Origin of the sequence: Blastococcus sp. TF02A-35 (assembly GCF_004571075.1) — a bacterium.
GTDB lineage: Bacteria > Actinomycetota > Actinomycetes > Mycobacteriales > Geodermatophilaceae > Blastococcus.
The window spans coordinates 113,387-171,057 of record NZ_SPQP01000002.1; the positions used below are offsets into that span (position 1 = coordinate 113,387).

At 74.8% G+C, this 57,671-nt stretch carries 51 protein-coding genes (2 of these 51 running past the window's edge); 39 read left to right on the plus strand and 12 right to left on the minus strand.

Translation table 11 applies throughout. The annotated features are described in order from the left end of the window. A protein-coding gene (locus tag E4P43_RS01440) for an acyl-CoA carboxylase subunit beta (RefSeq protein WP_135143634.1) crosses the window boundary here: on the minus strand, positions 1-1,234 show its 5' portion. The gene continues 395 nt to the left of window position 1, outside the view; the window shows 1,234 of its 1,629 coding nt (coding positions 1-1,234); the start codon lies at positions 1,232-1,234; its stop codon lies beyond the left edge, outside the window. Between the two features lie 284 nt (positions 1,235-1,518). Here E4P43_RS01440 and E4P43_RS01445 point away from each other — a divergent pair, with 284 nt between their 5' ends. From E4P43_RS01445 to E4P43_RS01510, 14 genes are all read left to right on the plus strand, one after another. Further along, entirely contained in the window at positions 1,519-2,487 is a 969-nt protein-coding gene (locus E4P43_RS01445; RefSeq protein ID WP_135143635.1) for a decaprenyl-phosphate phosphoribosyltransferase, read from the plus strand. Further along, the gene (locus E4P43_RS01450; RefSeq protein WP_209313668.1) at positions 2,480-3,844 is read left to right on the plus strand and encodes an FAD-binding oxidoreductase; all 1,365 of its coding nucleotides are present in this window, start codon (positions 2,480-2,482) and stop codon (positions 3,842-3,844) included. The genes E4P43_RS01445 and E4P43_RS01450 overlap by 8 nt, the downstream gene beginning before the upstream one ends. Beyond that, positions 3,841-4,596, plus strand: coding sequence for a decaprenylphospho-beta-D-erythro-pentofuranosid-2-ulose 2-reductase (locus E4P43_RS01455; RefSeq protein WP_135143636.1), 756 nt, complete (start codon positions 3,841-3,843; stop codon positions 4,594-4,596). Before E4P43_RS01450 ends, E4P43_RS01455 begins: the two co-directional genes overlap by 4 nt. Before the next feature lie 22 nt (positions 4,597-4,618). Further along, positions 4,619-5,443 (plus strand): biotin--[acetyl-CoA-carboxylase] ligase, encoded by an 825-nt coding sequence (locus E4P43_RS01460; RefSeq protein WP_135143637.1) that lies wholly within the window; start codon positions 4,619-4,621, stop codon positions 5,441-5,443. Positions 5,444-5,511: 68 nt separating this feature from the next. After that, the gene (locus E4P43_RS01465) at positions 5,512-6,093 is read left to right on the plus strand and encodes a PH domain-containing protein (RefSeq protein WP_135143638.1); all 582 of its coding nucleotides are present in this window, start codon (positions 5,512-5,514) and stop codon (positions 6,091-6,093) included. A gap of 78 nt (positions 6,094-6,171) precedes the next feature. Then, complete coding sequence (locus E4P43_RS01470; RefSeq protein ID WP_135143639.1) at positions 6,172-7,320, plus strand: exonuclease SbcCD subunit D; 1,149 nt, start codon at positions 6,172-6,174, stop codon at positions 7,318-7,320. After that, positions 7,317-10,277, plus strand: coding sequence for an SMC family ATPase (locus E4P43_RS01475; RefSeq protein ID WP_135143640.1), 2,961 nt, complete (start codon positions 7,317-7,319; stop codon positions 10,275-10,277). Before E4P43_RS01470 ends, E4P43_RS01475 begins: the two co-directional genes overlap by 4 nt. 209 nt (positions 10,278-10,486) lie before the next feature. Then, positions 10,487-11,122, plus strand: a complete 636-nt coding sequence (locus E4P43_RS01480) for a class I SAM-dependent methyltransferase (protein WP_135143641.1) — start codon at positions 10,487-10,489, stop codon at positions 11,120-11,122. Positions 11,123-11,210: 88 nt separating this feature from the next. Further along, a complete protein-coding gene (locus E4P43_RS01485; RefSeq protein ID WP_245158873.1) occupies positions 11,211-12,416 on the plus strand; it encodes a 5-(carboxyamino)imidazole ribonucleotide synthase in 1,206 nt (401 codons plus the stop codon). A 71-nt stretch (positions 12,417-12,487) separates the two neighbouring features. Beyond that, the gene (gene purE, locus E4P43_RS01490) at positions 12,488-12,967 is read left to right on the plus strand and encodes a 5-(carboxyamino)imidazole ribonucleotide mutase (protein WP_209313678.1); all 480 of its coding nucleotides are present in this window, start codon (positions 12,488-12,490) and stop codon (positions 12,965-12,967) included. Between the two features lie 23 nt (positions 12,968-12,990). Beyond that, complete coding sequence (locus E4P43_RS01495) at positions 12,991-14,148, plus strand: acyl-CoA dehydrogenase family protein (protein ID WP_209313669.1); 1,158 nt, start codon at positions 12,991-12,993, stop codon at positions 14,146-14,148. Positions 14,149-14,246: 98 nt separating this feature from the next. Continuing rightward, positions 14,247-15,845, plus strand: a complete 1,599-nt coding sequence (locus E4P43_RS01500; RefSeq protein ID WP_135143644.1) for a class I SAM-dependent methyltransferase — start codon at positions 14,247-14,249, stop codon at positions 15,843-15,845. Beyond that, positions 15,842-16,237 (plus strand): DUF6752 domain-containing protein, encoded by a 396-nt coding sequence (locus E4P43_RS01505; protein ID WP_135143645.1) that lies wholly within the window; start codon positions 15,842-15,844, stop codon positions 16,235-16,237. Before E4P43_RS01500 ends, E4P43_RS01505 begins: the two co-directional genes overlap by 4 nt. Positions 16,238-16,478: 241 nt before the next feature. Beyond that, positions 16,479-18,524 (plus strand): DUF6541 family protein, encoded by a 2,046-nt coding sequence (locus E4P43_RS01510; protein WP_135143646.1) that lies wholly within the window; start codon positions 16,479-16,481, stop codon positions 18,522-18,524. A gap of 13 nt (positions 18,525-18,537) precedes the next feature. On the opposite strand, the gene E4P43_RS01515 is transcribed toward E4P43_RS01510, so the two are convergent. From E4P43_RS01515 to E4P43_RS01525, 3 genes are read right to left on the minus strand one after another with little or no spacing between them, the layout of a single operon-like run. Continuing rightward, the gene (locus E4P43_RS01515) at positions 18,538-19,359 is read right to left on the minus strand and encodes a DUF1028 domain-containing protein (RefSeq protein ID WP_135143647.1); all 822 of its coding nucleotides are present in this window, start codon (positions 19,357-19,359) and stop codon (positions 18,538-18,540) included. Between the two features lie 19 nt (positions 19,360-19,378). Then, the gene (locus tag E4P43_RS01520; RefSeq protein WP_135143648.1) at positions 19,379-20,179 is read right to left on the minus strand and encodes a TIGR03089 family protein; all 801 of its coding nucleotides are present in this window, start codon (positions 20,177-20,179) and stop codon (positions 19,379-19,381) included. Beyond that, entirely contained in the window at positions 20,179-21,735 is a 1,557-nt protein-coding gene (locus E4P43_RS01525) for an LCP family protein (protein ID WP_135143649.1), read from the minus strand. Before E4P43_RS01525 ends, E4P43_RS01520 begins: the two co-directional genes overlap by 1 nt. Positions 21,736-22,100: 365 nt before the next feature. Here E4P43_RS01525 and E4P43_RS01530 point away from each other — a divergent pair, with 365 nt between their 5' ends. The 8 genes from E4P43_RS01530 (at position 22,101) to E4P43_RS01565 (ending at position 33,875) form a co-directional block, all read left to right on the plus strand. Beyond that, the gene (locus E4P43_RS01530; protein WP_135143650.1) at positions 22,101-25,055 is read left to right on the plus strand and encodes an N-acetylmuramoyl-L-alanine amidase; all 2,955 of its coding nucleotides are present in this window, start codon (positions 22,101-22,103) and stop codon (positions 25,053-25,055) included. A gap of 41 nt (positions 25,056-25,096) precedes the next feature. Then, the gene (locus E4P43_RS01535) at positions 25,097-25,573 is read left to right on the plus strand and encodes a hypothetical protein (RefSeq protein WP_135143651.1); all 477 of its coding nucleotides are present in this window, start codon (positions 25,097-25,099) and stop codon (positions 25,571-25,573) included. Next, positions 25,570-28,755, plus strand: a complete 3,186-nt coding sequence (locus E4P43_RS01540) for a hypothetical protein (protein ID WP_135143652.1) — start codon at positions 25,570-25,572, stop codon at positions 28,753-28,755. Before E4P43_RS01535 ends, E4P43_RS01540 begins: the two co-directional genes overlap by 4 nt. Positions 28,756-28,971: 216 nt before the next feature. Then, entirely contained in the window at positions 28,972-30,306 is a 1,335-nt protein-coding gene (locus E4P43_RS01545) for a hypothetical protein (protein ID WP_135143653.1), read from the plus strand. Further along, positions 30,303-31,241 (plus strand): glycosyltransferase family 2 protein, encoded by a 939-nt coding sequence (locus E4P43_RS01550; protein WP_135143654.1) that lies wholly within the window; start codon positions 30,303-30,305, stop codon positions 31,239-31,241. The genes E4P43_RS01545 and E4P43_RS01550 overlap by 4 nt, the downstream gene beginning before the upstream one ends. 128 nt (positions 31,242-31,369) lie before the next feature. Continuing rightward, the gene (locus E4P43_RS01555) at positions 31,370-32,203 is read left to right on the plus strand and encodes an ABC transporter permease (protein ID WP_135143655.1); all 834 of its coding nucleotides are present in this window, start codon (positions 31,370-31,372) and stop codon (positions 32,201-32,203) included. A 29-nt stretch (positions 32,204-32,232) separates the two neighbouring features. Then, complete coding sequence (locus E4P43_RS01560; RefSeq protein WP_135143656.1) at positions 32,233-32,964, plus strand: ABC transporter ATP-binding protein; 732 nt, start codon at positions 32,233-32,235, stop codon at positions 32,962-32,964. Then, positions 32,961-33,875, plus strand: coding sequence for a glycosyltransferase family 2 protein (locus E4P43_RS01565; RefSeq protein ID WP_135143657.1), 915 nt, complete (start codon positions 32,961-32,963; stop codon positions 33,873-33,875). Before E4P43_RS01560 ends, E4P43_RS01565 begins: the two co-directional genes overlap by 4 nt. Here the strand turns inward: E4P43_RS01565 and E4P43_RS01570 are convergent. Together E4P43_RS01570 and glf are read right to left on the minus strand one after the other, a co-directional pair. After that, positions 33,859-35,814 (minus strand): glycosyltransferase, encoded by a 1,956-nt coding sequence (locus tag E4P43_RS01570; RefSeq protein ID WP_135143658.1) that lies wholly within the window; start codon positions 35,812-35,814, stop codon positions 33,859-33,861. The two genes, E4P43_RS01565 and E4P43_RS01570, sit on opposite strands and share 17 nt — an antisense overlap. 20 nt (positions 35,815-35,834) lie before the next feature. Continuing rightward, on the minus strand, positions 35,835-37,022 hold the full coding sequence (gene glf, locus E4P43_RS01575; RefSeq protein WP_209313670.1) for a UDP-galactopyranose mutase: 1,188 nt from the start codon (positions 37,020-37,022) through the stop codon (positions 35,835-35,837). Positions 37,023-37,186: 164 nt separating this feature from the next. On the opposite strand from glf, the gene E4P43_RS01580 reads away from it, so the two are divergent. The 6 genes from E4P43_RS01580 (at position 37,187) to E4P43_RS01605 (ending at position 42,371) form a co-directional block, all read left to right on the plus strand. Further along, positions 37,187-38,131, plus strand: a complete 945-nt coding sequence (locus tag E4P43_RS01580; RefSeq protein ID WP_135143660.1) for a glycosyltransferase family 2 protein — start codon at positions 37,187-37,189, stop codon at positions 38,129-38,131. A gap of 19 nt (positions 38,132-38,150) precedes the next feature. Then, positions 38,151-39,233 (plus strand): sugar phosphate nucleotidyltransferase, encoded by a 1,083-nt coding sequence (locus E4P43_RS01585; protein WP_280790921.1) that lies wholly within the window; start codon positions 38,151-38,153, stop codon positions 39,231-39,233. 196 nt (positions 39,234-39,429) lie between these two features. Beyond that, a complete protein-coding gene (locus tag E4P43_RS01590) occupies positions 39,430-40,215 on the plus strand; it encodes a glycosyltransferase family 2 protein (protein WP_135143662.1) in 786 nt (261 codons plus the stop codon). Then, on the plus strand, positions 40,212-40,622 hold the full coding sequence (locus E4P43_RS01595; protein WP_135143663.1) for a DUF2304 domain-containing protein: 411 nt from the start codon (positions 40,212-40,214) through the stop codon (positions 40,620-40,622). The genes E4P43_RS01590 and E4P43_RS01595 overlap by 4 nt, the downstream gene beginning before the upstream one ends. A gap of 14 nt (positions 40,623-40,636) precedes the next feature. Next, positions 40,637-41,407: an SDR family NAD(P)-dependent oxidoreductase gene (locus E4P43_RS01600; protein ID WP_135143664.1), complete on the plus strand. Its 771-nt coding sequence runs from the start codon at positions 40,637-40,639 to the stop codon at positions 41,405-41,407. Continuing rightward, a complete protein-coding gene (locus tag E4P43_RS01605; RefSeq protein WP_245158875.1) occupies positions 41,361-42,371 on the plus strand; it encodes a DNA-3-methyladenine glycosylase 2 family protein in 1,011 nt (336 codons plus the stop codon). The genes E4P43_RS01600 and E4P43_RS01605 overlap by 47 nt, the downstream gene beginning before the upstream one ends. Here E4P43_RS01605 and rfbA read toward each other — a convergent pair. Genes rfbA through cofD form a run of 3 tightly spaced genes read right to left on the minus strand, consistent with a single transcriptional unit; the run spans position 42,368 to position 45,273 of the window. Next, complete coding sequence (gene rfbA, locus E4P43_RS01610) at positions 42,368-43,234, minus strand: glucose-1-phosphate thymidylyltransferase RfbA (RefSeq protein ID WP_135143665.1); 867 nt, start codon at positions 43,232-43,234, stop codon at positions 42,368-42,370. The genes E4P43_RS01605 and rfbA overlap by 4 nt on opposite strands. Positions 43,235-43,262: 28 nt before the next feature. Further along, positions 43,263-44,324 (minus strand): coenzyme F420-0:L-glutamate ligase, encoded by a 1,062-nt coding sequence (locus E4P43_RS01615; RefSeq protein ID WP_135143666.1) that lies wholly within the window; start codon positions 44,322-44,324, stop codon positions 43,263-43,265. Further along, positions 44,317-45,273 carry a 2-phospho-L-lactate transferase gene (cofD, locus tag E4P43_RS01620; protein ID WP_245158876.1) on the minus strand — a complete coding sequence of 319 codons (957 nt, stop codon included), beginning with the start codon at positions 45,271-45,273 and terminating at the stop codon, positions 44,317-44,319. The genes E4P43_RS01615 and cofD overlap by 8 nt, the downstream gene beginning before the upstream one ends. A gap of 318 nt (positions 45,274-45,591) precedes the next feature. Here cofD and E4P43_RS01625 point away from each other — a divergent pair, with 318 nt between their 5' ends. Next, on the plus strand, positions 45,592-45,882 hold the full coding sequence (locus E4P43_RS01625) for a WhiB family transcriptional regulator (RefSeq protein ID WP_167759018.1): 291 nt from the start codon (positions 45,592-45,594) through the stop codon (positions 45,880-45,882). A gap of 120 nt (positions 45,883-46,002) precedes the next feature. Further along, complete coding sequence (locus tag E4P43_RS01630; RefSeq protein ID WP_135143669.1) at positions 46,003-46,842, plus strand: hypothetical protein; 840 nt, start codon at positions 46,003-46,005, stop codon at positions 46,840-46,842. On the opposite strand, the gene E4P43_RS01635 is transcribed toward E4P43_RS01630, so the two are convergent. The 3 genes from E4P43_RS01635 to E4P43_RS20735 are packed head-to-tail and all read right to left on the minus strand — an operon-like array spanning position 46,829 to position 48,315. After that, entirely contained in the window at positions 46,829-47,689 is an 861-nt protein-coding gene (locus tag E4P43_RS01635; protein ID WP_135143670.1) for a hypothetical protein, read from the minus strand. The genes E4P43_RS01630 and E4P43_RS01635 overlap by 14 nt on opposite strands. A gap of 39 nt (positions 47,690-47,728) precedes the next feature. Next, positions 47,729-48,196 carry a metallopeptidase family protein gene (locus E4P43_RS01640; RefSeq protein ID WP_135143671.1) on the minus strand — a complete coding sequence of 156 codons (468 nt, stop codon included), beginning with the start codon at positions 48,194-48,196 and terminating at the stop codon, positions 47,729-47,731. Further along, positions 48,193-48,315, minus strand: a complete 123-nt coding sequence (locus E4P43_RS20735) for a hypothetical protein (protein WP_280790920.1) — start codon at positions 48,313-48,315, stop codon at positions 48,193-48,195. The genes E4P43_RS01640 and E4P43_RS20735 overlap by 4 nt, the downstream gene beginning before the upstream one ends. Positions 48,316-48,416: 101 nt before the next feature. On the opposite strand from E4P43_RS20735, the gene E4P43_RS01645 reads away from it, so the two are divergent. From E4P43_RS01645 to ahcY, 9 genes are all read left to right on the plus strand, one after another. Then, on the plus strand, positions 48,417-48,767 hold the full coding sequence (locus E4P43_RS01645) for a DUF3499 domain-containing protein (RefSeq protein WP_135143672.1): 351 nt from the start codon (positions 48,417-48,419) through the stop codon (positions 48,765-48,767). 25 nt (positions 48,768-48,792) lie between these two features. Then, positions 48,793-50,169 carry a phosphomannomutase/phosphoglucomutase gene (locus tag E4P43_RS01650; RefSeq protein ID WP_135143673.1) on the plus strand — a complete coding sequence of 459 codons (1,377 nt, stop codon included), beginning with the start codon at positions 48,793-48,795 and terminating at the stop codon, positions 50,167-50,169. Between the two features lie 32 nt (positions 50,170-50,201). Further along, positions 50,202-50,375: a Trm112 family protein gene (locus E4P43_RS01655; RefSeq protein WP_135143697.1), complete on the plus strand. Its 174-nt coding sequence runs from the start codon at positions 50,202-50,204 to the stop codon at positions 50,373-50,375. Between the two features lie 13 nt (positions 50,376-50,388). Next, entirely contained in the window at positions 50,389-51,531 is a 1,143-nt protein-coding gene (locus E4P43_RS01660) for an SIS domain-containing protein (protein ID WP_135143674.1), read from the plus strand. Positions 51,532-51,606: 75 nt separating this feature from the next. Beyond that, complete coding sequence (locus tag E4P43_RS01665) at positions 51,607-52,572, plus strand: DUF808 domain-containing protein (protein WP_135143675.1); 966 nt, start codon at positions 51,607-51,609, stop codon at positions 52,570-52,572. A 46-nt stretch (positions 52,573-52,618) separates the two neighbouring features. Then, complete coding sequence (locus E4P43_RS01670) at positions 52,619-54,370, plus strand: glycerol-3-phosphate dehydrogenase/oxidase (protein WP_135143676.1); 1,752 nt, start codon at positions 52,619-52,621, stop codon at positions 54,368-54,370. Between the two features lie 67 nt (positions 54,371-54,437). Beyond that, complete coding sequence (gene manA, locus E4P43_RS01675) at positions 54,438-55,613, plus strand: mannose-6-phosphate isomerase, class I (protein ID WP_135143677.1); 1,176 nt, start codon at positions 54,438-54,440, stop codon at positions 55,611-55,613. A 62-nt stretch (positions 55,614-55,675) separates the two neighbouring features. Continuing rightward, entirely contained in the window at positions 55,676-56,581 is a 906-nt protein-coding gene (locus tag E4P43_RS01680; RefSeq protein ID WP_245158879.1) for a DUF1524 domain-containing protein, read from the plus strand. Between the two features lie 214 nt (positions 56,582-56,795). Further along, positions 56,796-57,671, plus strand: the 5' portion of a protein-coding gene (gene ahcY, locus E4P43_RS01685) for an adenosylhomocysteinase (RefSeq protein ID WP_135143678.1). The gene runs 609 nt beyond the window's last position; 876 of the gene's 1,485 nt are visible here — the first part of the coding sequence; the start codon lies at positions 56,796-56,798; its stop codon lies beyond the right edge, outside the window.

Below are 57,671 nucleotides of genomic sequence, written 5' to 3' on the forward strand. Positions count from 1 at the left end.
AGATCAGCTTCGCGCCGCGGCGGATGATCCCCTCCCACTCCTGCGAGGTGCCCGGCAGGAAGCCCGGGACGTCGACGAAGGTGAGCACCGGGATGTTGAAGGCGTCGCAGGTGCGCACGAAGCGCGCGGCCTTCTCGCTGGCGTCGATGTCGAGCGTGCCGGCGAACTGGGTGGGCTGGTTGGCCACGACGCCGACCGGCCGGCCCTCGACCCGGCCGAAGCCGATCAGCAGGTTCGGCGCGAACAGCGGCTGCACCTCGAGGAACTCGCCGTCGTCGAGCACGTGCTCGATGACCTGGTGCATGTCGTAGGGCGTGTTCGCCGAGTCCGGGATGAACGTGTCGAGCTCGAGGTCCTCCTCGGTCAGCGCGTCCGGCAGGACGGTGTCGACCGGGGCCACCTCGACCGCGGGCAGCGGGTCGAGGTTGTTGCTCGGGAGGTAGGACAGCAGCGCCTTGACGTAGTCCAGCGCGTCGTTCTCGTCCTCGGCCAGGTAGTGGGCGACGCCGGACTTGGTGTTGTGCGTGCGCGCGCCGCCGAGCTCCTCGAGAGAGACGTCCTCGCCGGTCACGGTCTTCACGACGTCGGGGCCGGTGATGAACATCTGGCTGGTCTTGTCGACCATGACGATGAAGTCGGTCAGGGCGGGGGAGTAGACGTGCCCACCGGCGGCCGGCCCCATGACCAGCGAGATCTGCGGGATGACGCCGGAGGCGTGCACGTTGCGCTGGAAGATCTCGCCGTAGAGGCCGAGGGAGACCACGCCCTCCTGGATGCGGGCGCCACCGCCCTCGTTGATGCCGATGACCGGGCACCCGTTCTTGATGGCGAAGTCCTGGACCTTGACGATCTTCTCGCCGTAGACCTCGCCGAGGCTGCCGCCGAAGACGGTGACGTCCTGGCTGAAGATCGCGACCGGGCGGCCGTCGACGGTGCCGTACCCGGTCACCACGCCGTCGCCGAAGGGGCGCTTCTCGCCCATCCCGAAGTTGGTGGACCGGTGCCGGGCGAACTCGTCGAACTCGGTGAATGAGCCCGGGTCCAGCAGCGCCTCGATGCGCTCGCGGGCGGTCATCTTCCCCGCGGCGTGCTGCTTCTCCACGGCGCGCTCGGAGCCTGCGTGCTGCGCCTCCTGCACCCGGCGCTCGAAGTCGGCAAGCTTGCCGGCGGTGGTGTGGATGTCCACGTCGTCGGGGACGGTCTCCCCGGCGCTCTCCAGTTCGGCGGCACTCACGCGTCCTCGTTCTCCTCGCTGGCGCTCGTCGGCCGCCGGGGCGGCGCTGCTGTGCTCGGGCGTGACCTCGCAGAACGGGCCACGGGTTCCGTAGCGTAGGGGAGCGCCCGGGGACCTTCCTGCCGGCGTCCCACCGTCCGCCCTGCTGGGGTGACGACGGCCACCCGGACGGGGGGAGGGCGGCTGTCGCATCGACCGGCGGACGTGCACCATCCCTGGGCGGAGCGGGCCGTCGTCGTCCCGGTCCGCCGCAGCGGCACGACCCCCGCGAGAGAGGCCTGAGGATGTCCGACCCAGCGACGCCGGTACCCCCGGCGCGGCTCGTGGACCCGGGCGTGCGGGTGGCCCCGTCCGGCCCGCCGCCGGCGGGTGGGCCGCGGGGCTCGCTGCCCCGGGGCCTGGTGCGCGCCGTGCGTCCCCGCCAGTGGGTCAAGAACGTGCTGGTGCTCGCCGCGCCCCTGGCGGCCGGCCGCATCCTCGACCCGGACGTGCTGGGGCCGGCCCTGGTCGCCCTGGTGCTGTTCTGCCTGGCCTCGGGGGCGGTCTACCTGGTCAACGACTGCGTGGACGTGGAGGAGGACCGCCGCCACCCCCGCAAGCGGCTGCGCCCCATCGCCTCCGGGCTGGTGCCGCGACCGCTGGCGCTGGCCCTCGCGGTGGTGCTGGCCGGTGCCGCCCTCGCCGGGGCCGCCGTCCTCACGCGGACCGGCCTGGTGTGGGTGCTGGCGGTCTACCTCGTGGTGCAGCTGGCCTACTGCCTCTGGCTGAAGAACCAGCCGGTGCTCGACCTCGCGGTGGTCGCCTCCGGGTTCCTCCTGCGCGGGGTCGCCGGCGGCGTGGCGGCCGGGCTGCCGCTGTCGCAGTGGTTCCTGCTGGTCGCCTCGTTCGGCTCGCTGTTCATGGTCGCCGGCAAGCGCTACTCCGAGCTGGTGGTGGTCGGCGACGGCGCCCAGACCCGCCGGACGCTGCAGGAGTACTCGGCGAGCTACCTGCGCTTCGTCTGGAGCCTCTCGGCCGGCGTGGCCTGCACCGCCTACAGCCTGTGGGCCTTCGAGATGGGGGAGACGCGGTCCGGGGTGCCCTGGCCGGCGCTGTCGATCGCGCCGTTCGTGCTTGGGATCCTGCGGTACGCCGTCGACGTCGACAAGGGCACCGCCGGCGCCCCCGAGGAGATCGTGATGCGCGACCGCGTGCTGCTGGTGCTCGCCCTGGTGTGGGCCGTCACCGTGGGGGCGGGCGTCTTCGGTGGCTGACCCGCGCACGGCCGAGGAGGTGCTCCTGACCGGCTGGGGCCGCACCGCGCCCACGCCGGCGAGGCTGGTCGCCGTTCACGGCCCGGAGGACGCCGCCGCCGTCCTCGCGGCGCGGACGCCCCGGGGCGTGGTGGCCCGCGGGCTGGCCCGGAGCTACAACGACGCCGCGCAGAACGCCGGCGGGCACGTCCTGGACATGACCGCCGCCGACCGGGTGCTCGACGTCGACCTGGCCGCCGGTGAGGTCGAGGTCGAGGCCGGCATCTCCCTCGACCGGCTCATGAACCTCTTCGTGCCGATGGGCCTGTTCGTCCCGGTCACCCCGGGCACGCGGTACGTGACCGTCGGCGGCGCGGTCGCCGCCGACATCCACGGCAAGAACCACCACGTGGCCGGCACGTTCTCCGAGCACGTCGCGTGGCTGGACCTGCTCACCGCCGACGGCGAGGTCCGCCGCGTGGGGCCCGACCGCGACCCGGAGCTGTTCTGGGCGACGGCGGGCGGGATGGGGCTGACCGGCGTGATCCTGCGGGCCCGCATCCGCATGAAGCCGGTCGAGTCCTCGCGCATCGTCGTCGACACCGACCGCACGCCCGACCTCGACTCGCTCATGTCGCTCATGGCGGGGACCGACCACCTCTACGACTACTCGGTGGCCTGGATCGACTGCGTGGCCCGCGGTGCGCGCATGGGGCGCTCGGTGCTCACGCGGGGCCGCTTCGCCCGGCGTGACGAGCTGGCGCCGGAGCAGCAGGCCGACCCGCTGCGGTACTCGGGCCGGGTCCGGCTCTCCGCGCCGGGCGTCTTCCCGCCCGGCCTGCTGAACCCGGCGACCGTCGCGGCGTTCAACGAGGTCTGGTACCGGAAGTCGCCGCGCCGGAAGCGGGACCAGCTGCAGACGATCGGTGCCTTCTTCCACCCGCTGGACGGCGTCGGCAGCTGGAACCGCGTCTACGGCCCCCGCGGCTTCGTGCAGTACCAGTTCGTCGTCCCCGACGGCCGCGAGGAGGCGATGCGCCGGGCGCTGGAGCGGATCAGCAGGTCCGGGCACGCCTCCTTCCTCGCCGTCCTCAAGCGGTTCGGCGAGGGCAACCCGGGGATGCTGTCCTTCCCCCTGCCCGGCTGGACGCTGGCACTGGACATCCCGGTGGTCAGCGGCCTGGCCGCCCTGCTCGACGAGCTCGACGAGCTGGTCGTCGGTGCGGGCGGGCGGGTCTACCTCGCCAAGGACCCGCGGGTGCGGCCCGAGGTGCTCGAGCAGATGTACCCCCGACTCGGGGCGTTCCGGGACGTGCGCCGGCGCGTGGACCCCGAGGGCGTCTTCACCTCAGACCTGGCCAGGAGGCTCTCCCTGTGATCGACGCCCTCGGTTCCGTCGGCTCGCTGCTGCTCGTCGGCGGCACCTCGGACATCGCCGTCGCCACGGCGCACCGGTACCTGCGGGAGCGGCCGCTGCGCGTCGTCGTCGCCGCGCGCGACACCCCACGGCGCTCGGCCGTCGCCGAGGAGCTGCGGGCGGCCGGCGGCCGGGTGGAGGTCGTCGACTTCGACGCCGACGACCCGGGGTCGCCGGCCCGGGCGGTCGCCGAGGCCGCGGCCGGCGGTGACATCGACGTCGCGGTGGTCGCCTTCGGGCAGCTGGGGGACGCCGAGCAGTTGCGCACCGACGCGGCGGCCGCGGCCCACCTGGCGCAGGTCAACTACGTCGCCGCCGTCGCGGTCGGCACCGAGCTGGCCGGCCGGATGCGCACCCAGGGCCACGGCGAGATCGTGGCGCTGTCCTCCGTCGCCGGGGAGCGCGTCCGCAAGGCCAACTACGTCTACGGGTCGACCAAGGCCGGGATGGACGCCTTCTACTCCGGCCTCGGGGACTCGCTGGCCGGCAGCGGGGTCTCGGTGCTCGTCGTCCGGCCGGGCTTCGTCCGGTCGAAGATGACCGAGGGCATGCCGGACGCCCCGCTGGCCACCACGCCGGAGGCGGTGGCCGAGGCGATCGTCGCCGGCGTCCGCGGCGGCCGGCACACGATCTGGGTGCCGGGGGCCATGCGCTGGGTGATGAGCGGGCTGCGGCACACGCCCCGGGCGATCTTCCGGCGCCTGCCCTTCTGAGCCGCTGGCTACCGTTCCTCCCGTGAGCGACCCCACCTCGCGCTGGTCGGACCTCGAGCGCCCCGCCCTCGACGCCGCCGCGCTGCAGTCCGCCCTGACCCGCGACAGCGCCCTGTGGCGCTCCGTCGAGGTGGTGGAGGAGATCGGCTCGACCAACGCCGCGCTCGCCGCCGCCGCGGCCGACGGCGCTCCCGAGGGCACCGTCCTGGTCGCCGAGCACCAGGTCACCGGGCGGGGCCGGCTCGACCGGGTGTGGACCTCGCCGCCCCGGGCCGGGGTGACCGTCTCGTTCCTGCTGCGTCCCGACGTGCCGGCCGCCCGGCGGGGCTGGCTGCCGCTGCTCACCGGCGTGGCGCTGGCCGAGTCGGTCCGCGACGTCACCGGCGTCCTGTCGACCGTGAAGTGGCCCAACGACCTGCTCGCCCGCGACGGCCGCAAGCTGGCCGGGATCCTCGCCGAGGCCGTGCCGGGGGGCGTGGTCGTCGGCGTCGGCCTCAACGTGTCGACCTCGGCCGCGGAGCTGCCGGAGACCGGGACGTCGCTGTCGGTGGTCACCGGTTCGACCGTCGACCGCGGGCCGGTGCTCCTCGGTCTCCTGCGGGCGGTCGAGCGGCGCTACCGCGGCTGGGTGGAGGCCCTGGGCGACCCCGTCGTCTCCGGGCTGGCCCGTGACTACCTGGCGTGGTCCTCGACCGTGGGCAGCACGGTCGAGGTGACGATGCCCGACGGGTCGGCGCTGACCGGCACGGCCCGGGCGGTCGACTGGGACGGGCGGCTGGTCCTGGACACCCCCGAGGGCACCGTGGAGCTGGCCAGCGGCGACGTCCGGCACGTCCGGAGGGCGTGAGCGCGGCACGGAACGCGCCGGGGCCGCAGGTCGCCTGATCGCGGGCCGGTCGGCGTCATCCTGGTGGGGTGCCGTACCCGGACAAGCTGCTCGCCGACGACGAAGAGGTCGTGCGGCACCTGCACCCCCACTGGCTGACCCTCTTCTGGCCGGTGGTCCGGCTGCTGCTCGTGATCGGGGGCGCCTCGTTCGGGGCGGCGCTCGTGCCGCCCGGCCCCGAGCAGGGGCTGGTCCGGCTCGCGATCGTGGTCCTGAGCGCGCTGGTCCTGCTGGTCCTCGTCCTCGTCCCGGTGCTGCGCTGGCGCACCACCCACTACGTGGTCACCACGCACCGGCTGCTGTTCCGCGAGGGCATCCTCGCCCGGCGGGGACGCGACATCGGGCTCTCCCGGATCACCGACGTCTCCTTCACCCAGACGCTGTGGGAGCGGGTCATCCGGTCGGGCACGCTGACCATCGAGACCGCGGGCGACAGCGGCGCGACCGAGCTCCGGCAGATCCCCGACAGCGAGGGCGTCCAGCAGCTGGTCGCCTTCATGATCGAGGAGGACGCCGACCGCCGGGCGGAGGAGGGCGCCGGGTACCTGCGCGGCGACGACGGCTACGGCCCGCCGCCCGGGGACGGCTGGCGGCCGACCGCCGTCCTGTGACGCCGGAACCGGATGTGACGGGTCCGTCACGGCGCGCCTGAGCGGTTCTGTCGTACCCCCTCCTTACCTTCTGCGCTCATGCGGCTGCTGCACACCTCCGACTGGCACATCGGTCGGACGCTGCACGGCACCGACCTGCTCGCCGAGCAGGAGCAGGTGCTCGGCGGCCTGGCCGCGGTGGTCGCGCAGGAGCGGGTCGACGTCGTCGTCGTGGCCGGCGACGTCTACGACCGGGCGGTGCCCTCGGCCGACGCCACGGCGGTGCTCGACCGGGTGGTCGGCAGGCTGCTGGCCACCGGGGCGCGGGTCGTGCTGACCCCCGGCAACCACGACTCCGCCCGGCGGCTCGGCACCTTCTCGGGGCTGCTGAGCGCAGCGGGCCTGCACGTGCGCGCGGCCACCCCGCGCCTCGACGAGCCGGTGCTGCTGGCCGACGAGCACGGCGACGTGGCGGTCTACGGCATCCCGTACCTGGAGCCGGAGGTGGCCAGGCACGAGCTCGGCATCCCCGGCGCCCGCGGGCACGAGGCGGTGCTGCGCGAGGCCATGGACCGGGTGCGCGCGGACCTCTTCCTCCGCCCGGGCGTCCGGTCGGTCGTGCTCGCGCACGCCTTCGTCGGCGGGGGCGTGGCCAGCGAGAGCGAGCGCGACATCTGCGTCGGCGGGGTCGACCTCGTGCCGGCCTCGGTGTTCGACGGCGTGGACTACGTGGCCCTCGGGCACCTGCACCGGCCGCAGACGCTCAGCCCCCGGATGCGCTACAGCGGCTCGCCGCTGGCCTACTCCTTCGGCGAGGCGGGGCAGCAGAAGCAGGCCTGGCTGGTCGAGCTGGACGCGGCGGGGCTGGCGGAGGTCCGCCCGGTCGAGCTGCCCACCCCCCGGCCGCTGACCGTCCTCACCGGCCCCCTGGAGGAGCTGCTCGCCGACCCCGCCCACACCGAGGCCGAGCAGCACTTCGTCTCCGCCCGGCTCACCGACCCCGCCCGGCCGGCCGACCCCATGCGCCGGCTGCAGACCCGGTTCCCCCACTGCGTCCACCTGGACTGGACGGGCGCCGGCTCCGCGCAGGAGCAGGGCAGCTACCAGGAGCGGATGCGCGGGCGCAGCGCGCTGGACGTCGCGGGCGAGTTCGTCAGCCACGTGCGAGGGGTGCCGGCCACGCCGGCGGAGCGGGCGCTCCTGGCCCGCGCCCTAGGCGCGGCCGACCGCGAGGAGGCGGCCCGATGAGGCTGCACCGGCTCTCGCTCACCGCCTTCGGGCCCTTCGCCGGCACCGCCGAGGTCGACCTCGACGAGGTGGGCCGCGACGGGCTGTTCCTCCTGTGGGGCCCCACCGGCGCGGGCAAGACCACCCTGCTCGACGCCGTCGTCTTCGCCCTCTACGGCCGCGTCCCCGGTGCCCGCGGTGAGGAGAAGCGGCTGCGCAGCGACCACGCCGGCCCCGACACCCGCACCGAGGTCACCTGCGAGCTGACCCTGGGCGAGGAGCGGCTGCGCGTCGTCCGCCGCCCGGAGCAGCAGCGGCCCAAGAAGCGGGGCGAGGGCTGGGCCACCGAGCAGGCCAAGCTGGTCGTCTCCCGGCTCACCGACGGCGGCTGGGAGCCGGTGAGCACCCGCATCGACGAGGGCTCGGAGCACCTGCGCACCCGGCTCGGGCTCGACGTGCACCAGTTCTGCCAGGTGGTCCTGCTCCCGCAGGGGGACTTCGCCCGCTTCCTGCGGGCGGAGCCGGAGCACCGGGCCGAGCTGCTGCGCACCCTCTTCGACGTGGACCGGTTCGCCCGGGCCGAGGACTGGCTGGCCGAGGAGCGCGCCCGCGCCCGGGAGCTGACGGCCGAGCGGCGGGCCCAGCTGAGCACCCTCATGGCCCGGGTCGCCCAGATCGCCGACGTGGACGTGCCGGAGGAGCTCGCGCCCGAGCTGGTCGGCGCGGCTCCGGTCGCCCGCGTGCTGCCGTGGGTCGACGGGGTGGTCGCGGTGGCCGAGCGCCGGCTGGCCGAGGCCACCGCGCGGGCCGACGCCGCCGCCGGTCAGGCCGCGGCCGTCGACGCCGAGCTCGCCGCCGCCCGCGCCCTCCAGGAGCGCCACGCCCGGAGGGACCAGGCGACGGCCGAGCTGGCCTCGCTGGAGCAGCGGGAGGCGTCGCTCGCGCCGCTGCGCGCGGAACGGGACGCCGGACGCCGGGCCGAGCCGCTGCGCGACGTCCTGCTCGCCGCCGGTGCGGCCGCCCTCGAGGCGGAGCGGGCGGCGGGCGCGCTCGAGCAGGCGCGCGCTGCCTGGGCGCCGGTCTCCGACGGGCGCGAGGCGACGGCGACGGTGGTCCGGGAGCTGCGCGACCGGGCGGCGGAGTCCCGGGCGCTCCTGCCCGAGATCGCCCGCGTGGCCGGGCTGGAGCGGTCGGTCGTGGCGCTGGACCGGGAGGTCGAGTCGCTGACCGAGCGCTGCTCCCACGGCGAGGAGGCGCTCGCGGCGCTGCCGGACCGGGTGGCGGCCCAGGAGGAGCTGGTCTCCGCCGCGCGCTCCGCGGTGGCGGAGCTGCCGGGGGCGCAGGCCGCGCTGGCTGCCGCCGAGGCCGCGCTGGCCGCGTGCCGCGCGGCCGAGCAGCTCGACGACCGGCTGGTGGCGCTGCGGGACGACGTGCGCAGCCTGCGGGACGCCCGCTCCGACGCCCGCGAGCACTGGCTGGACCTGCGCGGCCGCCGGCTGGACGGCATGGCCGCCGAGCTCGCCGCCGCCCTCACCGAGGGCGAGGGCTGCCCGGTGTGCGGGTCCGCGGAGCACCCGCGGCCGGCCACGGCGGCGGGGGAGCGGGTCACGGCCGCGGACGAGGACGCGGCACGGTCCGCGGCCGACGCCGCCGAGGCGGCCCTGACCGCGGGGAGCGCCCGGCTCGACGCCGCCGAGCGGGAGCTGGCCGCGCACCGCGCCCGGGCCGGTGACCTGCCGGCTGCCGAGCAGGCGGCACGCGTCGCCGAGCTGCGGGCCGGCGCCCGTGCCGCCGAGGAGCGCGCCGCCGGCCTCGTCCCGGCGGAGACGGCGCTGCGGCGGCTGGTCGACGAGCGCGAGCACGCCGCCGCCCGGCTCGCCGCCGACCGGGAGGAGCTCCGGGCGCGGCGGGCCGAGCGGGAGGCGGTGGCCACCGGGCTCGACGAGCTCCGCGACCGCCTGGAGACCGCCCGAGGCACCGACCGCGACCTCGCCGCCCGGGTGGCGAGGCTGTCGGCCGCCGCGGACGCCTGCGAGGCGGTCACGACCGCGGAGACCGACGAGCTCCGGGCCCGGGTGCGTGCCGACGAGACCCGTCGCGCGGCCGAGGAGCGCGCCGAGGCGGCCGGGTTCGAGGACCTGCTGGACGCCTCCGGGGCGCTCCTGGAGCCCGGGCGCCTGGCGCGGCTGGACCGGCAGCTCGACGAGCACGACCAGCGGGTCGCCGTGCTCCGCGCGGTGCTCGCCGACCGCGACCTCGCCGACCTGCCCCCCCGACCCGACGTCGCCGCCCTCGAGGAGCGCTGCGCCGGGACCACCCGCGCCCGGGAGGAGGCGGTCGCGCAGCTGGAGCAGGCGCGGCGCTGCACCACCTCGCTGGCCGACCTCGTCGGCCGCATCACCGCCGCGGAGCTGGAGCTCGCCGAGCTGCGGGACTGGGCCGACCAGGTGACCGGCCTGGCCGACCTCGCCCACGGCCGGGGCGCGAACACCCGCAGGATGCGGCTGCAGTCCTTCGTCCTGGCCGCCCGCCTGGAGCAGGTGGCCGAGGTGGCCAGCCGCCGGCTGCTGGACATGTCCGGCGGGCGCTACACGTTCCTGCACAGCGACGCCCAGGGCCGGCACGGCGCCCGGGGCGGCCTGGGGCTGGACGTCTTCGACGAGTACACGGGTGCCCGCCGGCCGACCAAGACCCTGTCGGGCGGGGAGAGCTTCATGGCCTCCCTGGCGCTGGCGCTGGGGCTCGCCGACGTCGTCACCGCGGAGACCGGCGGGGTGCGGATCGAGACCCTGTTCGTCGACGAGGGCTTCGGGACGCTGGACGCGCAGGCGCTCGACGCCGTCATGACCGTGCTCGACGAGCTGCGCCGCGGCGGCCGCACCGTCGGCGTCATCAGCCACCTGGAGGAGCTGCGCACGCGGATCCCCACCCGGCTGGAGGTCATCGCGGGGCGGAACGGCTCGCGCCTCGCCGGCTGAGAACGCACGTTCTCGTAACTCTGGGTATCCAATCCGACACGCAGACATGTCGATATGGCGACTTTCCGGCGCTTGGTGACCTAACGTTCTGGTCACAGCGCACAGCGTGATCATCACGAGTGCGACGCCCACGGGCCAGGCCGGATCGGCGGGCCCTCGCCCGCCGGTCCCCGCGACCGGCGGCTCGACTCCTGAATCGGAGAAGCACCGTGCGCAACGACCACTGGCAGTCCTTCTACAGCAGCCCGGCGTCGGACCGGGTGCCCCTCGAGGAGTCGTCGTTCGCACGCTGGGTCACCGACCGGCTGGACGGTCACCCGCCGATGGTGGACGTCGGCACCGGCACGGCCCGCGACGCGCGCTTCTTCGCGATGAAGACCCACGAGGTCGTCGGCATCGACTACTCCGCCGCCGCGGTCGAGAGCGCCACGCGCCGGTCCGAGCTCGACGGGTGGGGCGCCCGCTTCCAGGTGGTCGACCTCTCCGACGCGCGGTCCGTCGCAGGCTTCGCCGCCGGCCTGGACTGGAGCCGTGGCTGGAACCTGTACGCGCGCTTCCTCGTGCACGCCATCACCGACGAGGCCCGCGGCAACCTGTGGACGCTCCTCGCGCAGGTCGTGGAGGCCGGCGGCGAGGGCTGGCTGGAGTTCCGCACCGACAAGGACGCCGCCGCCGAGAAGGTCTTCGGCGAGCACTACCGGCAGTACCTGCCGGTCGACCAGGTCGCCGAGGAGCTCGCCGCCCGCGGGCTGCGCGTCGTCGAGCAGATCGAGAGCCAGGGCCTGGCGCCGCACCGCGACGAGGACCCGTGGGTGGCGCGCCTGCGCGTGGGCCGCGCCGGCTGAGCCGCACCCCGCTCCACACCCGGGCCGGACGGCCGCGCGACCGGTGCACCGGTCGCCCGGCCGTCCGGCCCGGCTAGCCTTCGGCATCGTGGCCGCAGCTCTGGACCCTCGGACGGGACTCCCCGTGGTCGCCATGGTCGGGGGCGGCCAGCTGGCCCGCATGACCCACCAGGCGGCGATCGCCCTCGGACAGTCGCTGCGGGTGCTCTCCGCCGGCCCGGACGAGTCCGCCGCGCTGGCCGCGGCCGACGTGCGGATCGGGGCCCACGACGACCTCGCGGCGCTCCGCGACCTGGCCGACGGCGCGACCGTGGTCACCTTCGACCACGAGCACGTGCCCACCGAGCACCTGCGCGACCTGGTCGCAGCCGGCACCCGAGTGGCCCCGGGGCCGGAGGCCCTCGTGCACGCGCAGGACAAGCTGGTGCTGCGCCGCGCGCTGGCCGAGGCGGGGGAGCCGCAGCCGGCCTGGGCGGAGGTGCGCTCGGCCGAGGACGTGAGCGCCTTCGCCGACGCGCACGGCTGGCCGGTGGTCCTCAAGACCCCGCGGGGCGGCTACGACGGCAAGGGCGTCTTCGTCGTCCCCGACACGGCGGCCGCCGCCGAGCTGGTCGAGCGGCACGGCACCCTGCTGGCCGAGCAGCGGGTGGCCATGGTGCGCGAGCTCTCCGCGCAGGTGGCGCGCTCCCCGTTCGGGCAGGTCGCCGTGTGGCCGGTGGTCGAGACCGTCCAGCGGGACGGCGTCTGCGCGGAGGTGGTCGCACCGGCCCCCGGCCTCTCCGACGAGCTGGCCACGGCCGCCCAGGAGCTCGCGGTCCGCATCGCCGACCGGCTGGGCGTCGTCGGGATGCTCGCCGTCGAGCTGTTCCGGACCGCGGACGGCATCCTGGTCAACGAGCTGGCGATGCGCCCGCACAACAGCGGTCACTGGACCATCGAGGGTGCGGTCACCAGCCAGTTCGAGCAGCACCTGCGTGCCGTCCTGGACTACCCGCTGGGCTCCACGGCGATGACCGCCCCGGTGGCCGTCATGGCCAACGTCCTGGGCGGGGCCGCCGCCGCGGAGGACTGGGCCGGGCCGGGCCTCGACGAGCGGATCCACCACCTCATGGCGCACTGGCCCGACGTCAAGCTGCACTGGTACGGCAAGGGGCAGCGCCCCGGCCGGAAGCTCGGCCACGTCACCGCGCTGGGGAAGGACCCCGCCGCGGTCCGGGCGCGGGCGGTCGCGGCCGCCCGGTACCTGGCCGACGGCGTCGTCGACCCCGCCTTCGCCTTCCCGACCGAGCACTGAGCCCCGAGGACCGGAGGAGCCCCGTGACCGAGCAGCGCCGCGACAGCGACGACCCCGTGGTCGGCATCGTCATGGGCAGCGACTCCGACTGGCCGATGATGGAGCCCGCCGCCCAGGCGCTCGAGGAGTTCGGCGTCCCGTACGAGGCGCACGTCGTCTCCGCACACCGGACGCCCCGACGGATGCTGGACTACGCCGAGTCGGCAGCCGGCCGCGGGCTGCGAGTCGTCATCGCCGGCGCCGGCGGGGCCGCGCACCTGCCTGGGATGGTCGCCGCCGCCACGCCGCTGCCGGTCATCGGCGTCCCGCGGCCGCTCGACCGCCTCGACGGGCTCGACAGCCTGCTCTCCATCGTCCAGATGCCGGCCGGCGTCCCGGTCGCCACCGTGGGCATCGGCGGCGGGCGCAACGCCGGCCTGCTCGCCGTCCGCATCCTGGCCGCCGGGGACCCCGAGCTGCTCGCGGCCGTCGCCCGCTTCCAGGCCGACCTCGCCGAGCAGGTGGTGGCCCGTGACGTCACCCTCCAGGAGCGTCTTGCCACGGACGGGTAGTCGGACGTCCTACGATCGGACGCGTGGGTAACGACGCACCGGGGCTGTACGCCCTCACCGAGGAGCACGAGGCGATCCGCGCCGCCGTCCGGGACATCGCCGAGCGGGAGGTCGCGCCGTACGCGGCCGAGGTCGACGCCGACTCGCGGTACCCGATCGAGGCGCAGAAGGCGCTGACCGCCGCCGGTTTCCACGCCACCCACATCCCCGAGCAGTACGGCGGCGAGGGCGCCGACGCGATCGCGACCTGCATCGTGATCGAGGAGGTCGCCCGCGTCGACGTCAGCGCCTCCCTGATCCCGGCGGTCAACAAGCTCGGCTCGATGCCGATCATCCTGTCCGCGGACGAGGCGCTGAAGCAGAAGGTGCTCGCGCCCATCGCCTCCGGCGACGCGATGATCAGCTACGGCCTGTCCGAGCGGGAGGCGGGCTCGGACGCCGCGGCCATGAAGACCCGCGCCCGCCTCGACGGGGACAGCTGGGTGCTCAACGGCACCAAGGCCTGGATCACCAACTCCGGCGTCTCCGAGTGGTACACGGTCATGGCCGTCACCGACCCGGAGAAGGGCGCCAACGGCATCTCCGCCTTCGCCGTGCACCGCGACGACCCGGGCTTCGCCGTCGGCCCCAAGGAACGGAAGATGGGCATCAAGGGCTCGCCCACCTGCGAGCTCTACTTCACCGACTGCACCATCCCGGCCGACCGGATCATCGGTGCGCCCGGTACCGGCTTCAAGACCGCGCTGCGCACCCTGGACTTCACCCGCCCGACGATCGGCGCGCAGGCCGTCGGCATCGCGCAGGGCGCGCTCGACGCCTCCGTGGCCTACGTCAAGGAGCGCCGGCAGTTCGGCAAGGCGATCGGGGAGTTCCAGGGCGTGCAGTTCATGCTCGCCGACATGGAGATGAAGATCGAGGCCGCGCGCCACCTCGTCTACGTCGCCGCGGCCGCGGGGGAGCAGGGGCGCCCCGACGTCACCCGCGTCTCGGCCTCGGCCAAGGCCTTCGCCTCCGACGTCGCCATGCAGGTCACCACCGACGCCGTGCAGCTCTTCGGCGGCGCCGGCTACACCCAGGACTTCCCGGTCGAGCGCATGATGCGCGACGCCAAGATCACCCAGATCTACGAGGGCACCAACCAGGTGCAGCGCATGGTGATCGCGCGGTCGCTGCTGCGCTGACCGCACCCGGCGGCCCCTTCGTCACCGACGTCTCGGCCGGCCGCCTCCGGTAGCCTGGGAGCCGCCCGACGCACGTCCTCCAGCTCCTCCGGGTGGGTATGTCCGCACTGCGCTCCGTCTGGCCGAACGCCACCGGTCTGGTCTTCGAGGTGGCCGACGACAGGGGTGGCACCTTCGACGTCGACCTCGACGGGCGCCGGGTGTGGTCGTTCAAGAACCCCGGCACCGGTGTCCCTCCCGAGTGGCAGCCCGCCGGCGTCCCGGTGGAGCGGCTGCGGTTCCAGCCGTGGCCCGAGCGCCTGCGGCAGCGCCTCACGGGCAGCTTCCGCGTGCGCATCCGGCACAGCGGCGCCGCGGAGGGCCCCGAGGCGGTCCTGCGCATCGGTGCCGACGGGCCGCTCCGCCTGGTCGACCGCCACGACCGCCCCCTGGTCGTCAACAAGTGGGACCGGCTCGGCCGCGCCCTCGTCGACGCCCCCGCCGGCCAGGTCGACCGGATGCTGGACTCCCTCGACGCGATCCGCGCCGTCGTGGAGGCGCAGCTGGGCCCGGTGGTGACCATCACCTGCGGGACCCTGCTGGGTGCGGTGCGGGAGAACGGGCACGTGCTGCCGCACGACGACGACGCCGACCTGGCCTACCTGAGCAGGTGGCAGCACCCCGCCGACGTCGCCCGCGAGAGCTTCCGGCTCGGCCGCGTCCTGCGGGCCGCCGGGTTCGAGGTCCTCCGGCTGTCCGTCGGCCACCTGCAGGTCGTGGTCGAGCACGAGGGGGTCACCGACCACTACGTCGACGTCTTCCCGAGCTTCCTCATGGACGGCTGGTACCACCACTACTTCATGGTCCGCACGCCGCTGGCGGATGCGACGCCGCTGCTCCCGACCACACCTCTCACGGTGGAGGGCCGCACGGAGCCGGCTCCGGCGCAGCCGGAGTTCCTGCTCGAGCAGGTGTACGGCCCCGGCTGGCGCAGCCCCGACCCCTCGTTCGCCTTCGAGATCCCGCCCTCGACCGGTCAGCGGTTCTACGGCTGGTTCGCCGACTACAACGTCGAGCGCGAGTCCTGGGAGGCGCTCGTCGAGCTGGCGGCGCCGGGGGAGATGACCGGGGCCGGCGTCGGGCTGAGCGCCTTCGCGCGCGACGTGCACGCCCGCACCCCCGAGGGCTCGGCCCTGCTGGAGCTCGGCAGCGGCCTCGGCGCGGACGCGGTGGCGCTGGTCGAGGCGGGCCGCACGGTGCGGGCGGTCGACTTCTCCCGATACATGCTGCGTGCGGCTCGCGAGCTGGCGGCCGAGCGCGGTGTCGACGTGCCGTTCACCGCGCTGAACCTGCTGGACACCGGGGCGGTCGTCCGGCTCGGGGCGGAGCTGGCCGCGCGCCCCGAGCAGTGGACGGTCTTCGGGCGCCGGCTGCTCAACGCCCTCGAGGACCGCGGCCGGGACAACCTCTTCCGCCTGTGCTCGATGCTGCTGCGCGACGGCACGGCCGCCCACTTCGACGTCGTCGCCGACCACGGCTACGCGGGCATCGCACCGCACCGGCACCTCACCCTCCCGCAGGTGGTCGCCGAGGCGGAGGCCCGCGGGCTCGTGCTCGACGAGGCCACCCCCTGCACGGAACCGATGACCTGGTTCGACGCGCCCGACGAGGAGCTCGTTCCGCTGTCCCGCCTGACCTTCCGACGGAGAAGACGATGAGCCCACGCCGATTCACCCGCGGACCGGTCGGCCTCGTCCGGCGTGCGCTGGCCCCTGCCGCCCTGGAGATGCAGGGCGAGCTGCCCGCGCTGCGCGACCGGCTGCACGCGCTGGAGCAGGAGAACGCCGGGCTCCGTGAGCGCCTGGACGCGCAGGCCCGCGAGCTGGGCGGGCGCGTCGAGGAGCTCGACCGGCGGACCGCGGAGCTCGACCGGCGCGCCGAGGAGCTGGGCCGGCGGGCCGACGAGCTCGGCGGGGGGCTGCACGAGGCGCGGCGGCTGAACCTGCGCATCGCCGAGCTCACCGACCTGGTCACCGAGCTCGTGCTGCCGCTGCACCAGCGCGAGATCGACCCGGCGGTGCTCGCCCGGCTGGACCCCGACACCCTCTGACCGGTGCCCGGCGAGGCCGCCGGAGAGGCGGGTGTGCCGGGTGTGACGCCCGGGCCGGTGCGGCCCGCGGGACCGCGGTCGGAGGCGGCGGCTCGACTATCCTCCGAGACGTCCCCGCGCCGACGGGCTGCGCCGACGGGCCGTGTCCACGTCGTTGTCCGGCTCAGCGAACCCTCGACTCGAGCGTGGCCCGGAGCAGCGGGCCGGGAGCCCGGCGGGGCCATCAGCTTGGAGGTCTTCTGTGTCCAGCACGAGCGTGGCGGCGATCGCCCTCACCGCCGCATTCCTGATCCTCCCGGGTCTGGTGGTCAGCCTCTCGGCGGGGGCACGGCTCGTCATCGCGGTCGCGACGGCCCCCGTCGTCTCCTTCGGGCTGGTCACGGCGATCAGCCGGGTCGCGACCGGCACCGGGCTGCCCTGGCGCCCGGTGACCTTCGTGGTCGCAGTGCTCGTGGTGGCGCTCGCGGTCGCGCTGCTGCGGCTCGTGCTGCGCCGGACCGGCTTCGACACGCGCCTGCCGTGGCGCGCCGCGGACCGCGCCCCGGCCCCTCCCGTACGCACGCAGCTCCTCGCGGTGGCGGCGGGCGTCCTGGCGGCCGCGCTCGGTACCGGCACGGCCGTGTGGGGGATGGGCGGGCTGACCGCCATCAACCAGGGGTTCGACGCGCTGTTCCACGTCAACGCGGTCACGCTGATCAGCGAGACGCGGAACGCCGACCCCTCGGCCGTCGTCGCCGTCAACCACTTCACCCCGGGGTCCAACTACTACCCCGACGCCTTCCACGCCCTCGCCGCGCTGGTCGTGGACTTCGGCATCAACCCGGTCGTCGCCACCAACGCCCTGGTCGCCTCCGTCCCGGCCGTGCTGGCCCTGGGCCTGGTCGGCGTCGTGTGGCAGCTGGACATGCTCCGCCACGCGCTCGTGGCCCCCTTCATCGGCGTGAGCATCGCCGCCTTCCCGACCGACATCATGTGGCGCGGCCCGATCTGGCCGTTCGCGCTCGGCCTGGCGCTGGTCCCGGCGATGCTCGCCCTGCTCGTCGGGTCGCTGCGGCAGCGCTCCATGGGCCTGGCCGGCCTGTCGGTCCTCGGCGCCGCCGGTGTGCTGCTGGTGCACCCGAGCGCGGCGCTGGCCGCCGGCATCTTCGCCGCCGCCTTCCTCCTCCAGCGCTGGGGCACCCGTGAGGGCCGGCTGAGCACCGACCTCGTGCCGCTCGCGGTGATCAGCCTGCTCACCGTGGTGGTGGCCTTCCCCGCGGTCGTCACCGCGGTCTCCAACAGCGACAACGGCGCGGAGTACGACTGGCCCGCGGTGCAGAACGCCGGTGAGGCGGTCGGTGAGCTGCTGCTGTTCAACTACGACGCGCCTTTGCCGCAGATCTGGCTGTTCGTGCTGCTCGTGATCGGGCTCGCGGGCATCCGCCGCCTCGGCCGGCTGGCCTGGTGGCCGGCCACCGGCGCGTTCTTCGCCGTCCTCCTGGTGATGGCCGCGGCGTACGACGGCCGCCTGGTGGCCCTCATGACCGGGCCGTGGTGGAACGACCGGTTCCGCTTCGCGGCGATGGCGACCCTGGGCCTGGGCATGCTGGCCACCCACGGTGTCATCGTCGCGGCCGACTTCCTGGCCGCGCTCGCCGGGCGGGTGGTGGCACGCCGCCGTGCCGCGACGACCTCCGCGGACGGGCCCGCCGCCGCCGGGGGACGCACAGCCGTCGTCCGGTGGGTGGCGCTGGCCGCCGTCCTGGGCGTCTTCGGATTCCTCAGCAACGGCTTCTACAGCGACTACAACCGCTCCCGCATGCAGCTCCAGTTCGGGCCGGGCACGGGCGGGTCGGTGACCGCTCCGGAGTACGAGGCGATGGAGGAGATCGCCCGCCTGGTGCCCGACGACCAGGTGGTGATGAACGACCCCAGCGACGGCTCGGCCTGGATGTGGGCACGCCACGGGGTCCGGCCGATGTTCGGCCAGGCGGTGCTCACGCCGATCCGGCCGGCGCTCGAGCCGGACCAGGAGGCGGTCCGCACGCGGTTCAACTGCCTGGACTCCAGCGAGGAGATCCGGCAGATCGTCGACGAGTACAACATCGAGTACGTGTACGTCGCCGAGGGCGTCATCATCCCGTCGATGAAGCGGGCCCCCGGGCTGAACGGCCTGGCCGACGTCGAGTCGCTGCAGCTGGTGTTCGACAACGGCGGCGCGCAGATCTACCGGATCGTCGAGCAGCCGCTGATCGACGAGCGCGACGACGACGCGTGCGAGCAGTCCGCCGACACCGCGGGGAACTGACGGTCGCCGGGGGTCAGCCCAGCAGGCGCGAGACGGCCGACAGGCGGGCGTCCCCGGCCATGGCGCCCAGCCAGCCCGACCACCCCGGCCGGCTGCGCATGGCCTCCAGGGCCAGCCGGGCGCCCTCGCGGTCGCCGCGCCGGGAGGCGGCCAGGGCGGCGTAGAGCTCGCGGGCGCCCTCGGGCGCGAACAGCGCCAGGTACTCGTAGTCGCGGTCCTCGTAGGCCCGCTGGAGGTTGTGCAGCATCCGCAGCTGCGCCACCGGGTCGCCGGAGTCGTCCACCCGCAGGTCCACCCGGACCCCGTCGTCGTCCTCGTCGGCGGGGCTGCCGCTGACCACGAGGACCGCCGCGGACTGCCGGCCGCGCAGGTCGCCGCCGGCGTCCTGGCCCGCTGCCAGGGCGGCCAGCAGCCGGTCGGGCAGCCGCCCGCTGGTGGTGGTGAACGCCCGCGCCATGGCCGGGAGGACCTCGTCGGAGGCCAGCAGGTTGCCCTGCACGCTGAAGCCGTCGCCGAGGACGTGGCCGCTCACCGGCAGCGAGCCCCGGCCGGTGTCGGCGGCGACCCGGCCGCCGGCGTCCAGCACGGCGATCTGGCGGTCGGCGTCCTCGGCGGAGTGGGCGGCGCGGCGGACGAGCGCCTCGGGGGTGCCGCCGGCGGCCAGCCCCTCCAGCAGCGTCGCGCCCAGCCCGCGCCGGCTGCGCGCCTGGACGGCGACCACGCCGACCCCCGGCCGCGCACCGGGTACGGCCCGGCCGACGGCGAGGATGCAGGAGGCGACGGCGACGCCCAGGTCCCCGGTCACCGGGTCCCGGGCCACGATCGAGAAGGTCACCGCGTCACCGCCACGCGGGTCAGGCGCTGCGCCCGAGCTCCCGGACACCCTCGACCCGGAAACCGAGGGTAGCCGTCACGCGCTCGGAGGCCGCCCGACGCGCCATCCCGTCGGGGTCCCCGGCGCTGACCAGGACGACGGAGGCGCCGGCCGACAGCGGCGCGAGCAGCCAGGCGGCGGGACCGGCCTCGGCGGCCACCCGGGTGTCGACCAGCACGCGGTCGCCCTCGACGAGACCCAGGCGGGTGGCCAGCTCGGCGGCGGTCGACACCAGGCCGCCCAGCGGGATCTCCAGCCCGCCCAGGACCAGGCCGGGGTCCTCCGGCCGCGGCGGGGACCACGGGACGAAGACGTCGCCATGCGCCCGCACCTCGAGGGCGAAGTCGCGGGCAGGGCCGGAGTAGCCGGTCATGCCCATGCCGAGCGGGTGCAGCGACAGGCCGAGGAGCTCGTCGACGCCGACCTCCTCCAGGGCGGCCAGGCGGTCGCGCGAGGCGAGGACCACGTCGACGCCGTCCAGGCGGCCGTCGTCCTCCGCGGCGGTGTCGAGCACCGTCGCGCCGCAGCTCCAGACCCCCAGCAGCACCGCGGCGGTCTGCCAGTGCACCGGGAGGGCCACCGCGACGGTGCTGCCGGGAGCGACGTCGAACTCCTCCTGGAGCAGGTTCGCCGTCTTGGCCACCCAGTTCGCCAGGGTCGTCGCCGACAGCTCCACCCGCTCGCCGCTGCCGTCGTCGTAGTAGGTGACCAGCGGCGTGGCGGGGGATCGGCGCAGGGCCTGCGCGAGCAGGTCGGCCGGGGTCGCGGGAGCTGCGGGCATCAGTTGATGCAGGTGGTGTCGGCCGCGGTGCGGGCGTCCTCGGCCTCCGGCGCCGCGGCGGGAGCCGGCGGGGTGACCGCCTGGCCGACGCCGTTGAAGTCGCTGCCCAGGACCAGCTGCACGGTGCCGCTGGAGGCGTCGGTGCTCTCCTTGAGCACCGCGCCGGGGATGGCCGCGGCCACGGTGTTGGCCAGGGCCTCGTCGCCGGCCGCGTAGCGGATCTCGGTCCGCGTGAAGTCCATGGAGGAGGCGTTCCCGGTCGAGCCGACCTGGAAGCCGGCACCGGCGAGGGCGGAGGACGCCTTGGCCGCCAGGCCCGAGGTGCCGGAGCCGTTGAAGATGTCGACCGGCACGGTCGACGGGTCGACGGTGGCGGGGGGCTCGGCGGTCGCCGGGGCGGCGGGCTCGGGCTCGGCCGAGAGGTCGGCGAAGAACGCGTGCAGCGTCTCGCGGTCCTCGAGCTTGACGATCGACTTGCCGTCCTCCTCGCCGGTCCCGACGTTCGGGACGGTCTGGAACTCGATGCTGCCGGCGGTCACCGACTGCATCTGCTCGGCCAGCTGGAGCAGGTTGAGGTTCTGGTCGACGGTCAGCGCCTTGGAGGCCGCCCGCACGAGCTCGTGCTGCTTGCCCAGGTTGAGCAGCACCTCGTCGGAGAGCATCTTGCGCAGCACGCCGGCGATGAACACCTGCTGGCGGACGATCCGGTCGAAGTCACCGCGGCCCTGGGGGCCGAAGCCGTGCCGCTGGCGCACGAACTTCAGCGCGTCGGCGCCGCTGATCGTCTGCACCCCGGCGGGGAAGTAGGCGCCGGACCACTTGCGGTCGTCGACGGCCTTGCACAGGTTGACCTCGACACCGCCGACGACGCTGGACAGCTCGAAGAAGCCGAGCAGGTCCACCTCGGCGTAGTGGTCGATCTTCAGGCCGCTGAGCTGGCTGATGGTGCGCACCAGGAGCTGGGCGCCGGCGGCCTGCTTGGCCTTGTCCGAGGCGTTGGCGCCGGCGTTGGTGTAGCCGTAGGCGTAGGCGGCGTTGAGCCGGTCCTTGCCGTAGCCCGGGATGTCGACGTAGGAGTCGCGCGGGAAGGAGACGAACGACGCCCGGGAGCCGTCGGCGGGCACGTGGACGAGGATCATCGTGTCGGTGTTGACGCCGGAGTCGGTGCCCGCGTTGAGCTGGGCCAGCTGCTCCTCGGTCAGCTCGCTGCGGCTGTCGTTGCCGACCAGCAGGAGGTTCATCGCCTCGCCGGCGTTCGAGGTGTCCTCGTTGCCGTCGGTGGGGATGGCGTCGGTGCGGTTGACCGCTGCCTCGGCCACCTGACCGAGGTACCAGCCCCAGCCGGAGCCGGCCAGCAGGGCGACCGAGAGGATGCCGGCGGTGATCCGGCCCGCCAGGGCGAAGCGCCCGCGGCGGCGCGGCGCGGCCTCGTCGGACGGGGAGCCCTGCGAGGGGCCACCGGTGCGAGGGCGCGACGGCCGTCCGGCCCGGGGGTCCAGGCGCGGGGGGAGGGCCCGCCCACCCGGGCGGCCGTGCTCGTTGCTGTCTCGGCTCACGTTGTCCTCATATGCGGTGAATCGGCGCCGGTCGAGAGAGCTGCGGTGCTGGACCCGACGAGTCGTGACGCTCTGTGCATCGTCGAGGGCGAGGGTAGTCACGCCGCCGCGGCCGGGGAGTGGTCCGACACGGAACCGTCCCCAACCGCCGGTCGACGGGTGCCAGCCTGGCCCCGGCGGGTGTCTTGTGACGCACCCGTCACACGCCTCACGGGGGTGCGTGTCGACCGGGAACAGGGCCTCCTGCCGTGCGATCGTCGATCACGACTCAACAGGTCGGCTCTCCTGACGAAACACGAAGGGAGATGCCGCGTCCTCCCGCTGCGGAGCGCGAGCAACGGCCGACCGCGAAAGGACTTCTCGTCGTGCGCCGACTGCTCACAGGGCTCGCCGTCTTCCTCGTCCTGGCCGGGGTGATCCTGTTCCTCCCCGTCTTCGAGGCGCCGCGCCCGGCCCCGGTCCCGGTGCAGACCTCCGCGCAGCAGATCTCGATGGGCTCGGTCACCGCCCCCGCGCAGGACGCAGAGGTCCGCGACCTCGGCGAGGCCCCCGACCAGGCGGCGCCCACGAGCGCGCCGGCCCTGACCGTGACCCGCACCGACGCCGCCGGGTTCTCCCTGGTCGGCGTCACGTGGGCGCACGACCCCGCCATCACCGACACCGTCGTGCACGTCCGCGTGCAGAACGGGGACGGCGACTGGGGCGAGTGGACGACCATCGAAGGCGAGGGCCTCGAGCAGACCGGCCCCGGCCCTGCCGGCGAGGCCCGGGGCGGCACTGCCCCGCTCTGGACCGGACCGAGCACCGGCGTCCAGGCCGAGCTGGTGACCCGCTCCGGCGCCCGGCCCGAGGACGTGCGGCTGGACCTCATCGACCCCGGTACGAGCGCGGCCGACACGGCCCTGGGCGAGGCGGACATCCAGGAGACGGCGGACGCCGCGACGGAGATGCCGCCGGTGTACTCCCGCGCCCAGTGGGGCGCCGACCCGGCCCTGCGGAGCTGGGCGCCGGAGTACGCCCCCACGATCAAGGCGGCAACGCTGCACCACACCGCCGACACGAACAACTACACCGCCGACCAGGTGCCGGCGATGATGCGCTCGATCTACCGCTACCACTCGGTGAGCCTGGGCTGGGGCGACATCGGCTACAACGTCATCGCCGACAAGTTCGGCCGGCTGTGGGAGGGCCGCGACGGCGGCCTCGCCGACACCCCGATCGGCGCGCACGCCGGCGGCTTCAACACCGGCACCTTCGGTGTCTCGATGCTCGGCAACTACGACACCGTCAACACGACCCAGCCGATGGTCGACGCGGTCGCCGCGATCATCGGCTGGAAGTTCTCGCTCTACGGGGTGGACCCCTACGGCAGGACCACGCTCGTCTCCGGCGGTGGCGGCACCTCCCGCTACGCGAAGGGCGTCGCCGTGACCGTGCCGACGATCTTCGGCCACCGCGACGTCGGCAGCACCGCGTGCCCCGGCCAGTACGGCTACAGCCGTCTCGGCGAGATCCGGCAGAAGGCCGCGGCCCGCATCGCGAACGCGGTGACGCCGGAGATCGCGCAGCGGTACGCCTCCGACCCCGCGCTGCGGAAGGTCCTCGGCAACAAGACCGGCGCCGAGCGGTCCGCCGCGGGCGTCGTCTGGCAGGCCTACGAGGGCGGCTCCCTCTTCTTCACGCCGGCCACCGGCGTCAAGCTCGTCCGCGGTGGTGTCCTCGCCGGGTACATGCGGGCGGGCGGCCCGGCCTCGCTGGGGGCGCCGACCGTCGAGGAGAAGGCGCTGCCGGACGGCCGCGGGGTGCGCGCGGAGTTCCAGCGCGCCTTCATCTACTGGTCCGAGCCCACCGGGGCGCACGTCGTCCGCGGCGCCATCGCCGGGCACTGGTTCGCCCAGGGCGGCGAGAGCGGTTCGCTGGGCTACCCGGTGGCCGACGAGACGGCGGCGGGCACCGGCTCCGTGTCGCGCTTCGAGCGCGGCGCCATCTACTGGTCGGAGGCCACCGGGGCGCACGTCGTCCGGGGCGGGATGCTGGCCGCGTACGAGGCGACCGGCGCGGCCGCCGGGCCGCTGCTCTTCCCGACCGGGGAGGAGACCGACGCCCCGGGCGGGCGGGGCAGGATCCAGCAGTTCCAGAGCGGGACCACCTACTGGTCGGAGACGACCGGCGGGCACGCCGTCCGTGGCGGCGTCGCCGGCGCCTGGGCTGCCCTCGGCGGCACCGAGGGGGTGCTCGGGTACCCCGTCTCGGGGGAGCAGAGCACCACCGGCGGTGGCGGCCGGGTCCAGCACTTCCAGGACGGCTCGGTCTACTGGTCCTCGGCAACCGGGGCGCACGCGGTCCGGGCAGGCGTCCTCGCCGCGTGGACCGCCGCGGGCGGCGCCACCGGCCCCGCCGGGTTCCCGACGTCGGGGGAGACCCCCGCCGAGCGCGGCGGCGTCGTGCAGAACTTCCAGAGCGGCTCGGTGTTCTGGTCCGCCGGGACCGGTGCGCACCTGGTCCGTGGCGGCATCGCCGGCACGTGGCGCGCGGCCGGTGGCGTGACCGGAGCGCTGGGGTACCCGGCCGGCGGCGAGGAGGACACGCCGCGCTACGCGGGACGGGTCCAGCGCTTCGAGGGCGGCTCGGTCTACTGGGCGGACGGGCGGCCCTACGTGCTGCAGGGCGACATCGCCGGCGCCTACGCCGCCGCGGGCGGTCCCGGCGGGCTGCTGGGCCTGCCGACCGGTGACGCCGCCGCCACCGGCCCCGGCGGCAACGGCCGGGTGCAGAACTTCCAGAACGGCTCGGTGCTCTGGTCCGCGGTCACCGGCGCCCACGTGGTCCGTGGCGGGATCGGTGGCGCCTGGGGCGCCGCCGGTGGCGTGACCGGCTCGCTCGGCTACCCGCTCGGGGGCGAGGAGGACACGCCGCGCTACGCGGGACGGGTCCAGCGCTTCCAAGGCGGCTCGGTCTACTGGCTGGACGCGCGGCCGTACGTGCTGCCGACCGACATCGCCGCCGCCTACGCGGCGGCCGGCGGTCCGGCCGGGGTGCTCGGCCTGCCGACGGGCCAGGTGGCCCCAGCCGGCCCCGGGGGGACCGGACGGGTGCAGAACTTCCAGAGCGGGTCGGTCTACTGGTCCGCGGCGTCCGGTGCGCACGTCCTGCGCGGCGGGATCGCCGCCTCGTGGCGGGCCGCCGGCGGGCTCTCCGGCCCCCTGGGCTACCCGACCAGCGGCGAGACCGCCACGAACGGTGGCGCCCTCCAGCAGTTCCAGGGCGGCACGGTGACCTGGGGTGCGGCCACCGGGCAGACCACGGTGGCGTACCGGTGACGGGGCCCAGCGGAGCGCTCGCCCGAGGTGGGTGGGCGGTCGTGGCCGCCCTCGTGCTGACCGGCTGCTCGACGCCGTCCTCCGCGGACCCGGCCCCGACGGCAGCAGCCGGGACCACCTCGCCCTCGGCCGGCGCACCGGTGGCCGCCGACCCCGGCGACGACGCCGAGCCGACCGACGTCGCCGGCGACGCGCCCGTCGAGGCCGGGCCCGGCGCCGACCAGGAGGTCGTCGTCAGCCACGCCGCCGTCGGCCCGGCGGGCGACGCGGTCGAGGTGTCCGGTTTCGTCCCGGGCCTGGTCGAGGACGGCGGGCGCTGCGTGCTGGTGCTCGGCCGCACCGGCCACACCGACGTCACCGTCGAGGACGAGGCCTTCGCCGAGGCGCAGTCGACCGCCTGCGCCCTCCTGTCCGTGCCGGTCGACCGGCTCGCGCCGGGCGTGTGGACCGCCCGCCTGGACTACCGCTCGGACGTCTCCTCCGGTTCCAGCGAAGACGTCGAGGTGGTCGTCCCGTGAGCAGGTTCCGCATCCGCACCCGAGTGCTGACCCTCGCGGGTCTGCTCACGGTCCTGGCCGTGCTGCTCGCGGTGGCGCTGCCGGGTGACCGGGACCGCCTCGACGAGGCAGCCGACCTCTCGAGGTTCAACCCCGGCGACATCATCAGCGACGCCCTCTTCTTCGACGGCTGGTCGATGTCGGCCCCCGACGTGCAGCGGTTCCTGGACGTGAAGGGCGCGAGCTGCCGCGTAGGGACGGACGGCAGCCCCTGCCTCAAGGCCTACCGGCAGGACACCCCCGACCGCCCCGCCGACGCCTTCTGCCGGTTCTACGACGGGCTGCCGGGCGAGACGGCCGCGGCGATCATCGCCAAGGTCGGGCAGGCCTGCGGCATCAACCCGCGCGTCCTGCTGGTGCTGCTGCAGAAGGAGCAGAGCCTCGTCACGACGTCGCCCAACGCGACGCGGTACCAGAAGGCCACCGGCTACGCCTGCCCCGACACCGCCCCGTGCAACGAGCTCTACTTCGGGTTCTTCAACCAGGTCTACAGCGCCGCGCACCGCTTCCAGGAGTACGCGGCCAAGCCGCGCAACTACTTCGCGGGCCGCTGGAACACCGTCCTGTACAACCCGGACCGCGCCTGCGGCAGCTCGCAGGTCTTCATCCTCAACCAGGCCACGGCCGGGCTGTACACCTACACGCCCTACCAGCCGAACGCGGCGGCGCTGCGTGCCGGGTACGGCACCGGCGACGGGTGCTCGGCCTACGGCAACCGCAACTTCTTCAGCTACTACACCGACTGGTTCGGCTCGACGCACGAGCCGGGCGCGGCCGAGATCTCGGCCGTCTACTACCGCACCGGCCCCGACTCGATCGGTGCGCCGCAGGGCGAGCCCGTCTGCGGGCTGGTGGGCGGGGGATGCTTCCAGCACTTCCAGCAGGCCTCCATCTACTGGTCCCCGGCGAGCGGCGCGCACGTCACGCGCGGCGGGATCCGCGGCAAGTGGGCCGAGTTCGGCTGGGAGCGCGGCCTCCTCGGCTACCCCGTGAGCGGCGAGATCGTGACCGCCGACGGCGTCGGCCGGCTGCAGCGCTTCCAGGGCGGCAGCATCTTCTGGTCCCCGTCGACCGAGTCGCGCGTGGTGCGCGGCGCCATCCTCGCCACCTGGGCCGGGCTCGGTGCCGACACCAGCGTCTTCGGCTTCCCGACCACCGACGAGATCGCCGCGCCCGACGGCGTCGGGGTGCTCCAGCGGTTCCAGGGCGGCAGCGTCTTCTGGTCCCCGTCCACCGGCGCCCACCCCGTCCGGGGCGGGATGTTCGGCACGTGGAGCGGCCTCGGCGCCCAGGCGGGCGTGATGGGCTACCCGACCAGCGGTGAGCTGCCCGCCGGGAACGGCTCCGGCCGGATGCAGCACTTCCAGGGCGGGACCCTCTACTGGTCCGAGCCCACCGGTGCCCAGCCCGTCCGCGGCGGCATGCTGGCCACCTACCGGCGGCTGGGTGCCGACCGCGGCGACCTCGGCTTCCCGCTGGGGCCCGAGGGCCTCGCCGCCGACGGCACCAGCGCGGCCCAGGTGTTCCAGGGCGGGACCGTCTACTGGTCGTCGGCCACCGAGGGCCGGGCGGTGCTCACCGCGCTGGCCGACGGGTACGCGTCCCGAGGCGGCGTGACCGGCTACCTCGGTCTGCCGGTGGGGGACCAGCGGCGCCTGCCCGGGGGCGTGATCGGCCAGGACTTCCAGCGCGGCGTCCTCTACCGCCTGGCCTCCTCCCAGGTCGTCGACGTGCACGGCGGGGTGTTCAACGCCTACCGGCGCTCCGGCGGCGAGTCCGGGCCGCTGCTGCTCCCCGTCGCCGACGAGGAGACGGTCGACGGCGCGCAGGTGCAGCGGTTCCAGAGCGGGTCGATCTACTGGACGGCGTCCGGTGGCGCGCACGCGGTGCGCGGCGGTGTCGCCGGTGGCTGGTCGGCCGCGGGCGGCCTGGCCGGGCCGCTGGGCGCGCCGGTGGGCGGGGAGACCGACGCGCGGCCGGGCCGTTCGCAGGACTTCGCCGGTGGCACCGTGTACTGGTCGGAGCAGACCGGCGGCCGGGCGGTGAGCGCCCGGATGCGGGATGCCTACCTGGCCGCCGGTGGCCCGGGCGGGCCGCTGGGCTTCCCGATGGCCGACGAGCAGACCGTCGACGGTGCGCAGGTGCAGCGGTTCCAGAGCGGGTCGATCTACTGGACGGCGTCCGGTGGCGCGCACCCGGTCCGCGGCGGCATCGCCGCCGGGTGGGCCGCCGCCGGTGGCTTGGCGGGGCCGCTGGGTGCGCCGGTGGGCGACGAGGCCGACGCGCGGCCCGGCCGTTCGCAGGCCTTCGCCGGCGGCACGGTCTACTGGTCGGAGCAGACCGGCGGCCGGGCGGTGAGCGCCCAGCTGCGCGGCGCCTACGTGGCCGCCGGCGGCCCCGGGGGCCCGCTGGGCTTCCCGATGGCCGACGAGCAGACCGTCAGCGGTGCCCAGGTGCAGCGGTTCCAGAGCGGGTCGATCTACTGGACGCCGTCCGGTGGCGCGCACCCGGTGCGCGGCGGCATCGCCGGCGCGTGGGCGGCGGCCGGTGGGCTGGCCGGCTCGCTGGGTGCGCCGGTGGGCGACGAGGCCGACGCCGGGCCGGGCCGTTCGCAGGCCTTCGCCGGCGGCACGGTCTACTGGTCGGAGCGGACCGGCGGCCGGGCGGTCAGCGCCCGGCTGCGGGACGCCTACGTGGCCGCCGGCGGCCCCGGGGGCCCGCTGGGCTTCCCGATGGCCGACGAGCAGACCGTGAGCGGTGCCCAGGTGCAGCGGTTCCAGAGCGGGTCGATCTACTGGACGGCGTCCGGTGGCGCGCACCCGGTCCGGGGCGGCATCGCCGGCGCGTGGGCGGCGACCGGTGGGCTGACCGGCCCGCTCGGCGCACCGACGTCGGGCGAGCAGGCCCTCGGCGTCGGCGTGGTCCAGCGCTTCGCCGGAGGGGCCCTCTACTGGACCTCGACGGGCGTGGCGCGGTGGATGGGCGACGACGTGCTGGCCGCCTGGGTCGGGGCCGGCGGCTCCACCGGCAGCTTGGGCGAGCCGCTGCGCGACCAGTACGTGCGCGACGGGATGCCGCGCGTGGACTTCGCCCGCGGGGCGATCGTCGTCCGCGACGGCGTCGCGGAGGTCGTGCCCGGCTGACCTGCGGGGTTCCGCGGAGACGATCGGCGGGGCCGGGGGTCGCGATACAGTGCGGCTTCCGGCCCTCGCCGTCCGTGGCGGCGCCGGAGCGGACGGCTGGTGGCCGGCGGGACCCGTCGGCTCCCGCGTCAGCCGTGGGACCGTCGTGGCGATGCGATCGGCAGAGGCCGCCGGCCGCGGGGGGACAGAGAGGTGCGAGATGCGGTGCTCCGCGCGGTGAGCGGTCCCGACGACGGCGGTGCGCCCCGGGCACGGCCGCGCCTGGTCGAGGCGCTGTCCACGGCCGGCGCCCGGTCCGGGATCCTGCTGCTCGCCTGCTCGATGGCCGGGCACATCGGCAACTACCTGTACTACGTGCTCGCCGCGCGGGCGCTCGCGCCGGCCGAGTTCGCCGAGGTCAGCGCCATGACCGGGCTGGCCACCATCGCCTTCATGCCCGCCACCGGGGTCCAGGCGGCCGTGGCGCGGGACGTCGCGGCGCTGACGGCCAGGGGGCGCCCGGAGGAGGCGCGCGGGCTGGCGCGGGCCGTCGGGCGCCGCATCGCCCTCGTGCAGGCCGCGCTCCTGCTCGTGCTCGTCGTGGCGACCCCGGCGGCCGTCTCGGTCCTGGAGCTCAGCTCCGGCTGGGTGTGGTTCGTCGGCTCGCTGTGGATCGTCCTCGGGCTGGGGCTGCAGATCAGCCTGGGCGACCACCAGGGCCGCGAGGCCTTCGGCCGGGTGGGCGCCATCCTCGCCGGCCCCCAGGGGGTCCTGCGGCCGCTGTTCCTGGTCCCGCTGGCCATCGTGGCCGGGATCGTCGGGGCGCTCGCCGCGCTGGTCCTCGCCACCGTCGTCGGCATGGTGCTCGCCGCGTGGGGGCGCAGCCGGGACGTCCCCGCCGGCCCTGCCCCGGCGCTGCCGCGCGTCGGCGCGGCCCTGGTGGCGCTGGGCGCCTTCGCCTCGCTCACGAACGTGGACCTGCTCATCGCCAAGGTGGCGCTCGCCCCCACCGAGGCCGGCCTCTACGCCTCGGCCGCGCTGCTCGGGAAGGTGGCGCTGTACGGCCCCTCCGCCCTGGCGCTGGTGCTCCTGCCCAAGGTGACGGCGCGGCTGGAGTCCTCGCTCAGCGTCCGCCGGCCGGCCCTGCTCACGATGGGCGCCACGGTCCTGACCGGCGCGGTGGTCGCCGCCGGGATCGCGCTGGCGCCGCCGTCGCTGGTCACCGGCATCTTCGGTGCCGCCTACGCCGACGCCTACGCGCTCGCCGCGCCGCTGGCCGTCGCCATGACGCTGCTGGCGCTGGTGCACGTGCACGTGATGATGAGCCTCGCCCGTGGTGACCGGCGGCTCATCGTGCTCGTCGCGGTCGCCGCGCTGGTGCAGGCCGCCGGGCTGCTCCTGAGCGACACCCCCGGCCGCATGGTGCTCGTCACCTCGCTCGTCGCGGCCGGGACACTGGTCGCGCACGAGCTGACGTCCCCCTACGGTTTCGTCCGGCTCGCCCTGCGGGAGCCGCGGACGCCGCACGCCGCCTCAACCCCCGACCCCGTTGTGCACGAGGAGACGCGATGACGCTCGAGATCATGATCCCCTTCTACGGCGATCCGGACATGCTCCGGCAGACCGTCCGGAGCGTCCTGGCGCAGACGTCGCCGGACTGGCGGCTGACCGTCGTGGACGACGGCTACCCGGACCCGACCGTGGCCGAGTGGTTCGGCGCCCTGGGCGACGACCGGGTGACCTACACCCGCAACGAGCAGAACCTCGGCGCCAACAAGAACTACGAGAAGTGCATCGGCCTGGCCCGGGAGCGCGACCTGGTCATCCTCGGCGCCGACGACCTGATGCTCCCCAACTACGTCGAGGTCGTCACCGCCGCCCGCCAGGCACACCCGGGTGCCGCCGTCATCCAGCCCGGCGTCGAGGTCATCGACGAGCACGGCACCGTGGTGCGCACCCTGGTCGACGAGACCAAGCGGCGGCTCTACCAGCCCAAGGTCACCACGCGCACCGCGATGCGCGGCGAGGACCTGGCCCGCAGCCTGCTGCGCGGCAACTGGCTGTACTTCCCGGCGCTGTGCTTCGACGTCCACAAGATCCGCGAGATCGGCTTCCGCGAGGGCCTGAACGTGGTGCAGGACCTCGCCCTGGTCCTGGACCTGCTGATGCGCGGCGAGGAGCTGGTCTACGACCCGACGGTCTGCTTCCAGTACCGGCGCCACTCCGGCAGCGACTCCTCGTGGCGGGCCCTGGACGGGACCCGCTTCGCCGAGGAGCGCCGGTTCTTCCTGGGTGCGGCGGCGGAGCTGGAGACGCTGGGCTGGCCGCGTGCCGCCCAGGCGGCGCGGCTGCACACCTCCTCGCGCCTGCACGCCCTCACCTACCTGCCGGCGGCCGTCCGCAAGCGGCGGACCGACGCCGTGAAGACCCTGCTCGACCATGGCTTCGGGGGGCTGGGCAAGGAGCTGGGCGCGCTCCGCTCCCGCGCCGGCGGCGCCGCGCGCTGACGCGCGCACCGGGGGCGGGGCGGCGCCCCGCCCCCGGTCCGGGCGCCCCGTGGCACCCGGCCGCACCACGCTCATCGCGAGTCCCACCGAGCCGACGGCGCCGCGACACCCGCAGGTAACGTCAAGGGGTGGCCATCGCTCAACCGACCGGACGCACCCTCGTGGCCGCTGTCGCCGACCTCCGACGCGGCTGGGAGCAGCGGGCGCTGTGGGGTCACCTCGGCTGGCAGGACATCCGCCAGCGCTACCGCCGCTCGGTGCTGGGCCCGGTCTGGATCACGATCAGCATGGCGGTCACCGCCGTCGCGCTGGGCATCCTCTACTCGGGCCTGTTCGACATCGAGCTGGCGACGTTCCTGCCGCACGTGCTGGTCGGCTTCATCGTCTGGAACTTCATCAGCGGGTGCATCGCCGAGGGCTCGGAGGTGTTCATCGCCAACGAGGGCCTGATCAAGCACCTGCCCTCGCCGCTGTCGGTGCACGTCTACCGGCTGGTGTGGCGCCAGGCCCTCTTCTTCGCGCACAACCTGCTGGTCTACCTGGTCATGCTGCTGGTCTTCCCGCAGCCGCTGTCGTGGACCGTCCTGACCGCCGTGGCGGCCTTCGCGCTCCTGGCGGTGAACGGTGCCTGGGTCGCGCTCGCGGTCGGCATCATCACGACCCGCTTCCGCGACATCCTGCCGATCACCCAGAGCATCGTGCAGCTGATGTTCTTCATGACGCCGATCGTCTGGATCTACGACGACCTGGCCAACAGCCCGAACCCGGACATCGCCGAGCGGGCGAAGCTGGCGGAGTTCAACCCGTTCCTGCACTTCCTGGAGATCGTCCGCCGTCCGCTGCTGGGCCAGGACCAGGTGCTGCGGCACTGGGTCGTCGTCCTCGTCATCACCGTCATCGGGTGGGCGCTGACCCTGTTCGTCATGCGCCGCTACCGATCCCGCGTCTCCTACTGGGTGTGACCGTGTCCGAAACCAGTCCCGTCAGCATCATGACCAAGGACGCGTGCGTCGACTTCCCGATCTTCGACGCCAAGAGCCGCTCGCTGAAGAAGACCGTCATGGGTCTGGTCGGCGGCAACATCGCCAGCGACAGCAAGGTGCCGGTCATCGAGGCGCTGCGCGACATCAGCGTCAGCCTCGAGCACGGCGCCCGCGTCGGCCTGGTCGGCCACAACGGCGCCGGCAAGTCCACCCTCCTCCGGCTGCTGTCGGGCATCTACGAGCCCACCCGTGGCGTCGCGGAGATCCGCGGCCGGGTCGCCCCGGTGTTCGACCTCGGCGTCGGCATGGACCCGGAGATCTCCGGCCTCGAGAACATCATGATCCGCGGCCTGTTCCTCGGCATGACCCGCAAGCAGATGGAGGACCGGGTCGACGACATCGCCGACTTCACCGAGCTCGGTGACTTCCTGCGGATGCCGCTGCGCACCTACTCGACCGGTATGCGCGTGCGCCTGGCCCTGGGCGTGGTCACCAGCATCGACCCGGAGATCCTGCTGCTCGACGAGGGGATCGGCGCGGTCGACGCGGCCTTCCTGGAGAAGAGCAAGCAGCGCCTGTCCGAGCTCGTCGAACGCTCGGGCCTGCTGGTGTTCGCCTCCCACTCCGACGAGTTCCTCCGCGAGCTGTGCGACACCGCCATCTGGATGGAGCACGGGCAGATCAAGGCCCACGGCGAGCTGAACGAGGTCCTGCGGGCCTACAAGGGCCTGCCGGCATGACCGCGGGCGCCACCCCGCCCGCCGCCGAGAAGGTCGTCGCGGTCGTCGTCACCCGGCACCGGCGCGAGCTGCTGGGGCACAGCCTCGCGGCGCTCGCCGGCCAGGACCGTCCCGTCGACCACGTCGTCGTCGTCGACAACGGCCCCGACCAACCGGTCGCGGACGTCGTCGCCGGCTGCGGGATGCCGGCCACCTACCTTCCCAGCGAGCGCAACCTCGGCGGCGCCGGCGGCTTCGCCCTGGGCATGCTGCACGCCCTGGCGCTCGGGGCCGACTGGGTCTGGTGCGCCGACGACGACGGCCGGCCCGCCGACGGCACCGTCCTGCGCACGCTCCTGGCCAGCGCCCGCGAGCACGGGCTGGCGGAGGTCTCGCCGCTGGTGACCGACCTCGCCGACCCCGACCGGCTGGCCTTCCCCCTGCGCCGCGGCCTGCGCTGGCGGCGCCGGCGCAGCGACTTCGCCGGCATCGACCTGCTGCCGAGCTACGCCTCGCTGTTCAACGGCGCGCTCTTCCGCGCCGAGGCCCTCGACGTCGTCGGGGTGCCGGACTACCGGCTGTTCTTCCGCGGCGACGAGACCGAGATCCACCGCCGCCTGCTCCGCGCGGGGCTGCCCTTCGGTACCTGCACCGCCGCCGCCTACCTGCACCCCGAGGGCACCACGGAGTTCCTGCCGATCCTCGGCGGGAGGCTCTCGGCGCAGTACCCGGCCAACGACGTGAAGCGCTACTTCACCTACCGCAACCGCGGCTACCTGATGGCCCAGCCGGGCATGCGCTGGCTCCGCCCGCTGGAGACCGTGCGCTTCGGCTGGTTCTTCCTGGTGTCCCGCCGCGACCCGGGTGGGTGGCGCGAATGGCGCCGCCTCACCCGGGCCGGCCGGCGGGAGGAGCTCACGCGCCCGGCGTGAGCTCCCCGGAGAAGGCCTTCTCCCAGCTCTGCTGGCTGGTCAGCTGCTCCATGTGCTCCCGGTACTGCTTGGCGAGCCGGGGGAACTCGCGGTAGAGCTTCACGTGCACCTTGACGGAGTGCCGCAGCATCCGCCAGAAGGTGTCCGGCTCCCGGCGGCGGAACGTGACACCGCGACCGTCGGCGGTGCCCACCGTCGCGCTGTCCAGCCGGGAGAGGAGGAACCAGCGGGCGTCCTGCGCCGAGATGTTCATCTGCGGCCGCTCGGCGGCGTCCGGCTTCGGCTTGCGCAGGTTGTGCGCCAGGGCGGCGCCCAGGGTGCGGCCGATGGTCACCGGCGTCGTCGGCGGCTTCATGAACCGCTCGGCCTTCGTCGGGCTCATCGAGGGCAGCGGCAGGTCCGAGGACGAGCCGAGGACCTGACCGTCGGGGTAGTCACCCTGGTGCTTCAGCGCCGTGGGGAGCGCGGTGGGCAGCAGCGGGAACAGCCGGTCCGGGCCGGCGAGGAAGTCGTCGTAGGCCCGGTGGTGCAGCGCGGCGGTCGCGTACTGCAGCATGATCAGGAACTTCAGGTCGAACTTGAAGGTGTCCCGCAGCAGCGTGCCGCCCCGCTTGTGCTGGGTGTGCAGCGCCGCCGCGACCAGCCGGTTGCGGGTGTGGAAGTAGGCCTGCCAGCCCGCGGTGTCGTCCTTGTCGCTCCAGGACAGGTGCCACACGGCGGCGCCCGGCAGGGTCGCCGTGGGGTAGCCGTGCTCGCCCGCCCGGATGCCGTACTCGGCGTCGTCCCACTTGATGAAGACCGGCAGTGCGAAGCCCAGCTCCTCCATCACCTGGCGCGGGATGAGGCACATCCACCAGCCGGTGTAGTCGACGTCGATCCGCCGGTGCAGCATCGTCGACTTGCGCAGGCTCTTCTTCGCGAAGTCGTGCGCGTACTCGGTGTTCGGCGCGGCCCGCCAGAAGAACTTGTCCGGTGCCACGACCTCGCCCATGGTGTGCAGCACCGAGCGGTCCTGCAGCGCGAGCATCTGGCCGCCGACCAGCATCGGCTTCTTGGTGAAGCTGGCGAAGGTGAACAGCCGGGCGATGCTGTCGGGCTCCAGCTGCACGTCGTCGTCGAGCAGGATGTGGTGCGTGGCGTCGGTGGAGACCAGGGCCTCGTGCATCGTGCGGGAGAACCCGCCGCTACCGCCGAGGTTGGGCTGCTCGACCAGCAGCAGCCGCTCGCCGAGCGCCGCGGCGGCCTCGGCGAAGCCGGCGGCGTCGCGGACCTTCTTGTTGCCCTGGTCGGCGACGATCACGCGGGAGATCAGGCCGTCGACGACAGGGTCGTCGGCGAGCGCCTGCAGCGCCGAGACGCAGTCGTCGGGCCGGTTGAAGGTGCAGATCCCGATCGAGAGCCGCGTCTCCTGGGCCGGCTCGCGCGCCGCGGACCAGTCCGCCTGGTGCACCGTCAGCGGGGCGTCGTCAGCGGTGACGTCGAACCAGTACCAGCCGCCGTCCTCGAACGGCGTCAGGTCCAGGTCGAACTCCAGCGAGCGGTCCTCGCCGGAGGTGGTCGTGCCGGTCACGTGGATGACGCTGCCGTCGGCCTTGGACCGGTAGACGTCGATGCGGCCGGGGCCGGACACGCGCATCCGCAGGACGACGCTGTCGAGCACCGTCCAGCGGCGCCAGTAGCTGGCCGGGAAGGCGTTGAAGTAGGTCGCGAACGAGACCTCGTTGCCGGCGGCGACCGTCGCGTCGGCACGGCTGGTCGACTTGACCCGTCGCGCGCCGGGGGCGCTCTCGTCGACGTACAGGGTGCGGACCTTCAGCGGGTCGCCCGGCCGCGGGAGGATCACCCGCTGCAGCAGGGTCACCGCCTTCCCGGCGGCCAGGTCGGCCGCAGAGGCGTCGGCGACGCGTTCGGGGGAGACGGGGGAGTCGATGCTGCTCATCGGTCGTCAGTCCTCGCGGGTCAGTCGTCTAGGCGGCCGTCGAGCGACGAGCCCTGGTCGAAGAACGGGCGGATGCGGTTGTCGAACATGCTCAGGGCCGACCCGATGGCCATGTGCATGTCCAGGTACTTGTACGTGCCCAGGCGCCCGCCGAACAGCACCCGCTTCTCCTCGGCCTCGCGCTTGGCCAGCTCGCGGTAGCGCTCGAGCTTGGCGCGGTCCTCGGGGGTGTTGATCGGGTAGTACGGCTCGTCGCCGGTCTCGGCGAACCGGGAGAACTCCCGCACGACCACCGTCTTGTCCTGCGGGTAGTCCCGCTCGGGGTGGAAGTGCCGGAACTCGTGGATCCGGGTGTAAGGGACGTCCTCGTCGGCGTAGTTCATGACCGAGGTGCCCTGGAAGTCACCGATCGGCAGGACCTCGGTCTCGAAGTCCAGCGTGCGCCAGCCCAGCTCGCCGGCCTCGTACCCGAAGTACTTGTCGATCGGGCCGGTGAACACCGTGGGCACGTCGCTGGGCAGCTCGTCGCGGACGTCGAAGTAGTCCGTGCTCAGCCGCACCTCGATGTTCGGGTGGTCGGCCATGCGCTGCAGCCAGGCGGTGTAGCCGTCCTTCGGCAGACCCTCGTAGGTGTCGTTGAAGTACCGGTTGTCGAACGTGTACCGGACCGGCAGCCGGGCGATGACCGCGGCGGGCAGCTCGGTCGGGTCGGTCTGCCACTGCTTCTTCGTGTAGCCGCGGATGAACGCCTCGTAGAGCGGGCGGCCGATCAGGGAGATCGCCTTCTCCTCGAGGTTGGCGGCCTCGGCGGTGTCGAACTCGCCGGCCTGCTCGGCCACGAGGGCGCGGGCCTCGTCGGGGGAGAAGCTCTTGCCGAAGTACTGGCAGATCGTCGCCAGGTTCATCGGCAGCGAGTAGGTCTGGCCCTGGTAGATCGAGTAGACCTTGTGCTGGTAGTTCGTGAACTCGGTGAACTGGTTGACGTACTGCCAGACCCGCTCGTTCGACGTGTGGAAGAGGTGCGCGCCGTACACGTGCACCTCGATGCCGGTCTCCGGCTCGGGGGCGGAGTACGCGTTGCCGCCGATGTGGTCGCGCCGGTCGATGACCAGCACGCGCTTGTCCAGCTGGCTGGCGACGCGCTCCGCGACGGTGAGGCCGAAGAAGCCGGAGCCGACGACGACGAGGTCAGGTCCTGTGGTGGTCACGGGCATCGACGGTACCTGCAGCCCAGGGGTGGCACGACCACGCAGCGGAGGTTCCGGTGCCGAGGCGACCCGTTCCGTCACATCCACCCCACGTGCCCCGGCGCCGCGGCCCGCGCGCACCGGGACCGGGCCGGCGCGGGCGGGACTGCCTAGGGTTGCCCTCCGTGGCACCTACCCCCGACCCCACCCCGCTGCGCGTCGTCGCCGTCACCTACTCGCCCGGCGCCGCGCTCGAGGGCTTCCTGGACTCCCTGGCGCAGGCCACGTCCCGGCCGGTCGAGGTGGTGCTGGCCGACAACGGCTCCACCGACGGCGCGCCGGAGCGGGCCGCCGAGCGGCACCCGCACGTCCGGGTGCTGCGGACCGGCGGCAACATCGGCTACGGCGGCGCGGCCAACGCCGGGCTGGCCGACCTGCGCACCGGGCGGGCGCTGATCGCCAACCCCGACCTGCGCTTCTCCCCGGGCTCGGTGGACGAGCTGCTCGCGGCGGCCGACCGCTGGCCCCGGGCGGCCACCCTCGGCCCGGCGATCATGACGCCGGAGGGCGAGCTCTACCCCTCGGCGCGCGACCTGCCGCGGCTCTCCACCGGCGCGGGCCACGCGCTGCTGGGCTGGGTGTGGCCCAGCAACCCGTGGACCGCCCGCTACCGCCGGGAGCGGGAGGCCCCGCGGGAGCGGCCCGCCGGCTGGCTGAGCGGCTCCTGCCTCCTGGTGGACCTCGAGGCGTTCTGGTCGGTCGACGGCTTCGACCCCGGCTACTTCATGTACTTCGAGGACGTCGACCTGGCCGAGCGGCTCGGGCGCCGGGGCTGGCTGCACGTGTACGTGCCGACCGCCGTCGTCGAGCACGAGGGCGGGCACGCCACCCGTCGCGAGCCGCACCGGATGCAGCGGGTGCACCACACCAGCGCGCTCCGCTACCTGTCCCGCCAGTACCCGGGCCGCCGCAACGCCCCGCTGCGGGGTGTGCTGCGCGCCGGGCTGGGCGGCCGGATGCTGGTCTCCTACGTCAGCGGACGGGTCGCCGCCGGCGCCCGGTTCCAGCGGCAGGCCCGCGAGCTGGCCGTCGTCCCCGGCCCCGCGGGCCGCGAGAGCGGGGAGAGCTGACGTGCGGCACGCGGTGATCATGGCCGGGGGGTCCGGCACGCGCCTGTGGCCCATGTCGCGCACCAGCCGGCCCAAGCAGCTGCTGGACCTGGTGGACGACGGCGACGGCGGGACGCGCAGCCTGCTCGCCGAGGCGTTCGCCCGGGTGCGCGCGGTCGTGCCGGCCGACTGCATCTGGGTGTGCACCGCCGGCCGGTACGCCGAGCAGGTCCGCGCCGCGCTGCCCGACCTGGCCGAGGGCCGGCTCATCCTCGAGCCCGAGCCCCGGGACACCGCCAACGCCGTGGGGCTGGCCGCCGCGCTCGTCGCGGACGTGGACCCGGAGGCCGAGCTCGCGGTGGTGAGCGCCGACCACGTCATCCGGCCCGTCGAGCGGTTCGCCGCCGGGCTGCGGACGGCCTTCGACGCACTCGCCGAGCGCCCTCGGTCCCTGGTGACCCTCGGCATCCCGCCGACCTACCCGGCCACCGGGTTCGGCTACGTCGAGCGGGGCGGTGCCACCGCGGTGCCGGGCGTGGCCGAGGCCGCGTCCTTCCGCGAGAAGCCCGACCGGGCGACCGCCGAGCAGTACCTGGCGTCGGGCCGGCACCTGTGGAACTCGGGCATGTTCGTCTGGCGCGCCCGCACGGTGCTCGACGCGCTGGCCGACCACCTGCCGGCCACGGCCGAGGGGCTGGCCCGGGTCGTGGCCGCGCCGGCCGGCGCCGAGCGGGACGCGGTCCTCGCCGAGGTCTTCCCGCGGCTGCCGAAGATCAGCGTCGACTACGCGGTGCTGGAGCCGGCGGCCGCCGAGCCGGGCCGGGTGCTGGTCGCCGACCTCGACGTGGACTGGCTCGACGTCGGCTCGTGGCCGGCGCTCGGGCGCGTCCTCCCGTCGGACGACGCGGGCAACGCGCAGCGCGGCATGGTCGTCCAGGTCGACGGCGAGCGGAACGTCGTGGTGAGCGACGACCCCGGGCACCTGGTGGCCACGGTGGGGCTGCGCGACTGCGTGGTCGTGCACACCCGGGACGCCACGCTGGTCTGCCCGGTGGCGGACGCCGAGCGCGTCAAGGAGCTGCTGGAGGCGGTCGCGGCGCGGTACCCGGGAACCTTCGGCTGACCCGTCGGGCCGGGCCGGACGGTGCTATCCGGCCGCGTGTGACCCATCCGTCACACGCGGCCCGGACTCCCCAGCGGAACGGCGCCGACCGGTTACGTTGGTCGCCGTGAACGTCCAAGAGCAGGCTCGTCCCGTCGTCGGGGGTTTCCGCGCGCAGGTCGCGACGGCCACCCGGCCGGGGATAGCATCCGGCCCGATGAGCGCACTCCGCGACGAGGCCGGGCAGCCGCTGGGCAATCAGCCGCAGCTGCACCTGGCGACGTCGGGCGACGAGCAGCGCCAGCCGGCCGGCCCCTTCGACGACACGGTCGTCGTGGTCCGGGTCTACAACGAGGCGACCGTCGTCCGGGGCGTCATCAGCGAGCTCGTGGAGGCCGGCCTCCGGGTCATCGCCGTGGACGACGCGAGCAGCGACGCCTCCGCGCAGGAGATCGACGCCGCCGGCGCGCTGCGGATCAGCCACCCGGTCAACCTGGGCGCCGGTGGCGCGCTGCAGACCGGTTACGAGGCGGCCCTGCGCTTCACCGACGCCAAGTACATCGCCTGCTTCGACGCCGACGGCCAGCACCAGCTGACCGACCTCGTCGGGATGATCGAGAAGATCCGCGACGGCTACGACGTCGTGATCGGCTCCCGCTTCCTGGACCAGAAGACGGAGATGAGCCCGCTCCGCCGCGCCATCCTCCGGATGGCGACCAAGGTCATGAACCGCCGGTCGGGCACCAAGCTCACCGACGCCCACAACGGCCTGCGGCTGATCTCCCGCGACGTCGCGGCCGGCATCCGGCTGGCGCACTCGGGCATGGCGTACGCCTCCGAGCTCGAGGAGCAGCTGACCCGGCCCGGGCTGCGGGTCACCGAGTACCCGGTGCACATCCTGTACACGGAGTACTCGCGCTCCAAGGGCCAGCCCCTGCTCAACAGCATCAACATCCTGGCCGACACCCTGGCCCACCGGATCAGCCACGGGCGGTCCTCGTGATCATCAAGTGGCTGCTGGTCCCGGCGCTGGTCGCGGCGGTCTACCTCTCGCTGCGGTCGCGGGCCTCGCTGCGCGGCCAGGCGCGGCGCAAGATCCTCGCCGGCCTGACGATCGCCGGCGGCATGCTCGCGGTGATCTTCCCCGGCGCGACGCAGTGGGCCGCCGACGCGGTCGGCGTCACCCGCGGTACCGACCTCCTGCTCTACGTCCTGGCCCTGGTGATCATCTACCTCGTCGGGAGCACCAGCGTGCGGTTCCGCGAGCAGGAGGCACGGCTGGTCCGGCTGTCCCGGCAAGTGGCCCTGGCCGAGACCGAGGCGCGCATGAGCCTGGGCGTGGTGCCCGGGTACGGGCCCCGCGGCGCGGCGCTGTCCGGCGAGGGGGATACCCGCTCCGCCTCCTCGTGACGTAGGAAGCACGTATGAAGAACTTCGACGTCGCAGCCATAGTCAGCGGAGGAGCCTCCGGGCTCGGCGAGGCGACCACCCGGGCCCTGGCGGCCCGCGGCGCCGCCGTGACCATCCTCGACCTCAACGAGGAGCGCGGCCGGGCGCTGGCCACCGAGCTCGGCGGCCACACCACCTTCGTCCGCACCGACGTGACCGACGAGGCGTCGGTCCAGGCGGCCGTCACCGAGGCGACCGGCAAGGACCGGCCGCTGCGCATCGCGGTCAGCTGCGCCGGGATCGGGGCCGGCCAGCGGACCGTCGGCCGCAACGGCGAGCCGCACGACCTCGGCGCGTTCATGAAGGTCCTCACCGTGAACCTGGTCGGGACCTTCAACGTGCTGCGCCTGGCGGGGGCCGCCATGTCGCAGACCGAGCCGGGCGAGGACGGCGAGCGCGGCGTCGTCGTCAACACCGCCTCGATCGCGGCCTTCGACGGCCAGATCGGCCAGCTCGCGTACTCCGCCTCCAAGGGCGGGGTCGTGGGCATGACGCTGCCGGCAGCCCGCGACCTGTCCACCGTGGGCATCCGCGTCTGCACCATCGCTCCCGGCCTGGTCGACACGCCGCTCCTGGCCGGTCTGCCCGAGGAGGCGCGGGCCGCCCTCTCGGCGGGCATACCCTTCCCGAAGCGGCTGGGCCGCCCGTCCGACTTCGCCGAGCTGGCGCTCGCGATCGTCGAGAACGGCTACCTCAACGGTGAGGTCATCCGGATGGACGGCGCGCTGCGGATGGCACCCCGCTGACCTCTTCCCGGAGCACGCCCTGAGCACGAGCACCACCACGGGCACCCAGACCGCCGCGGACTACTCGGCGGCCTGGGTGCCCGACTGGCCCCTGGACGTCGGGCGGGCGCTGGCCCCGCACCGGCGGAGCGCCGGCGACCCCACGATGCGGGTCACCGACTCGGGGACCTGGCGGACGACGTCCACGCCCGAGGGGCCGGCGACCGTGCGGCTGGTCCGCACCGCGACCGAGCTGCGGATCAGCGCCTGGGGACCGGGGGCGCGGTGGGCCGGGGCGGCGGTCCCGGAGTGGCTCGGGTCGGCGGACCGGCCCGAGGAGTTCGATCCGGGCGACCACGCGATGGTCGCCGAGCTGCACCGCACGACCCCCTGGCTGCGGCTGGGCCGCACCGGCCGCACGTGGGACGCCCTCGTCCCCGCGGTGCTCGAGCAGAAGGTGACGGTCGTCGAGGCGCACCGCGTGTGGCGGGAGCTGCTGCGGCTGGCCGGCGAGCCGGCACCGGGGCCCGCGCCGGAGGGGATGCGGGTCGTGCCGTCCGCGCGCCGGCTGCTCGAGGTCACCGACTGGGAGTGGCACCGCTGCGGCCTGGACGGTGCACGGCGCCGGGCGCTGCGCGCGGCGGCGACAGTCGCGCACGCCCTCGAGCCCGAGCGGGCGGGGGAGTCGGCGGACCTGCAGCGCCGGATGTGCTCGATCCCCGGCATCGGGGTGTGGACGGCGGCCGAGGTGGTGCAGCGCGTCTACGGCGACCCGGACACCGTCAGCGTCGGCGACTACCACCTGAAGAACCTGGTCGGCTACGCGCTGACCGGGAACCGGAACACCGACGACGACGGCATGCTCGCGCTGCTGGAGCCGTGGCGGGGCCACCGCCACCGGGTGGTGCGGCTGCTGCTGTCCGGTGGCCCGAGGCGGCCCCGGCGCGGGCCACGGTTCGCGCCGACCGACTACCGCCGGCGCTAGCGCTCGGTGAGCAGGCCGAGCAGGTAGGCGCCGTAGCCGCTCTTGCCGAGCGGCTCGGCGATGGCGCGCAGGTCGGCGTCGTCCAGCCAGCCGTTGCGCCAGGCGACCTCCTCGATGCAGCCGATCTTGAGCCCCTGCCGCTCCTCGACGACGGACACGAACTCCGTGGCCTGCCGGAGGGAGGCGAACGTGCCGGTGTCCAGCCAGGCGGTGCCCCGGTCGAGGGCGGTCACGGTGAGCCGGCCCTCGCGCAGGTAGTGCTCGTTGACGGCGGTGATCTCCAGCTCGCCGCGGGCGCTGGGCGTGATGCCCTTCGCCACCTCGACGACGTCGCCGGCGTAGAAGTAGAGGCCGGGCACGGCGTAGGAGCTCTTCGGCTCGGCCGGCTTCTCCTCGATGGAGAGCACCCGCCCGGCCGGGTCGAACTCCACGACGCCGTAGTCCTGCGGGTTGGCCACGTGGTAGGCGAAGACGTGCCCGCCGGCGGGCTCGGGCAGCCGGGAGAGCGCGGTGCCCAGGCCCGCGCCGTAGAAGATGTTGTCGCCCAGCACCAGGGCCGCGGCCTCGCCGTCGAGGAAGTCCGCGCCGATGAGGAAGGCCTGCGCCAGGCCCTCCGGGCGGGGCTGGACGGCGTACTCGATGCGCATCCCCAGCCGGCTGCCGTCGCCGAGCAGGTGGCGGAACGCCTCTTGGTCGCCGGGGGTGGTGATGACCAGCACCTCGCGCACCCCGGCCATCATCAGCGTGGAGAGCGGGTAGTAGATCATCGGCTTGTCGTAGACCGGCATGAGCTGCTTGCTCACGGCCTGCGTGATGGGGAAGAGACGGCTCCCCGTGCCCCCGGCCAGGATGATCCCGCGCATGGGGACGAACCGTACCCATGCGGGCGGCTCAGAGGGGCGCGCCGCCCAGCCACAGCCTCCCGACGAGTGAGGTGCCCCCCGGGGTGCCGACCGGCTCCCAGCGGGTCGACCAGCCCATGGCGTGCAGCTGCACCACGGCCACCCCGACCACGGCGCCGAGGTTGACCGCGGTGCGCAGGCCGACGGTGTCGGAGAGGTGCACGTCGACCACGCCGTCGCCCTCGCCGCCGTAGCGCAGGACGACGGGGAACTCCGGCAGCGCGGCGGCCGCCACGCGGAAGGCCTCCGCGACGGCCTCGAGCTCCCCGGGGCGCGGGACGAGGTGCGGCTCGGGCGCGCGGGAGGCGACGACGTCGCGGGAGCCGTACGGGAAGAGGTCGTCGGCCGGCAGGCGCACCAGCGGGCGGGTGCCCTCGTCGGCGTCGTCGTCGGGCCGGCGCAGGCCGAGGCCCCGGACGACGGCCACCGGGACGCCGGCGAGCTTGCCCTTCACCAGGTCGGCGGCCGAGGCGATCTCGTCGACCACGGCCGTGCGGGTGGTCTCCAGCCGGTTGCCGTGGGCGTCGACCGCGCCGCGGTGGTCCTCGAGCGCGTCGATGCCCGCCGCGCCGACCGCCACGTCGGTGAGCCCCTCGCGCCAGGTCCGGCCGAAGGTGTCGCTGACCACGACGGCCACGTCCACGCCGGCCAGCTCGCGCAGCCGCGCCCGCAGCCGCCGGGCGGAGGCGTCGGAGTCCTCGGGCAGCAGGACCAGCGCGTCGGCGGAGACGTTGGAGGCGTCGATGCCGGCGGCGGCCACGACCCAGCCGTGCCGGGTCTGCACGATCCTCAGCGGCCCGCGGCGGGCCAAGACGCGCACCGTCTCGTCGTCCACGGCCCGCTGCCGCGCGGCCTCGCGGTCGGCGCCCGGCTCGACCCGCACCAGCCGGCCCTCCACCTTGGAGACGACCTTGGAGGTGACGACGACGACGTCGCCGTCGGCGAGCCAGGGGGCCGCCGCGACGATCGCCGCGGCCAGGTCGTCGCCCGGGGCGAACTCCGGCAGCCCGGGGACAGGCAGGACCGACAGCCCCGCGGGCGGGCTAGCCACAGGCGGCGAGGGCGGCTCGGGCGAGCTCGGTGGTGGCCTCCGGCGAGGACATCAGCAGCGGCTCGCGGCGGACGTCGACACCCGGCACGTCGGCGGCGTCGTCCTCGGCGACCAGCCAGGCGTCGAGCAGCCCGCCGTCGGTGCGCGCCCCGTAGTGCCGTCCCACGCCCTCGGCGCTCACCTCGATGCCCATGGCCGGCAGGCACCGGTCGGCCATCCCGCGGACCACCGCGCCGCCCACGATCGGGGAGACGCCCGCGATGCGGGCTGGGGAGGCGAGCAGCGCCTCGCGCAGGCCGGGGACGCCGAGGACGGTGCCGATCGACACGACGGGGTTCGACGGCGCCAGCAGGACCGCGTCCGCGGACGCGAACGCCTCGACGACCCCCGGTGCGGGGCGGGCCGCGTCCACGCCCACCTGCACGAACGCCGCGGGGTCCAGCGCCGCCCGGTGGCGCACCCACCACTCCTGGAAGTGGACCGCCTGCGGCCGCCCGCTGTCGGGGTCGGTGACGACGACGTGGGTCTCCACCCGCTGGTCGCTCATCGGCAGCACCGTCACGCCGGGCTGCCAGCGCGTGCACAGCGCCGCGGTGACGGCGGAGAGCGGGTAGCCCGCGTCGAGCATGCGGGTGCGGACCAGGTGCGTGGCGATGTCGCGGTCGCCCAGGCCGAACCAGGTGGGGTCGGCGTCGTAGGCCGCGAGCTCCTCCTTGACCGTCCAGCTCTCGCCGGCCCGGCCCCAGCCGCGCTCCTCGTCGATGCCACCGCCGAGGGTGTACATCACCGTGTCGAGGTCGGGGCAGATCCGCAGCCCGTGCAGGGTCACGTCGTCCCCGGTGTTGACCACCGCGGTGATCTCCGCCTCAGGCGCCGCCGCGCGCACCCCGCGGAGGAAACGAGCCCCTCCGGTCCCACCGGCAAGCACGACGATCTGCACGAAACGCATGGTGCCTGATGAGCACTTGTCGACTGTTCGCCGGGCGTGTCGGGGCCCGCGACGAGAAGTGACGAACGGGTGTGGCGGGTGGGGCTGGTGTGGCGTGTCGCTTACACCGGGCAAAGTTGACGTCCGGGCAACGACACGCGTGTAATTCCCGCGGTGTCAACGAGTGCTGAACGGCCCGGGAACGTCCTGCCGGCCGAGCACCGGGACGAGAGCGAGAGGGGACGCACCGTCATGGCTGAGGTGTCGTGGTTGAGCGACTACGTGAACGGGACCGAGCGGTCGGCCGACCGCCTGGGGGCCGCCTCGGCGACCCAGGGCATGGGCCAGGCCGTGGGCCAGGGCACCGGCCAGACGTTCGTCGGCTTCCTGGGCTTCGGCCTCGAGGCCGACGCGCAGTCCTGGCAGGAGCAGGCGCTGTGCGCCGAGACCGACCCGGAGGCGTTCTTCCCCGAGAAGGGCGGCTCGACGCGCGAGGCCAAGAAGATCTGCACCGGCTGCGAGGTCAAGGCCCAGTGCCTGGAGTACGCGCTGGCCAACGACGAGCGGTTCGGCATCTGGGGCGGGCTGTCGGAGCGTGAGCGCCGCCGCCTGCGCCGCCGCGCCGTCTGAAGAAGGACCCTTCGCCCCCCACCGCTCGCAGGCTCGCGGCGGGGTCCTGCGAAGGGCTGCGCCATCCGGTTGCCGCAGCCGCCGACGTCCCCCGTCGGCGGCTGTGGTTCTGTTCGGGGCATGCCCGACCGCGCCGCCGCCCGCCTGGTCAGCGGGCGGGCCCCGGTCCTCCGCGAGCTCCTGGCCGCCGGCCCGCTGATGGCCCGGCTGTCCGCGCCGGTGACCGCACGAGGGCCGTGGCTGACCGCAGTCCTCAACGAGGCGGCGACGCGCCGGCTCTCCGGCCGCCCGGTCGCCGTCGTCGTCGACGGCGGGACCGACGGGCCCCCGCGGGCGGCGGCCTTCCTCTCCGTGCGCCGGCGTGGCCCGCTCGCCGTCGTCGAGCTGCTCGGCCAGTCCACCGCCCCGCTGCCCGGCGGCCGCCCGCCGTCCCGGCTCCTCGCCCGCGACGACGACGCCGCCGAGCAGCTGGCCGCCGGGGTCGTGCAGCTGCTCGGCTCGCTGCACGGGCCGGTCTCCCTCCGGCTGGCCGGCCTCCCGCTGGGCGACCCGACCTCCCGCGCCCTGGCCGCCCGCCTGCCGACGGCCGTCCTGGCCAACGTGCGCAGCACCCGCCTGGTCGACCAGCTCGACGCGCTCGGGCCGGTGCTCCGGACCAACGACCCGGCGGTGCTGGAGCGGTGGCTGCCGCACCTGCTCGACGCCGCGCCCGACGCCCGCGCGCGGGGCTTCCTGCGCGCGGCCGCCCGCCTGCACGCGGCGCTGGGTCAGCTGGAGGTGGCCGTCGCCGCCGACGGCGAGGCCCTCCGGGGCGCGCTGCTCACGCTGGTCGACGGCGCGGACCGCTGGCCGTGGTGGGGCACCGGGGCCGGGCTGGGCGCGGAGATGGGCGCGCCGCTGGTGGGGCTGGCCGTGCCCGCCCGCGGGTGGCCGCCGCTGCCGGGCGTCAGCGGCCGCTGAGCCCGCCGGTGACGGTCGCCGTCCCCGAGCCGACCCGCAGCTCCCCGGCGGCGCGGCCCCCGTCCGCGACGACGGAGAGCGTGAGGTCGTAGACCCGGCCGGTCGGCTCGGGAGCGGAGCCGGACGGGCGCAGCTCCGTGGCCGCCGGGCCGCGCAGCACCATGCGGTCCCCGTCGCGCTGCACGGTCAGGCCGGGGGAGGACAGCTCCGCGTGCTCCACCAGGGAGGGCACGCAGCCGGCCGCCGCGGGGTCGGCGGGCGGCTCGGCGGCCAGGCAGTTCCAGGTGGGCAGCCGCAGCTCCAACCGGGTGCCCCCGTCGCCGGTGGAGGAGAGCTCGAGCTCCGGGTACGCGGCTGTGATGCCCACCGCGCGCTGCTCGAGCACCAGGCCCGCCGCGGTCAGCCGGCCTGCGAGGCCCGGCGGGGACGGGGACGGTGCCGGGCCCGACGCGGCCGGGCGCCCCGCGTCGGCGCGCTCTAGTGCGCGGGCCGCCGCAGCGACCGCGGCCGCGCACCCCACGAGGGCCAGGGCCACGAGGGCCAGCACCGCCACCGGCCGGTAGCCGGGGTCGGCAGCGGCGCGCGGAGCAGCCGGCGCGGGCGGCGGGGGAGCGGAGAGCGCCGCCCACCCGGTCGGCGCGGCCGGCTCGGACCGCGTGCCCGGAGGGTGCTCCAGGAAGTCGGCCAGGTCGTCGACCCGCTGCTCCGGCCCGACCTGGCCGCCGGGCCCGGGAGCGCGCCTGCGGCGGGCGCCCAGCACCCAGGCTGCGACGGCGGCCGCGAGCAGCAGCCCGAGCACCGCGCCGAGCACGAGCCAGGCAGCGGTGCCGGCGACCGGGGCGTCCATCGCGACCAGCATCGCAGCACCCGCGCGCGGCCCCGCCGGTCAGGCGGTGGGGTCGATCTCCTCGGGGTCCCGGCCCAGCAGCGTCGCGACCTGGTCCACCACCACGTCGCGGACCAGGTCGGCCAGGTCCTCCCGGTCGTTCGCCCGGAGCTCCAGCGGGCGCCGGTAGACGATCACGCGGGGCGGGAGCTCCTCGCCCTGCTCGCGCCGGGCCGGCAGCACCCGCGCCAGCGGCACGCCACCGTCGTCGAGGACGTCGCTGTCGAGGACGACGTCGTCGGGGCGGGTGTGCTCCACCCAGGGGACGTCCTCGACGGCGAACTCCACCCCGGCCAGCTCCCGCTCCCAGCGGCGCTCGATGTCCTCGACCGCGTCGAGGACGAGGTCGTCGAACGCCTCGCCCCGGCTGCGGGCCAGGGGGACCTCGGTCGGCAGCAGACGGCCCCGGAGACCGCGACCGTGACGGTCGCGTCGGGAGCGGGCGGGGCGGCGCGGGGGCGTGCTCATGACGCGTCGAAGCGTACGGCGCGGTCCGACACGCCGGGCCGCGGAACGACTTCGGTGAAGATTTCCCCGGTCGCGCCGCACGGGGCCGCATCCCGCGTCCGACCGGTGACGATGCCCACGGGACCATCGTGCAGGATGGTGCGCAGCGGTCCGGAAACCGGTGCGCCTGCTGTCGCGCACCGCGCAGCGGGATTACTGTGCCTGTCGTGAGGAACCGGTGGTGAGGCAGTCACGTCGCTGCTCGCGCAGCGGCTGCGCGCAACCGGCAGCGGCGACCCTGACCTACGTCTACGCGGAGTCGACCGCTGTCGTGGGTCCCCTGGCGACGTTCTCGGAGCCGCACAGCTATGACCTGTGCGAGTTCCACGCCGAGCGGCTGACCGTGCCGCGCGGCTGGGAGGTCGTCCGGCACGAGATCGACCTGGACGACTCGGGCCCGACCGGCGACGACCTGCTCGCGCTGGCCGACGCGGTCCGCGAGGCCGCCCGCCCGGAGCCCCCGCGCGACCCGGCCGACGACGGCAGCGGCATCCGCCGCGGTCACCTGCGGGTCCTGCCCGACCTCCCGTAGCGCCCCCGCCGATAGGGTTCTGCGCGTGGCTGACCTGTCCGCGCTGATCAAGGCCTACGACGTCCGCGGCGTCGTCCCCGACGAGTGGGACGAGAGCACCGCCCGGGCGATCGGTGCGGCGTTCGCCGAGTTCGTGCTCGCCGACTCCGGGGCCACGACCGTCGTCACCGCCCACGACATGCGCGAGTCCTCGGTCCCCCTGTCCCGCGCCTTCGCCGAGGGTGTCATCGCCCGCGGTCTCGACGTCGTGGAGGCGGGCCTCGGGTCCACCGACCTGCTGTACTTCGCCGCCGGCTCGCTGGACCTGCCGGGCGCGATGTTCACCGCCAGCCACAACCCGGCCCGCTACAACGGCATCAAGATGTGCCGCGCCGGCGCCGCGCCGATCGGGCAGGACTCCGGCCTGGTCACCATCCGCGACTGGGCCGAGCGCGACGACTACGAGCGCGTCCCCGACCGCATCGGCACGGTGTCGGCCCGCGACGTGCTCGCCGAGTACGCCGCGCACCTGCGCTCGCTGGTCGACCTCTCCGGGATCCGCCCGCTGAAGGTCGTGGTCGACGCCGGGAACGGGATGGGCGGCCACACCGTGCCGGTCGTCCTGGCCGACCTGCCCCTGGAGGTCGTGCCGCTCTACTTCGAGCTCGACGGCTCGTTCCCCAACCACGAGGCCAACCCGCTGGACCCGGCGAACCTGGTCGACCTCCAGGCCGCGGTCCGCGAGCACGGTGCCGACATCGGCCTGGCCTTCGACGGCGACGCCGACCGGGTGTTCGTCGTCGACGAGCGCGGCGAGCCGGTGAGCCCCTCGGCCATCACCGCGCTGGTCGCCGTCCGCGAGCTGGCCAAGGGCCGCGGCACGACGGTCATCCACAACCTCATCACGTCGCGGGCGGTCCCCGAGATCGTCCGCGAGCACGGCGGCGAGCCGGTGCGCACCAGGGTCGGGCACTCGTTCATCAAGGCGGAGATGGCGCGCACCGACGCGGTCTTCGGCGGCGAGCACTCCGCGCACTACTACTTCCGCGATTTCTGGCGCGCCGACACGGGCATGCTCGCCGGCATGCACGTCCTCGCCGCGCTGGGGGAGCAGAGCCGGCCGCTGTCGGAACTGACCGCCGCCTACGCGCGCTACGCCGCCTCGGGCGAGATCAACTCCACCGTCGCCGACGCGCCGGGCCGGGTGGCCGAGGTGCGTCGCCTCTTCGAGGAGGAGGGCGCGACGTTCGACGAGCTGGACGGCCTCACCGTCGAGCTGCCCGACGGCGCGTGGTTCAACCTGCGCGCCAGCAACACCGAGCCGCTGCTGCGGCTGAACGTGGAGGCGCCGGACGTGGCGCGGATGACGGAGCTGCGCGACCGGGTGCTGAGCACGGTCCGCGCCGGACAGGAGCAGAGATGACCACTTCCCCCAGCAGCGCGACCAGCGGCCCCCTGGGCCTGGACGCCGAGCTGCTCTCGATCCTGGCCTGTCCGGACACCCACCACACGCCGCTGACGGTGGACGAGGCGGCCGGCGAGCTGGTGTGCACCACCTGCGGCCGGGGCTTCCCGGTGCGCGACGGCATCCCGGTGCTCCTGCTCGACGAGGCGCGGCAGCGCGGGTGAGGACGGCGCCGGCATGACCTCGCCCGAGCTGGCCGAGGAGGTCCTCGACGACCTGGAGCTGCTGCGCGCCCGCGACCCCCGGGGTCTGCTGCCGGCGGTGGCCGGCGCCGGGGCACAGGTGCGCGAGACCGCGCGGCTGACCGACGAGGCGGACCTCTCGCGGGTCACCGAGGGCGGCCGGCCCCGCGGTCTGATCATCGTGGGGCGCCGCGAGGGCGCCGTCGCGGCCTCGGTGCTGCGGGCGCTCCTCGGGCCGTCGAGCCCGGTGACCGTCGACGTCGTCCCGGGACCGGCGCTGCCGGTGTGGGCCGGGCCCAGCGACATCGCGGTGGTCGCCACCCGCACCGGCGCGGGCACCTACGCCGTCGGCCCGGCCTACGAGGCCGCCCGCCGCGGGGTCGCGCTGGTGGGCATCGGCGCCGAGGACGCCCCGCTGCGGGCCGCCTGCTCCACCGCCCGCGCCCCGTACGTGGCGCTGCCGCAGTCGCGGGTGCGGCACACGACGCTCTGGTCGCTGCTCACGCCGATGCTGCGCCTGGCCACCGACCTCGGCCTGCTCCCGGCCGCCGCGGCCGACGCCGACGAGGTGGCCGCCGCGCTGGACGAGGTCGCCGAGGAGTGCGGCCCGGCCCGCGAGTCGTTCGTCAACCCGGCCAAGACCCTCGCGCTGGGCCTGCTGGACGCGCTGCCGCTGGTGATGGCGGAGGGGCCGCTGGCGGGCGCGGCCGCGACCCGCATCACCGACCAGCTGGCGACGCTGGCCGGTCTGCCCGCGACCGGCTTCCGGCTGCCCGACCAGCGCGTCGCCGCCTGCACGGTGCTCAGCGGCCCGCTCGCGCCCCGCGAGGAGGACGACTTCTTCCGCGACCGCGCCGACGACACCGGCCGGCGGCTCCGGCTGCTCACCATCCGCGACCCGGAGGCCGGTGGGCACGACGGCGCGGGGGAGCGGGAGCCGCGGTCGGCGGCCGAGGCCATGGAGCAGGTCCTGCGGACCGCCGCGGCGCACAACATCCCGGTCAGCGGCCTGGCGGAGCACGGGGAGCCCGGTCGCCACGGCCGGCTGCCGCGCCTGGCCCGGCAGCTGGCCGTCGCGGACTTCAGCGCCGTCTACCTCGCCCTGGCGCTGGACCACGAGCGCGCCTTCGGCTCGTGACCGCGCACGGCGGGACCGGACAGGCGACCATCACTGCAGCAGCACCGACGTGCTGACCGATCGGAAGGACTTCCCGTGGCGGGTGGACTCGTAGCTCTGCTGGACGACGTGGCGGTGCTCGCCCGCGCGGCCGCCGCGTCGATCGACGACATCGGGGCGGCCGCCGGCCGGGCCAGCATCAAGGCGGCCGGCGTCGTCGTCGACGACACGGCGGTGACGCCGCAGTACGTGCACGGTCTGAACGCCGACCGCGAGCTGCCGATCATCCGGAAGATCGCGCTGGGGTCGCTGCGCAACAAGCTGCTGATCATCCTCCCGGCGATCCTGCTGCTCAGCCAGTTCCTGCCGTGGCTGCTCACCCCGATCCTCATGATCGGTGGCGCCTACCTCTGCTACGAGGGCGCGGAGAAGATCTGGCACCGGGTCAGCGGGCACGCCGAGACGCACGAGAAGGTCGAGGACGCCCTCCCGGACGAGAAGACCATCGTCTCCGGGGCGGTCCGCACCGACTTCATCCTGTCGGCCGAGATCATGGTCATCAGCCTCAACGAGGTGGCCAGCGAGGCGTTCCTCTCCCGGGCGGTCATCCTGGTCGTCGTCGCCATCGGGATCACCGTGCTGGTCTACGGCGTCGTCGGGCTGATCGTGAAGATGGACGACATCGGGCTCAACCTGGCCCAGCGCCCCGCGAAGGGCGTGGCCTCCTTCGGGCGCGGGCTGGTCAAGGGCATGCCCAAGCTGCTCAGCGCGCTCACCGTGGTCGGCACCGCCGCGATGCTCTGGGTCGGCGGGCACATCATCCTGGTGGGCACCGACGAGCTGGGCTTCCACCCGCTCTACGCGTTCGTGCACCACCTCGAGGAGGCCGCGCACGACGCCACGGGCGCGGTGGGCGGCGTCGTCGGCTGGCTGGTCAACACCCTGGGCAGCGCGCTGCTGGGCCTCGTCGTCGGCGCGGTCGTCGTGCTGGTGATGAGCGTGACGTTCCACCGGAAGAAGTCGCACGGGGCGGACGCGGGCTCGCACCAGCCGGCGGCGTGACCGGCATCTCGGTCACGGCGCGCGAGCGAGGGGGACAGTGGGGGACATGACCGGCACGGAGCTGTCACCGGAACGGCGTCGGGCGGACCGCGCCCGCCTGGAGGACGAGGTCGTCGACGTCCTCGTGATCGGGGGCGGGGTCACCGGGGCCGGCGCGGCCCTGGACGCGGCCAGCCGCGGGCTGAAGGTCGGGCTGATCGAGGCGCGCGACTGGGCGGCCGGCACCTCCAGCCGGTCGAGCAAGCTGATCCACGGCGGGCTGCGCTACCTCGAGCAGATGGCCTTCCCGCTGGTGCACGAGGCGCTCAAGGAGCGCGCGCGGCTGATCCGCACGATCGCCCCGCACCTGGTCCGGCCGCTGCCGTTCCTGCTGCCGCTGACCGCCCCGGTGTGGCAGCGGGCGTACTACGGCGCCGGCGTCGCGCTCTACGACGTGCTGGGCGCCGCCTTCGCCCGCGACCGCGCGATCCCGCGCCACCGCCACCTGTCCCGCCGGGCCACCCTCGAGACCTTCCCCGCCCTGCGGCGTGACGCCGTGCGCGGCGCGATCCGCTACTACGACGCCCAGGTGGACGACGCCCGCCACACCCTCGCCGTGGTGCGCACCGCCGCCGGGTACGGGGCCGCGGCGCTCTCCAGCGCGCGCGTCGTCGGCCTGCTGCGGGAGAGCGACGCACCCGACGCGGCCGTGGTCGGCGTGCACGTCGCCGACCTGACCGACGGCTCCACCTTCACCGTCCGCGCCCGCAGCGTGATCGCGGCGACCGGGGTGTGGAGCGACGACATCGGCCGGATGCTCGGCTCCGCGGCGCCCAGCCTCAAGGTCCGGGCCTCCAAGGGCGTCCACCTGCTCGTGCCCGGCTCGGCGATCGACGGCGGCGACGTCGGCCCGCACGGGCTGATCCTGCGGACGCCCACCAGCGTGCTGTTCGTGATCCCGTGGGGCGGCCAGTGGATCGTCGGCACCACCGACACCCCGTGGACGCTGGACCGCGACCACCCCGCCGCCAGCAGCGCCGACATCGACTACCTGCTCGGCCAGGTCAACCGGGTGCTGACCCGGCCGCTGACCGCCGACGACATCGTCGGCGTCTACGCGGGCCTGCGGCCGCTGCTGGCCGGCGAGTCCGACGACACCAGCCGGCTCTCCCGCGAGCACGCCGTCGTCACGCCGGTGCCGGGCCTGGTCCTGGTGGCCGGCGGCAAGTACACGACCTACCGGGTCATGGCGGCCGACGCCGTCGACGCCGCCGCCGAGCGGCTGCCCGGTGTGCCGCCGTCGCGCACCGCCGAGCTGCCGCTGGTCGGCGCCCGCGGATGGGGCGAGGTGCGTGACCGGGCGGCGGAGCTGGCCGCCGGGTACGGCGTGCCGGAGGCGGCCGTCGAGCGGCTGCTGCGCCGGCACGGTGACCAGGTGACCGCGGTCCTGGACCTGGTGCGGGAGGACCCCGCGCTCGGCCGGTCGCTGCCCGGCGCCCCGGAGCACCTCGCCGCCGAGGTCGTCCACGCGACGCGGGCCGAGGGGGCGCTTCACCTGGACGACGTCCTGACCCGCCGGACGCGCATCTCGATCGAGACCCCGCACCGAGGGGTCGAGTCGGCCGCGGAGGTCGCTCGGCTCATGGCGACCGTGCACGGCTGGCAGGACGACTTCCTCGCCGAGGAGATCGCCCACTACGAGGCGCGGGTGGCCGCGGAGCGCGAGTCGCAGCGGATGCCCGACGACCGCACCGCGGACGCCGCGCGCCTGGGCGCGCCCGACGTGCGCAAGGCGGTGCAGGGCACCCCCTCCGGGTGACCTGCCGCGCACCGCGCGGCGACGACGGTTCCGGAGCGGTGGGGCGCGCACGTAACCTGCGCTCACCATGTGGCAGCTGAGCAACGGTGTGCGGTTCTACCCCTGGGGGAGCCGGACCGTGATCCCCGAGCTCCTGGGGGAGCCCGTGCCCGCGGAGCGCCCGCACGCCGAGCTGTGGGTGGGTGCGCACCCGGACGAGCCGAGCGTGCTGTCCGACGGCCGGCCGCTGGACAAGGCGATCGCCGAGGAGCCCGAGGCGCTGCTCGGCCGCCCGGTGGTGGAGCGCTTCGGCGCCCGCCTGCCGTTCCTGATGAAGGTGCTCGCGGCCGAGGCCCCGCTCTCCCTGCAGGCGCACCCGACGACCGAGCAGGCCCAGGTGGGCTTCGCGGCCGAGGAGGCCGCCGGGATCCCGCACGACGACCCCACGCGGACGTTCAAGGACCCGTTCCACAAGCCGGAGCTGCTGCTCGCGCTGACCACCTTCGAGGCGCTGTGCGGGTTCCGGCCGGTGGAGGAGTCGCTGCACTGCCTGGCCAAGCTGCAGGTGCCCGAGCTCAAGCCGACGATCGCCGCGCTGGCGCGGGGCGGGCTGCGGGCGGCGATCCCGCAGCTGCTGGCCCTGAACGGGGAGCGCCGCACCGAGCTGGTGTCGGCGGTCGCCACCGCCGCGGCCCGCTTCGTCGCCGCGCACGACCCCGAGTTCATCAACACCTACCGCTGGGCGGCGACGCTGGCGGAGACCTACCCGGGCGACCCGGGCGTGGTCATCTCGCTGATGTGCAACCACCTGAAGCTGGCGCCCGGGGAGGCGGTGTTCCTCCCGGCGGGGAACCTGCACGCCTACCTGTCCGGCGCCGGCGTCGAGGTGATGGCCAGCTCGGACAACGTGCTGCGCGGCGGCCTGACCGCCAAGCACGTCGACCTGGCCGCGCTCATCGAGGTGCTCGACTTCAGCGACGGCCGCATCCCGGTCATCCACCCGGTGCTCGGGCCCGGCGGCCTGCGCTACCCGGTGCCGGTCGCCGACTTCGACCTCACGCGGGTGCACCTGGACGAGCAGTCCGGCGTCCTCACCACCCGCGGGCCGCAGCTGCTGCTGTGCACCGAGGGCAGCGCCGTCCTCGCCTCCGCCGACGGCGAGCTGACCCTGGAGAAGGGCCGGGCCGCGTTCGTCCCGGCGGGCGCCCCGGTGAGCGCCCGCGGCCCGGCGGTCCTCTACCGCGCGACCACCAACGTCGTCTGAGACCTCCTCCGCGCCCGGCGTTGCACCGCCGGACCGCCGCGTCCCCGGCCTAGCGTCGGGCGGTGCGCAGTCCTGAGCGGTGGGGGAGCCCGGTGGGTGTCCGCCCCGGGCCCCGGCCCCGCCGGCTCGCCGGCGCCGTCCTCGCCCTCGGCCTCCTGGCCGGGCTGGCCGGCTGCGACCCGGTGGACCTGGCCGAGACCGGCGACCGCGCCGCGGCTCCCGAGCCGGTGGCCGGCTCCGCCCTGGCCGCGCTGGACGCGCTCGAGGTCAAGGGACGCGCGCCCCGCACCGGGTACGAGCGGGAGAACTTCGGCGACGGCTGGGTGGACACCGACCGCAACGGCTGCGACACCCGCAACGACGTCCTGGCCCGCGACCTCACCGGCGAGACGTTCCGGCCGGGGACCCGCGACTGCGTGGTGGCGACGGGGACGCTGGCCGACCCCTACTCCGGCTCGACGATCGAGTTCCGCCGCGGCGAGGGCACGAGCGAGGCGGTGCAGATCGACCACGTGGTGGCGCTCTCGGACGCCTGGCAGAAGGGTGCCCAGGGCTGGGACACCGACCGGCGGGTCGCCTTCGCCAACGACCCGCTCAACCTGCTGGCGGCCGACGGGCCGCTCAACATGCAGAAGGGGGACGGCGACGCCGCGACGTGGCTGCCGCCGAACACCGCCTTCCGGTGCGCCTACGTCGCGCGGCAGGTGGCGGTGAAGGCCACCTACGGGCTGTGGGTGACCCAGGCGGAGCGGGACGCGATGGCGGGCGTGCTCGCGGGCTGCCCGGACGAGCCGCTGCCCGACGGCGGCGCCACCGCCCCGGCCGCGGCCACCCCGACCGCGCCGGACGCGCTGGTCTACCCGGACTGCGCCGCCGTCCGGGCCGCCGGTGCGGCACCCATCCACCGCGGCGAGCCGGGCTTCTCCGACGCGTTCGACGGCGACGGCGACGGCGTCGGCTGCGAGTGACAGGAGGGGTGGTGCGGGCTTCAGCAGCGCGCCGCCCGTGCCGATGCAGAGGGCGCACCACCGGACGGAACGAGCCGGGAGGGACGACCTCACCGGGCCGCGCGGCTATCCTGGACGCCGGCACGAGCCCCGCCGAAGCCTCGGCATGCTCGCTCTCTCAGACGACCCCGTAGCGCCCGCCTGCAGACGGCCAGGGCGCGGACACTGGAGCGACATGACCGCCAGCACTGGCACCCGCACGCTGACCGACGGCGACTTCAAGGTCGCCGACCTCTCCCTCGCGCCGTTCGGCCGCAAGGAGATCCAGCTCGCCGAGCACGAGATGCCCGGCCTCATGGCCCTGCGCGCCGAGTACGGCGACGAGCAGCCGCTGGCCGGCGCCCGCATCGCCGGCTCGCTGCACATGACCGTGCAGACCGCCGTCCTCATCGAGACCCTGACCGCGCTGGGCGCCGACGTCCGCTGGGTCAGCTGCAACATCTTCTCGACCCAGGACCACGCCGCCGCGGCGATCGTCGTCGGCGACGGCACCCCCGAGCAGCCCGCCGGCGTGCCGGTCTTCGCCTGGAAGGGCGAGACGCTCCCCGAGTACTGGTGGTGCACCCAGCGCCTGTTCGAGTTCAAGGACGAGAACGGCGAGATCGTCGGCCCGAACATGCTGCTCGACGACGGTGGCGACGCCACCCTGCTGATCCACCTCGGCACCCGCTTCGAGGCCGAGGGCGTCGTCCCCGACACCACGGAGTCCGACTCCGAGGAGTACGGCGTCATCCTCGAGACCCTCCGCGGCACGCTCGCCGAGGACGGTGGCTACTGGACCCGCATCGGGCAGGGCATCGCCGGTGTCACCGAGGAGACGACCACCGGCGTCATGCGGCTCTACGAGCTCGCCCGCGACGGCCGGCTGCTCTTCCCGGCGATCAACGTCAACGACTCGGTCACCAAGAGCAAGTTCGACAACCTCTACGGCTGCCGGCACTCGCTCATCGACGGCCTCAACCGCGCCACCGACGTGATGATCGGCGGCAAGGTCGCCGTCGTCTGCGGCTACGGCGACGTCGGCAAGGGCTGCGCGGAGTCGCTGCGCGGC

Coding starts and splice junctions, on each gene's coding strand:
- E4P43_RS01445 (WP_135143635.1), top strand. CDS start 1,519: ATGTCCGACCCAGCGACGCCGGTACCCCCGGCGCGGCTCGTGGACCCG.
- E4P43_RS01470 (WP_135143639.1), top strand. CDS start 6,172: ATGCGGCTGCTGCACACCTCCGACTGGCACATCGGTCGGACGCTGCAC.
- E4P43_RS01475 (WP_135143640.1), top strand. CDS start 7,317: ATGAGGCTGCACCGGCTCTCGCTCACCGCCTTCGGGCCCTTCGCCGGC.
- purE (WP_209313678.1), top strand. CDS start 12,488: ATGGGCAGCGACTCCGACTGGCCGATGATGGAGCCCGCCGCCCAGGCG.
- E4P43_RS01500 (WP_135143644.1), top strand. CDS start 14,247: ATGTCCGCACTGCGCTCCGTCTGGCCGAACGCCACCGGTCTGGTCTTC.
- E4P43_RS01505 (WP_135143645.1), top strand. CDS start 15,842: ATGAGCCCACGCCGATTCACCCGCGGACCGGTCGGCCTCGTCCGGCGT.
- E4P43_RS01520 (WP_135143648.1), bottom strand. CDS start 20,179: ATGCCCGCAGCTCCCGCGACCCCGGCCGACCTGCTCGCGCAGGCCCTG.
- E4P43_RS01550 (WP_135143654.1), top strand. CDS start 30,303: ATGACGCTCGAGATCATGATCCCCTTCTACGGCGATCCGGACATGCTC.
- E4P43_RS01560 (WP_135143656.1), top strand. CDS start 32,233: ATGACCAAGGACGCGTGCGTCGACTTCCCGATCTTCGACGCCAAGAGC.
- E4P43_RS01565 (WP_135143657.1), top strand. CDS start 32,961: ATGACCGCGGGCGCCACCCCGCCCGCCGCCGAGAAGGTCGTCGCGGTC.
- E4P43_RS01570 (WP_135143658.1), bottom strand. CDS start 35,814: ATGAGCAGCATCGACTCCCCCGTCTCCCCCGAACGCGTCGCCGACGCC.
- E4P43_RS01585 (WP_280790921.1), top strand. CDS start 38,151: ATGGCCGGGGGGTCCGGCACGCGCCTGTGGCCCATGTCGCGCACCAGC.
- E4P43_RS01590 (WP_135143662.1), top strand. CDS start 39,430: ATGAGCGCACTCCGCGACGAGGCCGGGCAGCCGCTGGGCAATCAGCCG.
- E4P43_RS01600 (WP_135143664.1), top strand. CDS start 40,637: ATGAAGAACTTCGACGTCGCAGCCATAGTCAGCGGAGGAGCCTCCGGG.
- rfbA (WP_135143665.1), bottom strand. CDS start 43,234: ATGCGCGGGATCATCCTGGCCGGGGGCACGGGGAGCCGTCTCTTCCCC.
- cofD (WP_245158876.1), bottom strand. CDS start 45,273: ATGCGTTTCGTGCAGATCGTCGTGCTTGCCGGTGGGACCGGAGGGGCT.
- E4P43_RS01625 (WP_167759018.1), top strand. CDS start 45,592: ATGGGCCAGGCCGTGGGCCAGGGCACCGGCCAGACGTTCGTCGGCTTC.
- E4P43_RS01630 (WP_135143669.1), top strand. CDS start 46,003: ATGCCCGACCGCGCCGCCGCCCGCCTGGTCAGCGGGCGGGCCCCGGTC.
- E4P43_RS01635 (WP_135143670.1), bottom strand. CDS start 47,689: ATGGACGCCCCGGTCGCCGGCACCGCTGCCTGGCTCGTGCTCGGCGCG.
- E4P43_RS01640 (WP_135143671.1), bottom strand. CDS start 48,196: ATGAGCACGCCCCCGCGCCGCCCCGCCCGCTCCCGACGCGACCGTCAC.
- E4P43_RS01660 (WP_135143674.1), top strand. CDS start 50,389: ATGACCTCGCCCGAGCTGGCCGAGGAGGTCCTCGACGACCTGGAGCTG.
- E4P43_RS01670 (WP_135143676.1), top strand. CDS start 52,619: ATGACCGGCACGGAGCTGTCACCGGAACGGCGTCGGGCGGACCGCGCC.
- manA (WP_135143677.1), top strand. CDS start 54,438: ATGTGGCAGCTGAGCAACGGTGTGCGGTTCTACCCCTGGGGGAGCCGG.